This is a genomic window from Photobacterium pectinilyticum, assembly GCF_024357955.1.
In the GTDB taxonomy this organism is placed as follows: domain Bacteria; phylum Pseudomonadota; class Gammaproteobacteria; order Enterobacterales; family Vibrionaceae; genus Photobacterium; species Photobacterium pectinilyticum.
In genome coordinates this window covers 1-57671 of the sequence record NZ_JANEYT010000003.1, presented here as the reverse complement: position 1 = coordinate 57671, position 57671 = coordinate 1, and the positions used below count along the sequence as shown (strand labels likewise).

48 protein-coding genes and 1 pseudogene (1 of these 49 running past the window's edge) are annotated in these 57671 nt (G+C 44.3%); 19 read left to right on the top strand and 30 right to left on the bottom strand.

Going from position 1 to position 57671, the window contains the following annotated elements:
* Positions 1–1158, bottom strand: the 5' portion of a protein-coding gene (locus NHN17_RS02195) for an autotransporter outer membrane beta-barrel domain-containing protein (RefSeq protein WP_255040477.1). The gene continues 66 nt to the left of window position 1, outside the view; the window shows 1158 of its 1224 coding nt (coding positions 1–1158); its start codon is at positions 1156–1158; its stop codon lies off the left edge, out of view.
* Positions 1159–1475: 317 nt separating this feature from the next.
* Between NHN17_RS02195 and NHN17_RS02190 the strand changes: the two genes are divergently transcribed.
* Complete coding sequence (locus tag NHN17_RS02190) at positions 1476–2807, top strand: winged helix-turn-helix domain-containing protein (RefSeq protein ID WP_255040476.1); 1332 nt, start codon at positions 1476–1478, stop codon at positions 2805–2807.
* Between the two features lie 498 nt (positions 2808–3305).
* Here NHN17_RS02190 and NHN17_RS02185 read toward each other — a convergent pair whose 3' ends face one another.
* A complete protein-coding gene (locus NHN17_RS02185; protein ID WP_255040475.1) occupies positions 3306–3632 on the bottom strand; it encodes a peptidylprolyl isomerase in 327 nt (108 codons plus the stop codon).
* 173 nt (positions 3633–3805) lie between these two features.
* A complete protein-coding gene (locus tag NHN17_RS02180; RefSeq protein ID WP_255040474.1) occupies positions 3806–4495 on the bottom strand; it encodes a VC0807 family protein in 690 nt (229 codons plus the stop codon).
* A gap of 231 nt (positions 4496–4726) precedes the next feature.
* Between NHN17_RS02180 and NHN17_RS02175 the strand changes: the two genes are divergently transcribed.
* Entirely contained in the window at positions 4727–6271 is a 1545-nt protein-coding gene (locus NHN17_RS02175; RefSeq protein WP_255040473.1) for a glutamate synthase-related protein, read from the top strand.
* Positions 6272–6349: 78 nt separating this feature from the next.
* Positions 6350–6889, top strand: a complete 540-nt coding sequence (locus tag NHN17_RS02170; RefSeq protein WP_255040472.1) for a hydrolase — start codon at positions 6350–6352, stop codon at positions 6887–6889.
* A gap of 76 nt (positions 6890–6965) precedes the next feature.
* Here the strand turns inward: NHN17_RS02170 and NHN17_RS02165 are convergent, their stop codons facing one another.
* Together NHN17_RS02165 and NHN17_RS02160 are read right to left on the bottom strand one after the other, a co-directional pair.
* Positions 6966–7727, bottom strand: a complete 762-nt coding sequence (locus NHN17_RS02165; protein WP_255040471.1) for a DmsC/YnfH family molybdoenzyme membrane anchor subunit — start codon at positions 7725–7727, stop codon at positions 6966–6968.
* Positions 7728–7867: 140 nt separating this feature from the next.
* The gene (locus NHN17_RS02160) at positions 7868–9280 is read right to left on the bottom strand and encodes an MDR family MFS transporter (RefSeq protein ID WP_255040469.1); all 1413 of its coding nucleotides are present in this window, start codon (positions 9278–9280) and stop codon (positions 7868–7870) included.
* A 237-nt stretch (positions 9281–9517) separates the two neighbouring features.
* On the opposite strand from NHN17_RS02160, the gene nagA reads away from it, so the two are divergent.
* Complete coding sequence (gene nagA / locus NHN17_RS02155) at positions 9518–10642, top strand: N-acetylglucosamine-6-phosphate deacetylase (protein WP_255040468.1); 1125 nt, start codon at positions 9518–9520, stop codon at positions 10640–10642.
* 125 nt (positions 10643–10767) lie between these two features.
* Positions 10768–11649, top strand: coding sequence for a LysR family transcriptional regulator (locus tag NHN17_RS02150; RefSeq protein ID WP_255040467.1), 882 nt, complete (start codon positions 10768–10770; stop codon positions 11647–11649).
* An 85-nt stretch (positions 11650–11734) separates the two neighbouring features.
* On the opposite strand, the gene NHN17_RS02145 is transcribed toward NHN17_RS02150, so the two are convergent.
* Positions 11735–12037 carry a hypothetical protein gene (locus NHN17_RS02145; protein ID WP_255040466.1) on the bottom strand — a complete coding sequence of 101 codons (303 nt, stop codon included), beginning with the start codon at positions 12035–12037 and terminating at the stop codon, positions 11735–11737.
* A gap of 310 nt (positions 12038–12347) precedes the next feature.
* Between NHN17_RS02145 and ltaE the strand changes: the two genes are divergently transcribed.
* Complete coding sequence (gene ltaE / locus NHN17_RS02140; RefSeq protein ID WP_255040465.1) at positions 12348–13355, top strand: low-specificity L-threonine aldolase; 1008 nt, start codon at positions 12348–12350, stop codon at positions 13353–13355.
* A gap of 79 nt (positions 13356–13434) precedes the next feature.
* On the opposite strand, the gene NHN17_RS02135 is transcribed toward ltaE, so the two are convergent.
* Positions 13435–14088, bottom strand: a complete 654-nt coding sequence (locus tag NHN17_RS02135) for a hypothetical protein (protein WP_255040464.1) — start codon at positions 14086–14088, stop codon at positions 13435–13437.
* A 173-nt stretch (positions 14089–14261) separates the two neighbouring features.
* Positions 14262–15650, bottom strand: coding sequence for a sodium:proton antiporter NhaD (gene nhaD, locus NHN17_RS02130; RefSeq protein WP_255040589.1), 1389 nt, complete (start codon positions 15648–15650; stop codon positions 14262–14264).
* Between the two features lie 383 nt (positions 15651–16033).
* Here nhaD and NHN17_RS02125 point away from each other — a divergent pair, with 383 nt between their 5' ends.
* Together NHN17_RS02125 and NHN17_RS02120 are read left to right on the top strand one after the other, a co-directional pair.
* Positions 16034–16531, top strand: coding sequence for a DUF2753 family protein (locus NHN17_RS02125; RefSeq protein ID WP_255040463.1), 498 nt, complete (start codon positions 16034–16036; stop codon positions 16529–16531).
* A 122-nt stretch (positions 16532–16653) separates the two neighbouring features.
* Positions 16654–17928 (top strand): D-alanyl-D-alanine carboxypeptidase family protein, encoded by a 1275-nt coding sequence (locus tag NHN17_RS02120; protein WP_274125047.1) that lies wholly within the window; start codon positions 16654–16656, stop codon positions 17926–17928.
* 70 nt (positions 17929–17998) lie between these two features.
* Here the strand turns inward: NHN17_RS02120 and NHN17_RS02115 are convergent, their stop codons facing one another.
* The 6 genes from NHN17_RS02115 to pdsO all read right to left on the bottom strand — a co-directional run bounded on the left by NHN17_RS02115 (position 17999) and on the right by pdsO (position 26725).
* Positions 17999–18124, bottom strand: coding sequence for a hypothetical protein (locus NHN17_RS02115; protein WP_255040461.1), 126 nt, complete (start codon positions 18122–18124; stop codon positions 17999–18001).
* 154 nt (positions 18125–18278) lie between these two features.
* The gene (locus NHN17_RS02110) at positions 18279–19991 is read right to left on the bottom strand and encodes an SgrR family transcriptional regulator (RefSeq protein ID WP_255040460.1); all 1713 of its coding nucleotides are present in this window, start codon (positions 19989–19991) and stop codon (positions 18279–18281) included.
* 303 nt (positions 19992–20294) lie between these two features.
* Positions 20295–20663, bottom strand: a complete 369-nt coding sequence (locus tag NHN17_RS02105) for an NADH:ubiquinone oxidoreductase (RefSeq protein ID WP_255040459.1) — start codon at positions 20661–20663, stop codon at positions 20295–20297.
* 455 nt (positions 20664–21118) lie between these two features.
* Positions 21119–25273, bottom strand: a complete 4155-nt coding sequence (gene fdhF / locus NHN17_RS02100; RefSeq protein ID WP_255040458.1) for a formate dehydrogenase subunit alpha — start codon at positions 25271–25273, stop codon at positions 21119–21121.
* A 403-nt stretch (positions 25274–25676) separates the two neighbouring features.
* Positions 25677–25946, bottom strand: a complete 270-nt coding sequence (locus NHN17_RS02095) for a hypothetical protein (protein WP_255040457.1) — start codon at positions 25944–25946, stop codon at positions 25677–25679.
* An 11-nt stretch (positions 25947–25957) separates the two neighbouring features.
* On the bottom strand, positions 25958–26725 hold the full coding sequence (pdsO, locus tag NHN17_RS02090; RefSeq protein ID WP_255040456.1) for a sortase-associated OmpA-like protein PdsO: 768 nt from the start codon (positions 26723–26725) through the stop codon (positions 25958–25960).
* Between the two features lie 286 nt (positions 26726–27011).
* Between pdsO and pdsR the strand changes: the two genes are divergently transcribed.
* Entirely contained in the window at positions 27012–27698 is a 687-nt protein-coding gene (gene pdsR / locus NHN17_RS02085) for a proteobacterial dedicated sortase system response regulator (protein ID WP_255040455.1), read from the top strand.
* Positions 27698–29929 (top strand): proteobacterial dedicated sortase system histidine kinase, encoded by a 2232-nt coding sequence (gene pdsS, locus NHN17_RS02080; protein WP_255040453.1) that lies wholly within the window; start codon positions 27698–27700, stop codon positions 29927–29929. Before pdsR ends, pdsS begins: the two co-directional genes overlap by 1 nt.
* Positions 29930–30454: 525 nt before the next feature.
* Here the strand turns inward: pdsS and NHN17_RS02075 are convergent.
* From NHN17_RS02075 to NHN17_RS02065, 3 genes are all read right to left on the bottom strand, one after another.
* The gene (locus NHN17_RS02075; RefSeq protein WP_255040452.1) at positions 30455–30622 is read right to left on the bottom strand and encodes a hypothetical protein; all 168 of its coding nucleotides are present in this window, start codon (positions 30620–30622) and stop codon (positions 30455–30457) included.
* A 295-nt stretch (positions 30623–30917) separates the two neighbouring features.
* A complete protein-coding gene (gcvT, locus tag NHN17_RS02070) occupies positions 30918–32036 on the bottom strand; it encodes a glycine cleavage system aminomethyltransferase GcvT (RefSeq protein ID WP_255040450.1) in 1119 nt (372 codons plus the stop codon).
* A 365-nt stretch (positions 32037–32401) separates the two neighbouring features.
* Positions 32402–33037 carry a helix-turn-helix domain-containing protein gene (locus NHN17_RS02065; protein WP_255040449.1) on the bottom strand — a complete coding sequence of 212 codons (636 nt, stop codon included), beginning with the start codon at positions 33035–33037 and terminating at the stop codon, positions 32402–32404.
* A gap of 572 nt (positions 33038–33609) precedes the next feature.
* On the opposite strand from NHN17_RS02065, the gene NHN17_RS02060 reads away from it, so the two are divergent.
* From NHN17_RS02060 to NHN17_RS02045, 4 genes are all read left to right on the top strand, one after another.
* The gene (locus NHN17_RS02060; RefSeq protein ID WP_255040448.1) at positions 33610–34905 is read left to right on the top strand and encodes a serine hydroxymethyltransferase; all 1296 of its coding nucleotides are present in this window, start codon (positions 33610–33612) and stop codon (positions 34903–34905) included.
* A 113-nt stretch (positions 34906–35018) separates the two neighbouring features.
* Positions 35019–35399, top strand: coding sequence for a glycine cleavage system protein GcvH (gene gcvH, locus NHN17_RS02055; RefSeq protein WP_255040447.1), 381 nt, complete (start codon positions 35019–35021; stop codon positions 35397–35399).
* A 126-nt stretch (positions 35400–35525) separates the two neighbouring features.
* Positions 35526–38423 carry an aminomethyl-transferring glycine dehydrogenase gene (gene gcvP / locus NHN17_RS02050; protein WP_255040446.1) on the top strand — a complete coding sequence of 966 codons (2898 nt, stop codon included), beginning with the start codon at positions 35526–35528 and terminating at the stop codon, positions 38421–38423.
* 398 nt (positions 38424–38821) lie between these two features.
* A complete protein-coding gene (locus NHN17_RS02045) occupies positions 38822–39571 on the top strand; it encodes an RluA family pseudouridine synthase (protein ID WP_255040445.1) in 750 nt (249 codons plus the stop codon).
* 111 nt (positions 39572–39682) lie between these two features.
* Here NHN17_RS02045 and NHN17_RS02040 read toward each other — a convergent pair whose 3' ends face one another.
* The 6 genes and pseudogenes from NHN17_RS02040 to NHN17_RS02015 all read right to left on the bottom strand — a co-directional run bounded on the left by NHN17_RS02040 (position 39683) and on the right by NHN17_RS02015 (position 45717).
* Positions 39683–40951, bottom strand: a complete 1269-nt coding sequence (locus tag NHN17_RS02040) for a sensor histidine kinase (RefSeq protein ID WP_255040444.1) — start codon at positions 40949–40951, stop codon at positions 39683–39685.
* 10 nt (positions 40952–40961) lie between these two features.
* A complete protein-coding gene (locus NHN17_RS02035; RefSeq protein ID WP_255040443.1) occupies positions 40962–41648 on the bottom strand; it encodes a response regulator transcription factor in 687 nt (228 codons plus the stop codon).
* A gap of 70 nt (positions 41649–41718) precedes the next feature.
* Positions 41719–41898: pseudogene (locus tag NHN17_RS02030) on the bottom strand (hypothetical protein); the annotation flags it as partial.
* Between the two features lie 264 nt (positions 41899–42162).
* Entirely contained in the window at positions 42163–42696 is a 534-nt protein-coding gene (locus NHN17_RS02025; protein ID WP_255040441.1) for a thioesterase family protein, read from the bottom strand.
* A gap of 285 nt (positions 42697–42981) precedes the next feature.
* Entirely contained in the window at positions 42982–44514 is a 1533-nt protein-coding gene (locus NHN17_RS02020; protein ID WP_255040440.1) for a phospholipase D family protein, read from the bottom strand.
* A gap of 75 nt (positions 44515–44589) precedes the next feature.
* Positions 44590–45717 (bottom strand): AI-2E family transporter, encoded by a 1128-nt coding sequence (locus NHN17_RS02015; RefSeq protein ID WP_255040587.1) that lies wholly within the window; start codon positions 45715–45717, stop codon positions 44590–44592.
* A 266-nt stretch (positions 45718–45983) separates the two neighbouring features.
* Here NHN17_RS02015 and NHN17_RS02010 point away from each other — a divergent pair, with 266 nt between their 5' ends.
* Positions 45984–47018 (top strand): lactonase family protein, encoded by a 1035-nt coding sequence (locus NHN17_RS02010; RefSeq protein ID WP_255040439.1) that lies wholly within the window; start codon positions 45984–45986, stop codon positions 47016–47018.
* Positions 47019–47094: 76 nt separating this feature from the next.
* On the opposite strand, the gene NHN17_RS02005 is transcribed toward NHN17_RS02010, so the two are convergent.
* Positions 47095–47742 (bottom strand): HAD family hydrolase, encoded by a 648-nt coding sequence (locus tag NHN17_RS02005; protein ID WP_255040437.1) that lies wholly within the window; start codon positions 47740–47742, stop codon positions 47095–47097.
* A 279-nt stretch (positions 47743–48021) separates the two neighbouring features.
* Here NHN17_RS02005 and trmY point away from each other — a divergent pair, with 279 nt between their 5' ends.
* Positions 48022–48618 carry a tRNA (pseudouridine(54)-N(1))-methyltransferase TrmY gene (gene trmY, locus NHN17_RS02000; protein WP_255040436.1) on the top strand — a complete coding sequence of 199 codons (597 nt, stop codon included), beginning with the start codon at positions 48022–48024 and terminating at the stop codon, positions 48616–48618.
* 124 nt (positions 48619–48742) lie between these two features.
* On the opposite strand, the gene NHN17_RS01995 is transcribed toward trmY, so the two are convergent.
* From NHN17_RS01995 to NHN17_RS01980, 4 genes are all read right to left on the bottom strand, one after another.
* A complete protein-coding gene (locus NHN17_RS01995; protein WP_255040435.1) occupies positions 48743–49222 on the bottom strand; it encodes a peptide-methionine (S)-S-oxide reductase in 480 nt (159 codons plus the stop codon).
* A 100-nt stretch (positions 49223–49322) separates the two neighbouring features.
* The gene (locus NHN17_RS01990; RefSeq protein ID WP_255040434.1) at positions 49323–50129 is read right to left on the bottom strand and encodes a fumarylacetoacetate hydrolase family protein; all 807 of its coding nucleotides are present in this window, start codon (positions 50127–50129) and stop codon (positions 49323–49325) included.
* Positions 50130–50237: 108 nt separating this feature from the next.
* Positions 50238–51482 (bottom strand): DEAD/DEAH box helicase, encoded by a 1245-nt coding sequence (locus tag NHN17_RS01985; protein ID WP_255040433.1) that lies wholly within the window; start codon positions 51480–51482, stop codon positions 50238–50240.
* 116 nt (positions 51483–51598) lie between these two features.
* Positions 51599–52531, bottom strand: a complete 933-nt coding sequence (locus NHN17_RS01980; protein WP_255040432.1) for a putative 2-dehydropantoate 2-reductase — start codon at positions 52529–52531, stop codon at positions 51599–51601.
* A 381-nt stretch (positions 52532–52912) separates the two neighbouring features.
* On the opposite strand from NHN17_RS01980, the gene NHN17_RS01975 reads away from it, so the two are divergent.
* Complete coding sequence (locus tag NHN17_RS01975) at positions 52913–53164, top strand: hypothetical protein (RefSeq protein WP_255040431.1); 252 nt, start codon at positions 52913–52915, stop codon at positions 53162–53164.
* Positions 53165–53577: 413 nt separating this feature from the next.
* Positions 53578–53778, top strand: a complete 201-nt coding sequence (locus tag NHN17_RS01970) for a hypothetical protein (protein ID WP_255040430.1) — start codon at positions 53578–53580, stop codon at positions 53776–53778.
* Positions 53779–54142: 364 nt separating this feature from the next.
* On the opposite strand, the gene NHN17_RS01965 is transcribed toward NHN17_RS01970, so the two are convergent.
* Entirely contained in the window at positions 54143–55204 is a 1062-nt protein-coding gene (locus tag NHN17_RS01965) for a DUF2955 domain-containing protein (RefSeq protein WP_255040429.1), read from the bottom strand.
* 20 nt (positions 55205–55224) lie between these two features.
* Positions 55225–56385: an HlyD family secretion protein gene (locus NHN17_RS01960; protein ID WP_309243476.1), complete on the bottom strand. Its 1161-nt coding sequence runs from the start codon at positions 56383–56385 to the stop codon at positions 55225–55227.
* A gap of 296 nt (positions 56386–56681) precedes the next feature.
* Between NHN17_RS01960 and NHN17_RS01955 the strand changes: the two genes are divergently transcribed.
* Positions 56682–57593, top strand: a complete 912-nt coding sequence (locus NHN17_RS01955; RefSeq protein WP_255040428.1) for a GGDEF domain-containing protein — start codon at positions 56682–56684, stop codon at positions 57591–57593.
* The last annotated feature ends 78 nt before the right edge of the window (positions 57594–57671 follow it).

The window sequence follows — 57671 nt, the reverse complement described above, 5'->3', positions numbered from 1 at the left end:
CTGGCTTGCTTCCGCATAGCCATACCAATCTTTGCCCAATGCACCTGAAATACCCAAATGTACACGCCCGTACACATCATCATCTGACTCAATCACGATAGGTAATATACTGCCAGAGTAGTTAGACTTGAGTTGCGAGATGATCCGCTCTTTACCACTGGCAATATCGTAATGAACATACCCTTTCGCATAGGGTTGAAACACGCCAAATGGTGTCCTAAAGGGATGCGATATACTCATGCCGGTGATCAGCATGGTTGACTCTAACGCATCAACATCCTCAATCTTCGAGAAAAGGTAACTCGAATTACTCAAAGACAACCTTTCTTCATAGCGATCGGAATCTGACAAGGTATATTGTAAACTGCTTTCAAACGCCATATTCAGATAGTTGTAGTTAAAAATGTACCCCGTACCCAGCGAAAAAACCCAAATATCAGAATCCGCTTCGCTGGTGTTACCCACGACAGGATCGGTATATAGAGTGACTCGACGCTCTATGTCAGTATCCATTACCGCATAGCTAGCATTGAAATCAACAAACCAAGCATCTTGAAAGTAAGTAAAGTATCCCGACGCCATCAAACCGTCGATCTCGGTATCACTGCCTTCCGACATTGGCTTGTAAAATGGCAAGCCCAAGGTAAGACCAAATAGATATTGGTTTTGGAATAAGTAATCTCCACCCAGGGTTAATGAATAGCCACTGTGTTCCTGCTCTACCGATTTATTAAGCGACGCATTATCTACTAGAGCGTTATTATCAACACGAATATACCCCGCGACTTGTGAGTGGTAACCATCACCAAACGCATTACTGTCAGATAACGCTTTTTCTGGTAGCCCCGGAGGTGAATACATTGAGAGAGGATCATTGCTATACAAAGGAACGTAACCATATGAAGAACGGCTAGCGTGCCTTACTCCAACCGACTTTGCATGACTATCTAAAGACCGGTATTTCTTATCAACTTTATCACCTCGGACATGGCTTGCCATGCCTTTGATCTCTGCCATTGCAGTATCAACTTCTGCAGATAACTTTTTGGTAAACGCCCCATCAAATAAATCAGAGCCTTTAGCTTCACTAACCGTTACAGAAAATACGATACAGATCATGGGCAGGCAGGAGTTTGCCCTTACAGCTGACGGAATCATAACGCCCCCAAACTTTCATGCCACTTAATTATCTAGTCACTACGATGTGGCTTATAGTTATGAGTGTAGATAGCTACTGAAGGCAAAAAGCACGAACTGATCAGTCGTCGCAAAAACTATACAAACCTCTTTTTTTTAATATTATAACTTTCTCATTTCGGATAATTTCACCCTTACTAGAGAGTAAAATAATGCTATCGGTATGGTTGTAATACTCAACTTATGGCAAAATTGTCAAATTATATAGATACTTATGACTAAAAGTTAAACGGTCTCTCGCCTTCACACACGATAACATATGACACTGAGCGCAATTCATGCCTAAGAAAGTTAAAGCTTCGGCTCACATAGCACAGATTTCGGATAACTTTTTCTTCGACAGCCAAAAAAAAACACTATTCACTATTTTAGGTAACGTTTCTCTCAATCGAGCTGAAAAAGAAGTCCTATCTCAGCTAATCGATCAATCACCAAATATGGTTAGCAAAGAAGAGCTTTTGTCGGTTGGCTGGGCGAGAAAAGAAGTAGCAGAAACCTCACTTTTTCAAACAATCCGCACCCTTAGGATCAAACTAAAAGAAGAAGAAGTCGGTCAGTTCATTAAGCTTGTCCCTCGCTTAGGCTATCAGATCAATATTCAGGGTTGTCTTACATCTGATGAATACCATGCCCTAACTAACACGCCCAAGCATAAAAAGCCTCACTCTAAAGTTAAAATAGGCCTAGTTCTATCCCTCATTCTGGCCGCCATTACCGTATTGATAGGGTTTCTTGCCAGTGAGGACCCCATTGAATATAAATATAAGCTAGTCAATGATGAGAAAAACAACACCCTTGTATTTCTGTCCATGCACCAAGATGATTTCGACTACCTACTACAGGCTAGTGATATATTCATTACACCAGGTAACCTCAGCAATAAACTGATGTTTATCCATAAATTAGATGATAATTTCTCGATTGCCATTTGCGATAAAACCCCTACCGGCTGTGATATCGACACGGCGCACGCAATTAGCTTTAAACATTCGCAATTAAGCACGGTATGGGAACTACTGGGTAATTACTTGCCAAAAGTACCCGCTTTGGCAGCGATGAATGTGCTAAAAGACAACACTTCTGTTCAGTCTGGGGTTAAATCCTACAACATTTTTCTTGAAGATGGTGATTTCACGATAAGCCTTTCTCACCATTTTGCCAATTTAGTTGGCGAAGGGATGTGGCTATTCACATCTATTAACTATCAGCCAAACGCGGATCAAAGTGAGTTTATTGCCGCTTCACTTCGCGGAGTACGATCTATTATGGCCGACTCAAGCCCAATGCCATTTTTAATTACGATGAAAAACTATCCAGAATATTTCTCTTCGGTCCTAAGCCCCGATGACAAACAGCAACTTGGTATCAAGCCTCTCGGCGACCATGAAAGCCAAACGAATGATTTCAACGTCGACGTTGACGAATACACCAGTTACTTACTTTACCGACAAGATCAATTACAACTTTGGTTATCTGAAGGCTATGAGTTTCATTGGTTTATCAAAAGCAAAAGCATAAGTAAGAGCGATGACAATGTATTTAATAAGTTGATTAAAGGTAAATGTTCTATGCTGCCCATTAAGTTTGAAAACGAAACAAACTGCCTTTGAGATCAACAAAATAGTCGTAGATAACCACAATTCCCAGATAAAAGGTTGCGAGCAAACCAAAATGTAAATAACATATTAAAGGCGCATCTGGGCATTCCAAGAATGAGAGGCTAACTGATGATACTAAAACAGGCTGTTTATCATTTTTTCTATAACTTGAGAGTCTTCTTCAACTTAACTTTCAAGCCATTACTCGGTCTCATTGCTGTAGGTGTGGCCATTTCGCTTCTATTACTGCTCTCAGCCCAAACTCAACTTGCTGGAGCCTTGATCTTCACCGGCTGCATCGTAACCGCTCTGTGGATCACACTTGTCCGTTACTATTATGCGGCAATTTTGAATTGGTCTGACACACGCAAAAAGGAAAATTCAGTCATTGATTTTCCGAATAAGCACATAAATTAATACTTCTTATCGAATACCACAATGCCCGCTGTGTAACGTAAATAGCCATCAGGTACGTCAGGAGAGGGAGCCTCCTGACGTGAAGTATTTTGGCTAGACCGTGTATAGCACCTTGATGATGTGCCAGCCGAACTTGGTCTTTATCGCTTCAGGGATCACACCACGCAATTCCGGATTTTTCAATTTAAGTGCTTCGCTGGTACTGATCGCTTTATCCGAAAATACCGCCTTATCAAACTGCGGCACCATCTGGCCTTTACGAAACTCACCCAGATCACCGCCCTTTTTGCCTGATGGACACGTTGAGTGTTTCTTTGCCAGCGTTTGGAATTTTGTGCCTTTTTTCAGCTGCTGAAGAATATCTTCTGCGAGTTCCTTGTGTTTCACCAGAATGTGAAGCGCATGTGCTGTGCTTGCCATGGAGTACCTCATTATTTCTACGCTGTTAAAAACAACATCATTCAATTCAATTCGCTTTCACCAGAAAGCATTTTGACTGAACTATACACGTCAATGGCACTTCCACCAACTGCCGGCTTTTCTTGATATAAAAAAAGCCAGCATTCTGCTGGCTTTAATCACAATATGAACTGTCATTGTTCCGTTTTAAGGATGTCTGCAGTTTCTAACTGAGTCATCTGGCGGATTTGGCGCCACATATAGAAGAATATACCCATCATCATCAGCATTGATGGAATCGCGATAGCAGGATAGCTCACCAGAGTTAGACGGCCCAGCTCTTCATTAAAGGCTTGTGTGCCTGAAGGGCTAGTAACAATCATTTTAGCCAGTACGTAATTCATCGCAGATGAAAAAGCGAAGGTGCCGGCAAACAGGTAGTTTGACGTGAGCAAACGACGTTCGAAGTCACTCTTACGACCAAATTCATTAAGCTTCTCGTTGATCAGCGGAAGATTCAATACCGTTTCGTTGAAAAGCATCTTGCTCACAACCGGGTACTTCGTGAATGTAGAAGCAAAAACACCGACGCCTATGAGGCCCGGGATCAAAGCTTCTTTAACCGCTAACCATTTAGGGTCAAGCTGAAGCAACCCGATACCACCGGTAAGCAATACACTGATAAAACCCAACAGCGAGATAAAATTAAACTTTTTGTATTTAATCAGCTCATAACTACCCAGTACAACAGGAAAAGCCAAGGCGACAACAAGTGCGCCAACAGAGCCAAGGTACTCGTCACCACTTAGCTTCATCAAAACGACTGAAGGCACGATAACGTTAAAAATCAAATCATTAAAAGGACTAGCTTTCTTTTCCGTCATAATATTTTACAAAGTTATTCAAACGTAAACATCTGCATTGTTCCGTGAAATGGCCCTGCTGTAAAGTAGGCGACCGTTACAAAAGATTAAATCGCGTTTGCGAAATAGGCAAAATTCATCAACATTCTATTGAGAAATCCAAGTTTAACCTCATTCCAAATGATGCAAACCCACCTATCCTCTCCCATACTTTCCCCACAATGATTTGGCTGTAGGTAGGGGGTATATGACATGAGTAAGCCAGTGGTCGCCGATAACAAACCGGTAAAGGTCCCGTTGGAAAAAGGACAAACTTATTACTTCTGCACTTGTGGACGGTCAGCAAAACAGCCTTTTTGTGACGGTTCACATCAAACCACCAATTTCAAACCAAAGAGCTTCAAAGCAGAAAAAGACGGCGATGCTTTTCTCTGTGCCTGTAAGCATACCGGTAATGCCCCTTTCTGTGATGGTTCCCACAAAGAGTTCAACGCGGAGGATATTGGCAAAGAAGGTCCAGGCATTACTACCCGTTCAAATGAGTTGCCAACAGCAAAAGCCACAAAAGAAGAACCCAATATCGAGTTAATTCATCAGCTAGCCCGAGAAGGCCTCAAGAACCTTGGGCATCATGGTGCAATGACGGCGATGGGTGTACCGCGCTACCAACTACCTGACTGGGATGATATCCAAATAATGGTAGCCCAAATGGCCAAAAAGCCTCTGATGGAAGATGTAAAGGTAGGCACTGAATTAGTGATTGGACCAAAGGCCAAAAAACCGCTTGTACTCAATATTCCGCTTTTTGTATCTGACATGAGTTTCGGTGCACTCTCTGAAGAAGCCAAAACTGCCCTTGCGATGGGTGCAGAGTTGGTCGGGACCGGGATTTGCTCTGGGGAAGGCGGAATGCTTGCTGAAGAGCAACAAGCTAACAGCCGCTATTTTTATGAACTAGCCAGTGCCATGTTTGGTTACCATGAAGGTTTGCTGAAAAAAATTCAGGCTTTCCACTTCAAAGGCGGCCAAGGAGCTAAAACCGGTACCGGTGGTCATTTACCCGCTATCAAAAATACAGGCAAAATTGCAAAAACCCGATGCCTTGAAGAAGGTACAGATGCTATCTCTCCTCCGACATTTAAAGATCTCAAAACACCCCGAGACTTTGCGGCATTCGCCGACAATGTAAGGGTGATCAGCGGTGGGATCCCAATCGGTTTCAAACTCAGCGCCAATCATATCGAAAAGGATATGGGGTTTGCTTTAGAAGCCGGTGCCGATTACATCATTCTCGATGGACGTGGCGGAGGAACGGGTGCCGCTCCGAAAATCTTTCGTGATCATATCAGTGTCCCCACTATCCCAGCCCTTGCTCGGGCAAGGTACTTCCTCGACAAACAAGGTATGTCAGGAGAGGTTACGCTGATAATTACTGGAGGCTTACGAACTCCTACTGATTTTATCAAAGCGATGGCACTTGGCGCTGACGGTGTTGCCCTTGCCAACAGTGCAATGCAGGCCATCGGCTGTGTCGGGGCCAGAATTTGCAACACCAACAACTGTCCTGCGGGCATTGCCACTCAAAACCCTGAACTGCGTAAAAAGCTCGATCCAAGTCGTGTCGCCACCCAACTGGCTAACTTCTTCACAGCATCCACTGAATTAATGCAATTGATGGCGCGAGCATGTGGTCACCATCACCTGAACCAGTTTAACCAAGATGACTTGGCGACTTGGAATGAGCAAATGGCACATCTCGCGGGGATTGAGTACTCTGGTTTTAAGCGGCGCGAGTAGAAAAATTGCGAACACTGCATTTTCAATCAAGCGTAAATTCCTATATGGTAAACACTCAACTAATGATTGGATATTCATATGCTTACAACAAACGATACTGCACTGGTGATAGTTGATGTCCAAGGCAAGCTTGCGCAAATCATGGACAGCAAGGATACGCTTTTTAAAAATTTAGAAACCGTTGTCAAAGGCGCTAAAATTCTGGATATCCCAATTATCTGGGTAGAGCAGATCCCACACAAATTAGGCCCAACCATCCCGCAAATTACTGATCACTTACATGATCATACCCCTATCGCTAAAAATAGTTTCAGTTGCTATCGCGACCCGCAGTTCATCAAGGCTTTGTCAGCATCAGGCTGCAAGAACATCGTAGTTGTCGGTATTGAGGCCCATATCTGTGTGTATCAAACAGTGCGACAACTGCTTGACGCTGATTACCATGTCGAAGTGGTCGCCGATGCTGTCTCTTCACGCAATCCAACTAACAAACAAATTGCATTGGATAAAATGCAACAATTTGGCGCTTCGTTAACAACAGCCGAGATGCTAATCTTCGAGCTGCAAGAAGTTGCCGAAGGTGAGCGATTTAGAGACATTCTTAGCGTCGTTAAGTAATTATGGTAATAAAAAACGCGGTGCTTAGACACCGCGTTTACATTCTAACTGTATGGTTTCACGCTATGCTGATAGCTCAATAACCCACGCCAGCAAAATATGAGGAAACCATACTCAGCGACAACGCAAACGTCAAAACGCCCAATATCGGCTTACTTTTTGTCACCAGTGGCATTAACCAAACACCGACAGCCGCCAACAGCAGCCCCAAGCTGATCGCCTGTGAGATAAACGGCATCATCACTCCCGTCGTATCGATCTGACGAGATAATTCCCCGAGCTGTGGCAAGCCTGTAAGCAGGCAGATAACCGCTATAATCGCACCTAGACGAGGCAATAGCGTGTTTAACTCTTCGACTTTATGCTGTGCTCTCACTAAACAAGCATGGGCAAGTAAGGTACCACCACAAAGTGCCGTCGCAAAAAAGTGCAAAGTTACCAGCCATTGATCACTTCTCATCACTAAGCCATGAATGAGGTAGCTACCTCCAATGAAAATAGCTAAAACCAAACAGCACTTTCGGAAAAGATCCGAACCTATCAGCGCTTTTTCAACGAACCAATAAAATAGCGCAATGGCAAAAAACATGATCGCGAGAAGTACTTCAACACCAATACGGTATCCCTCATCGACGTGAGTCAACATCAAGTTCAACTCTCTCAGCAAGAGTGCACTGAATAACATTAACCATAAAACCAGCATCGCCTTGTGCAAGCGATCTGCTTGACCGAAACACAGCTTTCCACTCAATAACACCATGCCAAGAACAATAAATGCGCCAATCGACATCTGGGTCAACACACTTGAAATAATAAATGGCCACTCAAACCAAGCCATAACTCACCTCGTCGTCATACTCTCTGACGAATTAAAAAACGTAAGGCGGCGTATTTTGCCTGACAGCAACAATTTGTCCACAAAAAAGCCCAGCAAACACGTTAACTGGGCTGACTTTCCAATCACACGATTTTAAACCGCTATTCAGCTTGTTCTGATTTATATGCGCGTTTCGGCTTGGCCACATCCGACGACAATGGTTGCGCTTTCAAACAGGTAATCGTCACCAACAAAGACACGATAGCGACCACCACCAACCCTCCATAGGTCATAGTGAAGCCCTCAGCTAATACAATAGAGTCAAACTGCGACAACCCATCAGCACTTCCCTCACCAACAAGTACCGGCACTTTAAGATGAAACAAGGCCGCACAGAAAGCAACACCTAGAGCGCCGCCAAATTCGCGGCCATAGCCAAACATCGACAGGCCAATCCCTCGATCTTGAGGAGGCAATACATTTTGCACCACCACATTCAAACTAGGTAACGTCAATCCTAGTCCAGCGCCCGCAAAAGCCAATGCAACTGTCATCATTACGCCTTGGTACAGCATATAAACGGCAATAACGGACATAACAAAACCAAACACAACTAAAGACTTATAGAATCCCGTTTTAGCAATTCGCTTACCGCCAAGGTATGCCCCACTGGTGATACTCATCATAAAGACCATCATGATCAAGCCACTGGAAGATGCTGTCATTCCATGTTGCCATTGCATTTGAAGCGGTAAGTACACCAGGACTGCAAACATCAATAACTGGGAACACATGATTAACAACACGCTGATCAAATAACCCGGAAGACGAAATATTCGCATCGGCAAAATAGGGTCTACAACACGTTTTTCCACAATGGCAAACAACACTATGGATATAGCAAGTGCTGCGATTAAAGTAATTTGGCTAATCATGATATCGGGTGACATCAACAACAGCAGCAAGGTTGTAATCGTCATTAACAACCCCGCCCCCGCCCAGTCGAAGCGACTGTCACGCCCTTTACTCAGGTGTTTGAGGTTGGTATTAATCATCCAAATCGCCAAGGCGCCTAAAGGAAGGTTGATCCAAAATACCCATCGCCAGCTTAAATATTCGGCGAAGAAGCCCCCCAGTAAGGGCCCTGCGATACTGGACGCCGCATACACTGCAGAGATATAACCTTGGTATTTACCCACCTCTCTGGCCGGAATGCAGTCGGCAATGACAGTAAAGGCAAGTGCAATAAGGCCACCACCACCGATTCCCTGAAGTACTCTTGCCGAAACAAGCGTTGGCAAATCTTGGGCAATGGCACACGCAACCGATCCGAGTAAAAACAAAACAACACTGATATTCAGCATTTTTACCCGACCAAAAATATCACTGAGTTTGCCATATACCGGTAACACAGCGGTGGCTGCTAACAAATATGCAGTAACAACCCAGGTTAATGCCTGCCCGGCACCAAGTTCTTCACCGATAATCGGCAAAGGCGTTGTGACAATACTTTTTTCTAGTGATCCCAGCGCAATAACCAATGCTACGCTGGAAAAAATCGTTTTTGGCGACATAAAATCTCCTATGAATGCGCAACAAGGATAATCCAAACAGTTGACTTCGAAAACAGAAGATTATTTAGCACACCTCATATTAATGTTCCCCAATAACTCAAACAGCATTGACAAGCGGCAACTATTGCTCTAACTTATTTTTTATACCGAATTAAGTAACCTTATTTCACTTCTATTTGCATATTTACAAGGTTGCGCTTTCACTTATTTTATACAGGTTCAATAGCTGGGGTGCCTATGTACGCTATCACAAATATCAATGTTTTTAACGGTCAAGAAATCCTTGAAAACCAAGCTATTATTGTTAATGGCGATACAATTGAAACGGTCATTCCAATGAAAGGAGCCTGCCTGCCTACAACGGTATACGATGGCCAAGGAGCTACTGCTACTGCGGGGTTTATTGACCTTCAGCTCAATGGCTGTGGTGGTGTCATGCTAAATGTCGACATTGCTAAGCATACACTCGACACCATGAATCTCACTAACATCCAAAATGGCACTACCCAGTATCTACCGACACTGATCACAAGCCAACATGAGACAATGTGTCAAGCGGTTGAACTTGTTGCTGAAATTGAAGCACCACAATATGAAGGCATTATCGGACTACACCTTGAGGGCCCATTTATTAGCAAAGAAAAAAAAGGGGCTCACAATGAGAGTCATATCCGTACTCTGGATGAGCAGACCGCCCATTACCTAGCTGATAATGCCAAACACATCTCTGTCATTACACTTGCGCCAGAAAACACATCACAAGCTGTTATCGACACGCTTAACGACGCTGGTATCACTGTTTCACTCGGCCATACCAATGCCAACTACCAACAGCTGACAAGTAAAAGTCATTTGAAGATGGCAACCCACTTATACAATGCGATGACGCCACTTGGCTCACGTGAGCCGGGGGCGGTTGGTTATATTTTTGATAAAAAACCGCATGCGGGCATTATCGTCGATGGCATCCACTCATCATATGCATCGGTACGGATCGCCCACCAGCAACTTGGTGAAAAGCTCTTTATGGTAACCGACGCAGTCGCACCTGCCGGGACAGATATGACCGAATATGACATGGCAGGTACAATAGCCTATGTCACCGACGGCAAATGCCATTACGCAGATGGCACGATTGCTGGTGCAGCGATCACGATGATTGAAGGTGTGAAAAACCTTATCCAACATGTTGGCCTTAGCAGAGAAGAAGCGCTACGAATGGCTAGCCTTTACCCAGCAAAAGCCATCGGTATTGATAACCAGTACGGGCGTCTATTACCCGGTTACAAAGCCAATATTACATTACTAAATGACCGCAATGAGGTGTGCTCAGTGTATCAAATGGGGATTAAGCGCCTTTAATTTCATCATGTTAATATAATGCCTCTCGCATCAAGTGGATACTATATTCCTCGGTATCCGCTTGACGCGATTCCCCCCCAGATGGTACTTATCACTTATGCATATCTAAAACAGTACCTTATGCCATGTTAAACACCCAGTGGCTCCACACCTTTATTACCTTGGTTGAAGTTGGCCATTTCACGCAAACAGCCGAAAAGCTCTTTATGACTCAACCAGGGGTCAGTCAACATATTAAAAAACTAGAAGAACAAACAGGCACATCGTTAATCAAACGTATCGGCAAGCGATTTGAGCTAACACCAGCGGGTCAACAGCTATACCATTACGGCCTGAGACGACAAGAAGAAGAAAAACAGTTATTAGGTCAATTGTTGGCTGATGACCCATTCAGTGGAGAGTGCCATTTGGCTTGCTCAGGTTCGCTCGCAATGTTTCTCTACCCTCACTTCCTTGATCACCAGCAAAATCATCAAGCTATCAGCATTCATTTGGAGTCAGCACCCAACCATCGAATTCTAGAAGGGATCAAAAACAGGCAGTTTGATATTGGTATCATTACCCATGCCGTCACAGATCAATACTTCGACCAACAGAAAATTGGTGAAGAAGCCTTATGCGTTGTCGTGCCAGCTAACTATCCGGATGAGAAATTAGATAAAGAGTCATTGTACTCACTGGGTTTTATCAACCACCCAGACGGTAAGCATTACTTACAGCAGGTACACCTAGCCAATTACAGTGACAGCCATTTCGATTTCAACAAAGTTAAAATAACGGGCTATATAAACCAGCTCAATCAAATTTTGCTTCCCGTCTCTAAAGGCCTTGGCTTTACCGTACTACCAGAAAAGGCCGTTGACCATTTTAGCTTCCAGGACAAAATTAAAACATTTTCAGTGCCGAATACTGTTAGTCAAGAGCTCTACTTGATATGGAAGCAGCACAGGCCTTTACCCAAACGCTATCTTCAAATCATGAATATGATAACGCAGCTGCTAGAGTGATATTGAACAAAAAAATCCTGCTGAATAAGCAGGATAAATAGGTCAATGTTTCGCCCAATGCCAAAGCCCCATTAAGGGCTAAGTATTATAGATCTCGCATCAGAATTTCATATTCTTCTTCAGCAAGCTCTATCAATTTGGCGAGCTCTCTAGCATCATCACTCGACAGAGATAGATGCCATTGCACATCATCTCTTTCAAGCTGATTTTTGCAAATGAGTTCCGTTTCTTTACCTTCAGAATAGAAATACAGCTGGTCAAATTCACCACTCAAACGATTATTCTGCTCCAAAATATTAACTTCAAGCTCTCCGACAGGACTTATTGTCACATCAGCATGAAGTTTTGATTCTCCAGGTAAAATGAAATGCCTATGCTCAGCCAACATACGGCAACCTCCTATCTGACTTACGCCATGATTCTCCCGCGACAGCGAACTCACAAATGCCAGTCGCTGTCCAACGCTGCATGCAGCGCCCCCAGTCTTTTCATTAGTAAGTCTAGTTAAACCAAGAACAACCAAATGAAAATTCACAAAAGGATAACAATTATTCATTCATTTTTTTGCTCGATATCAAATTTTCGAGATTTGAGAAAAATCATGGCACGGTTTTCTATGCTCCCAGCCCAGTTTCTGGCAAAGTCATATGCCCCGCGAAAAAGTGCTGGACTAAACCGTAAATACCAAGGAAGTACCCATGATAGATTTTCGTTCTGATACAGTAACCCGCCCTACTCAGGCCATGCGCGAAGCAATGGCTAATGCCCCTGTCGGCGATGATGTTTACGGTGATGACCCAACCGTCAACGATCTAGAACAATGGGCTGCAGAGCGACATGGGTTTGAGAGTGCACTATTTTGCAGCTCAGGCACCCAAGCCAATTTACTCTCACTGATGGCGCACTGCGAACGTGGTGATGAGTACCTATGCGGACAACAAGCGCATAATTACATGTTCGAAGGTGGCGGTGCTGCAGTCCTAGGTTCGATACAACCTCAACCGATTGAAAATGAAAAAGATGGCACAATTCCTTTTACTAAGTTGGCTGCCGCTATCAAACCTGACGATGCCCATTTTGCACGTACTCGTCTGTTAAGCATTGAAAACACCATCAATGGCAAGGTACTTCCTCTTTCCTATATGGCTGAAGCGCGTGAATTCGTTAACCAACACAACCTAAAACTACATTTAGACGGAGCCCGGGTTTACAATGCGGCTATCGCTTTAGATGTCGATATCAAAACGATCAGCCAGTACTTTGATTCAATGACAGTTTGCCTATCAAAAGGGTTAGGAGCCCCGATTGGATCACTGGTGCTTGGTGACACAGCCTTCATTGCAAAAGTACGCCGCTGGCGTAAAGTGCTCGGAGGGGGGATGCGTCAGGCTGGTATTCTTGCTGCGGCGGCAAAGATTGCCTTGACCGATCACGTAGCACGTTTAGCCGATGATCATGCGAATGCCAAAAAGCTGGCTGAAGGATTAAACCGCTTACCTGGCTTTACGGTTAATACCGGTATCGTCCAAACCAATATTGTCTTTACTAAAGTCGATCCAAGTATTGACCAACAGCAGCTTGCCACAAGACTAAAAGGGAAAAATATCATTGTCACGCCGGGCAATCCGATGCGACTAGTGACCCATATCGATATTAGCAGTGCCGATATCGATACCTTCCTATATGAACTTGAAGCCGCATTGTAGAAACTAAAATAGCAGGCTTGCATAGGCTTAATAAGCGCGTATTTATCACTTCAAATAGGCGCTTAACTATACACTTGAATTAGAAGCGGTAACCGAAGCTCACCGATGATAGTCCGTGTTCAACCTTAATATCACCATCATCCAATCTTGTTGGCACCACCAGTCTCAGGCCCACCTCCCAGTTTTTATAATTAACAACAGTACCTAAATGGGAATGAAAACCGAAACCAGATGATTTGAACGTCTCTTGGCTATTATCTGCATTCTTCAATTTACCGTCGGCATTCAGATATTGCACCCCCGCCCCTAACTCTACACGCCAGCTTTTACACGACGAGCACAGTTTGCGATCTCCCCACTGGTAAAACAGTACTGGCGTAAAGCCAACGGAATAGCCCTTATAATTCCCCCCGACAAATTGCTCATCATCGTCATCATCGTAGTCTAAATCATAATAACTGGCTGAGAGTTCAGTATGATAACCCCAACGGGCCGAATCTGAAAAAAAGTAAGGAGACTGAAAAAGAGAGACAACCGGTGTAACAGAATGTGAAGAGTTAAAGGGAATATCGCTAAATTGCCCCTTTTTTGTTATGTCTACATTTCCGGCCGACTTAGCAATACCCAATTTAACACTAGGAACCCTAAACAGAGTCTCTAAATCCATTGCATGGGCTAAAGAGCCCGTAGAAAGCACAATCGTGCCCACAATTAAACATCCGTATTTTTTCATGCGCCATTCCTATGACAACGACCACTTATACATCACTATCATCTAGTTAAGCACGACAATTGCCCAAAAAAAAGCCCAGCATTTGCTGGGCTGGCATTTCATTATTCTTTAGTGATGTTCTACACACTTTCTATTTATTAGCACTGAGGCAATCGAGTGTTTTTTAATCACATCTAGAACAAATGGTTATTCATTAATAAATGGCAAACAATACTCGCGACATACCCCAAGGCAATGACTGGCATCCACTTCAAGTGCCCGAAGAAGGTGTATTTACCATGAGCCGCCCCCATCAAAGCAACACCAGCGGCAGAACCAATAGATAACAAGCTACCGCCAACACCAGCTGTCAATGTGACTAACAGCCAGTTACCCAATGAGAGTTCGGGCTGCATCGTCAATACAGCGAACATCACAGGTATATTATCCACTATCGCAGACAGTATACCGACCATAACGTTTGCCCATACAGGATTCCACTGGGAGTACATCACCTCGGAGACCATGCCGAGATAACCCAACAGGCTTAACCCGCCAACACACATAACGACACCGTAGAAGAACAGCAGCGTATCCCACTCGGCATGAGAAACACGTTTGAACACATCAAAGGGAACAACAGAGCCTATCCGCTTTAATGCTTCATCGTCTTTATTGGCAATGGCAAGCGCTTTTTTCTTCTCCAGTGAACGTGGCAATGTCTTACGGAGGTAGAAGCCGAAGAACTGCAGATACGCCAAGCCCATCATCATGCCCATAACTGGAGGGAAATGAACTAACGCATGGAAACCCACTGCAGTGGCAATCGTTAAAATAAACAAACAGACGATGCGCCTCGCCCCTCGTTTTAATTCAACGTACTCAGTTGTGGTATTTGGCCTTGTTTTGGGAACGAAGAATGACATGATAGCCGCAGGAATAACGTAGTTAACCAAGGACGGAATGAAAAGATCGAGGAACTGAGTAAAACTAACCAACCCAGTTTGCCAAACCATTAATGTTGTAATATCCCCAAATGGACTAAAGGCCCCGCCAGCATTTGCTGCCACGACGATATTGATACAGGCGAGATTGATAAAACGTATGTTGCTACCGCCAACCTTCATAACAACGGCACACATCAACAACGCGGTAGTCAAGTTATCAGCGATAGGTGAAATGACAAAGGATAAACAGCCCGTAAGCCAAAACAAGCTCCTGAAATTAAACCCTTTGCCTACCATCCAAGACTGCAGTGAATCAAACAAACGCCGCTCTTCCATTGCACTGATATATGTCATTGCAACTAACAAGAACAACAATAACTCTGCGTACTCAAGTAAGTTATGCTCTAAAGCCGCTTTTGCTAACTCAATCTGACCCTGTTGCTGATAGACAAAACCAATCATTAACCAGATCAAGCCCGCGGCTAATAAAACGGGCTTTGACTTCCTCAGCTGCAGGTACTCCTCCCCCATAACCAAACAATAAGCTAATCCAAAAATAATGAGTGATGCATAACCTACTGTTGACTGGGTTAAATCGACACCTGGCTCAGCGGCAAAAGCACTGCCTCCCGCCATTAGGGCTGCTGCGATCCCCCCGAATAGCATACTTCCTCGTAACAGTTTCATTCGAGACTCAACTCCCTGAGTGATTAAACTAACGCTAGTGGACACAATCCTTTTGGATATTTACGTAAAGCAATCCAACATGTTAACGTTAATTACAACACACAATTAACACTATGTGAACATACGAATAAGGAATCCATCTTGCTGCACCGCCCTGTAACATGCCGGATTCATTTACTTTCACAGTGGGTTTTGCAAACCTCATATGTAGTAAGCCAAACTTCTATATGGCTGCAGATACAACCCGATCTATAAGCATTAGCCCAGCGACCATACATGCTTAAGTTCGCTGAAAAGCATTTTGCTCAGCACTGAAATAAGGACGCAATAGCATGAAAACAATCGAGTCCTGGTTGAAAGAAGTCAAGAGTTTAACCCTTAGCACTCGCTGGCACGCAGCCAACAATACTAACTGGGATGAAGCCTCCACTGCTCGGTTGCTCAATGAAGCACCAGCATCGTTGTTTGGGTCGATTGTTAGCCTAAACCAGAGTGAAGCTATCGCTTACTGGTTAGATGTTTGCTGCCAATTAAGTGCCTTTCATCAACGCTCTGGCAATGTGGACCTCGCGTTCCAATACCAACAATTTAGTTACAGCAAAATTCAGGTGTTAGCGACAGTGCCCAATCAAGATCCCGCTATGCGGCGTTGGTGCATCAAAAAACTCGAGTGTATGGTGGTTGATATGCTCGAGTTCTGCCAACATCAACCCCACCCCCCTGACTGGCAGAAGATAAGAAAACACCTTATCGATACGCATGTTCATTTTATGCAGCAGCTATCGCACCAAAATTTATCCTTTGGACCTGTTATCAAAATTCCTCATTAACCTAGACTTCTGAATTTATTAGAAATATTCAATACCACCTAAGCCATCTCAAAAATAACTATCGTCTCAATGGTGAGAACATAATAAAAAACTCTACAAGACTCATATCAAGTTAATCCTGCATGGTGATTATTTACTATGCTGAAAAGTGCAACGGTGCTGTAGACACGGGGTTTATTCCGATGACACTTCCTTTATTTAGTAAATATTGTCGACAATTGTTTATTTTCTTAATTTCCCTTGCTGTAGTTTCGCCTGGGTATGCCGAAATCCATCCAACACCTCCCGAGGTGGCGGCTCAGTCATGGGTTTTAATGAGTTACGATACCGGTCAGGTCATTGCGGGGGAAAACATTCATGCTCCACACGCACCCGCCAGCCTCGTTAAAATTATGACCAGCTATGTCGTTGGCCAAGAAATTAAGTCGGGCCATATTGCCTCAAACGACATGGTCGTGATCAGTGAAAACGCCTGGGGGAAAAAATTTCCTGGCTCATCAAAAATGTTCCTTAATGTTGGCGACCAAGTCTCGGTCGAAGATCTTAACCGAGGTGTCATTATCTCATCAGGGAATGATGCGACTGTAGCCCTTGCTGAGCATGTTGCAGGCCATCAATCTGCTTTTATCGAGATGATGAACCGTTATGCTGAAAAAGTCGCGATGAAAGATACCTTCTTCACCAACCCACATGGGCTAGACTCTTCAGAACAACAAACAACAGCCTATGATATGGCATTACTAACAAAAGCGCTGATTACTGATTTACCCAACATGTACTCGTTGTTTAAAGAGAAATCATTCACATTTGGAAAAATTAAACAAGGCAACCGTAACGCATTGCTATGGGATACGACTATCAATGTGGATGGAGTGAAGACAGGCTACACCAAAAATGCAGGATACAGCCTTGTATCTTCCGCCGAATTGAATGGGCAGCGACTGATTGCAGTAGTGCTGGGGACAAAAAGTGCGACTGTCCGTCGTAATGAAAGTAAAAAGCTCTTAACTTGGGGGTTTCGATTTTACCAAGATATCGAGCCTAATTTCAGTAAAGACGAATTGCTCCCTCTACGTGTTTGGTATGGTAGCCCATCAAGCGTCGAAGTCGTTGTCGGCTCTGGAGGAAAAGTCACGATCCCTCGCCGACAAAGAAAGAATGTTGAATACTCTATCCTCTATGACAACTTAGAAGCACCAGTCGCAAAAGATCAGGAAGTGGGCAAAGTCGTTTGGTACATCAATGATGAAGTTATTGCAGAGCAACCTCTTTTAGCCACGCAACCTGTTGAAGAAGCACCCTGGTATAAATCTATGGTCGATGTTGTATGGCGGCCAATAAACCGATGGTTCAGCGATCAAAATGAAGCACTAAAAGCCTCAGCCAATCAAACTTAACCCCAAGCAAGTGCTTATATCTACAAACAAAGAACAGGCAATCTTGCCTGTTCTTTGTTATTAAATGAACTTACTGATAATCGTATTCGTAGTCATCTTCAGATTCAAACCAGTCATCAAACTCAATCTCATCCTGGTTATCGTCCCATAACGTGTCTTCGATTAGCTCGATATCATTATGATCATACTCAAACATTGCGGCTCTCCATGCTAGTACACATCGTGCCCTATCAATAGACAATAATTAGATAAGGCAGAACATAATTCTGTTTTACTCAACGCGGATGTCAGAACGATGAATGAAAAGTGTTAGAAATATGAACGTCCATTAGAGACTTAAAATGAGCGACTTAAAGCGCCTTGCCGTCCAATTCTGGCTTCATCCATACTGACTTGAAGTCGAACCAGCCCATAGAGTTGGATTGCATACCTTGTACCGCTCCAGAGTCATCGACACCTAGCCAATTGTGGAACAACGGCATAATTTGGCCAAATTCAACAAGCTTGGCACCAATATGCTGGCAAGGCGAAGCTTGATCGATATTTGCCCGCCACCGTAATACCTCTAGCTCAAGTTGCTTAAACTCCTCTTCAGGCATGGCTCGTGCGATATGGTCAAAATTGAAGAACCATGACAATAACGCATCATCACGGTAGTTCATCAAACTCATCCCCCCCAACCACAGGTCAATCTTCGAACTATGCTTACCAAGCGCAATCTCAGTTGTCGTTAATTCGAGCATTTTCAGCTTAATACCATCTTCACCTAATATTTCCTTAATTGCATTGGCAACATGTGGGTAAACAGGATGTTGGCAGGCAAAAGCTATGGTAACGATGCGTTTCGATGGTGGCTCTTGGACTGGGGCAGAATACAAGGGTACATGGGTCCAGCCTGGCAAAATGCCATAAGCGTTGGTTAAACGGAAATCCCCAATCTGATCTTTATTCAACCGCTGCAAAAGATGTAAAGCGGTCAAGCGACCTTGCAAATATTGTAACCATTGAGGGTCTGCAGGCAATCCACCAACCCGGTTAAACAAAAGGAAGTTACATCCTTCATCCAATTTGAGCCGGGTAGACACGCTTACACCACCCAGTTGACTAGCATCCGCTGCCGGCTGCAAGTAACACGATGCAACTTCAGACAGCATCCAAATATCCACAATATCAATCAACGCCCTGAAGCCGAAGTACTGATCAGAAGCTTCAAGCTTAAAGCGCTTACTGTCATTCTGAATAACTTTATAAGGGCCCGTGCCTATCGGAAATAAAACGTTGGGGTTGCCCATGTCTGCATCAGCCGGCTGGATCATAGCAATTAGGTTGGTGAGTAAATCAGGGAAACGCTGGTCATCGCTGGTTAAATAAAAATCGACAGTATTGGTAAATGGTGCATTTATTTCAAGGATATGGTTGAACAGCCGATGCTGCTTAACCTGGTCGAACGTGGCTATAATATCGTCAGTGCTGAGCAAGCGACCATCATGAAATCGAACTGACGGCCTGATATAAAAACGCCAGTGACGTGGATTTAACGCTTCCCAATGGTGGGCTAAATCACCTTCTACCTCCTCTTTTTCCTCATTTATTCGAGTTAACCCATTGAATACTTGTCTGACCAAATGCTGCTCAGAGCGGCGCAAAGGTTGAAGTGGATTAAGGTTACTGAACGCGCGATAATAAGGTAGACGAACAATTTGTTTGCCGTGTGCCGTTGTGTGGCCAAGCTGCTCTTGGATGATCTGAGCAAGCTTATCAGCATTATGTTCAAGCGCTTCAAGCGCTGGTTCTAGTTTCCCTTCTGCCACCAGCTTCCTGGCATGCAATAGCTGCAATTCATTGTCTGTACTACAAAAAGTCAGCCTAGATTGCTTTCCCCTTCCAACGGCTGGCTCCCAAGCGATCCAGCCTTTATCTACCATTTTATTGATCACCATTCGCACATTTCGTCGGGTACAAAATAGTACTTCAGCAATATCTTGGAGGTTTGTATCAGCATCTTGACCAGAGAAGTGATTATACAGTCGCTGGAATTGGACTTTGAGGCGTTGACCGCTCATAAAGGAGGAACCTATTTTTATTGTTTCTTCTGTTTTAGGTTTCCTATTTTAGCGTAAAAATAGCGATGTACCCAAGCGGTACTTGGCGGCATAGAACAAGTTATTTTTCTACTAAGTAGACCCCCAAAGAATAGCGCCTGAGTGAGTCTGTGCCGCCTCCCCCCCTCTTGAAGGTAACCCGCTTTAATACCAATCTGGATAAGTAGTTAATCAAGTATTTATGTAGGTTGGTATAAGCACAACCGACAAACTCCAGGCACAAAAAACGGGCCAGTAGCCCGTTTTCAGTTTTAAGCATAAGACTTAAGCAGTTTTAGTCGTTAGTGCGTCAGTCGTACGAGACATTTGGAATTCGCGCCACTTGGAATACATGTAAGTCACAACAATAGAGAAGAATAAATATGACAGCGAGAACACGAATGGCGAGTTAATAAGATTCAACTCTAGACCCCACATAACACCAGCAATTGTAACACCAATTTTAGCGATCAGACCCATCATCAACATTAACAATGCCAGTTGTGGGTAACGGGTAGAACAACGAAATGCTAGCCAATAGCCAGCGCCTACTGCAACTGAAGCAACCCCAAAGCCTGCAAGAAACGAGTGGAAATGCTCACCAGAAAGTATACCAGCAGCGGCAGACAACAAAAAAATCAGACCGAACTTCATAAACACCTCTTTGTAAGAAGTTAAAGATGCGTCCTTTCGATGTGCTTTAAGCTAATAGGGATATTTTCCCACTTTCCGAGCAAATTGCATACACCTCGGCACTTCCAGGCACTTTAATGCCCACTTCAACTTTCGGCATTTTACATTTTGTAACAAACCAAACTACTCATACCATTGATGATAACACACCTTCGTAAACAGATTGTTAAATTTTAATTGAGGTGTAAGAAATAGTGTCATGACGTTTTTTAAGTAATTCAATGCTATTGATAAGCTAAAAAACATTAAAATTCAAAATTAAACACCAAGCAACCGGCAGGTTGCGACACTAAATATGGATTGATATCTTCCACTTATATTGTTTTCCATTTTGTGACTGGCATAAAAAAACACCCAGTAAAACTGGGTGTTTAGGAAGAGATACAGCGTTAATGCGATATGACAAGAAAGATAAACTACTCTATTGTCGCTAGCACTTTTTCTACTTTTACTGCAGCCACTTTAAACTCAGGAATCTTGGCATGCGGATCTGTCGCGGTGCCAGTCAACTTATTTGCTGCCGATTCAACAAAGTGAAAAGGAACAAAGACGACACCTGGCTGCATTCGCTTGGTAACAAACGCTGGCGTTTCGATAGTTCCGCGACGAGTAGACAGTGTGAGCATCTCACCATTCCCAACACCTAGACGCTCAGCATCAGTTACCGAGATCATCGCTCTCGGGCCAGCTAGGTTATCTAACCCTTTCGTCTTACGAGTCATAGTCCCCGTATGGAACTGCTCCAACAGACGACCCGTCGTCAATATCATTGGGAACTCATCGTCAGGAAGCTCAGCGGCATAGCGGAATGGGATGCCCACCATTTCAGCTTTCTCACCTCGGATAAAGTTCTCTTGGTGCATGATGCGGGTGCCAGGGTGATTTTCATCTCGGCATGGCCACTGCAAACCATCTTTACCAACACGGTCCCATTTGATCCCAGCGTATTGAGGTGTCAGTTGGGTGATCTCTTCCGTGATGTCTTTAACCGATTGGTAATTCCAGTCACTACCCATCGCGTTGGCAATACTCTGGATAATTTGCCAATCTTCACGAGCCTGACCCGGCGCTTTAATCGCTGGATTCAGGCGCTGAACACGCCGCTCGGTGTTGGTGAAATGACCAGCCTTTTCCGCAAAAGAGTAGGATGGCAAGACAACATCGGCCAATTGAGCGGTTTCGGTGAGGAAGATATCTTGCACCACCAAGAAGTCCAATGCCTCAATCGCTTCCAGCACGTGCTTTTGGTCAGGATCACTTAACACTGGGTTCTCACCCATGACATACAGACCACGAACTTGCTTGTGGCATGCCGCATCAATGATTTCTGTCAGTGTTAAACCAGATTCCGCAGGCAGATCCGGTCGGTTCCAGGCTTTGGCATACTTACTGTGGATCTCTGGGTTATAGACTTTCTGGTAACCAGGGAAGTAATTCGGAAGTGCCCCCATATCACAAGCGCCCTGTACATTTGATTGGCCTCGTAACGGGTTGATACCCCCGCCTTCAATACCGATATTGCCACACAGCAGCTGAAGGTTAGCAATAGAACGGACGTTATCGTGTCCAGTCGTATGCTGGGTGATACCCATTGAGTAATAGATAGCCGTACGCTCGGCTGTACCAATCAACTCCGCCAACTTCAGCAAATCAGCTTGTTTAACCCCAGTAACGAGCTCAACTTTTTCAGGTGAATAAGCATCACTCATAACCTCGGATTTGAGTGCTTCGTAGCCCTCAACTCGCGCATCAATATAAGCGTGATCCTGCCAGTCATTCTTAATGATTTGCTGCATAATGCCGTTCATCAACATTACGTCAGAGCCCGGTCTATGGGCAACATACAATTCAGAATGATCCGCAATATCCACTTTTTTCGGATCAGCAACAACCAAGCGTGCAGTCCCTTTACGGATTGCCTGCTTGATGTGCGAAGCGATGATTGGGTGAGCCGAGGAAGTATCCGAACCGATAATAAAGATCAGATCTGAATGAGCGATACTCGAAATATCATTGGTCATCGCACCACTACCCAACGAGGCTTCAAGGCCTGTGACGGTTGTAGAGTGGCAAAGACGCGCACAGTGATCGACGTTGTTAGTGCCCAGCTCACGGCGAATAAATTTCTGGAACGCAAAATTATCTTCGTTGGTCGTTTTAGCTGACGAGAAGCCAGCAAGTGCATTGCCGCCCGACGCTTGCTTAATCGCCGAGAACTTATCGGCAATCAAGGTAATCGCCTCATCCCAACTTGCAGGCTGTAGCTTACCGTCTTTACGGATCAATGGCTGGCTTAGACGCTCTTCACTCTGGATAAAGTCAAATCCAAAACGCCCTTTCACGCACAGCATACCTTGGTTGACTGGTGAGTCCTTCGCGCCTTGAACGTAACGAATTTTATCCGTCAATTCGTCTACATACATGGTGACCTTACAGCCCACACCACAATAAGTACAAATGGTATCAACTGGCTTGAGCATCTCAACACGGCCTTGCGACTTATCGCGAGAATCCGTCAATGCTCCGGTCGGACAAACCTGCACACAAGCGCCACACTGCACACAGTTTGAATCACCCATGCTGTAACCTTTGTCAAAACCTGGGCGGCACTCTGGGCGCTTGGCACTATTACCATCAGCATCTTTCAAGAAACCAAGTGCACCGTGAACAGCTTGTTCGTTACAGATGTCGACACACTGGCCACAGCTGATACAGCGGTTGGCATCAAAAACAATAAACTCGGAACTGTCATCAACGGCAAATTTCTGACAGTCAGACATATCCAAGTCATCTTTTTCGACCTTGTATTCAGTTGCGAAGTCACGCAATTTACAGTCGGTATTTGCCTGACAACCACACTCTAAGCAGCGGGCAGCTTCACGCATTGCTTCTTCGTTAACAAAGCCAGTTTCTACTTCAGCGAAGCTAAGTTCACGCTGCTCACTGGTAAGCTCTGGCATGATAGAGCGCATGGCCTTCTGGATCCCTTCGAATTGCTTGGGATCAACCTGCTTTACCTTAGCGGCTTTTTGTGAGTTATATGGCTTGACGGGAATATGTTCCATATCGCCATTAAAGAAACGATCAATCGCTTCAGCCGCAACACGGCCATCAGCCACTGCTTCAATGGCTGTGGCAGGGCCACGACGGAAATCACCGATACTAAAGATATTTTCCACACCGGAGTGCATAGTATCGTCACTTGACTCAAGCGTTAGCCAGCGGGTAACAGGAAGTTCGATGCTGTCATTGTCCAAGAACGACAGATCTGGCTTTTGCGATACAGCTGAAATGACTGTGTCGAAATGCTCGACAAAGTATTCTCCCGTCGCTTCTGGACGACGACGGCCTGAAGCATCCTGTTCGCCAAGTGCCATTTTCTCAAGCTTCACATCCGTTACCCGGCCATTACTGTCAGCAATGTTTTCGACTGGATTGGTCAAGAAGTGGAATTTGACACCTTCGTGCTCAGCTTCAACAATTTCATAGTCTTCCGCTGGCATTTCATCGCGAGTACGACGATAGATAAGTGTGGTATCGGCACCATCTCGAACAGCAGTACGTGCACAGTCAATAGCTGTGTTACCGCCACCAATCACAGCCACTTTCTTGCCGGTGGTGTAATTTTGGGTGGTAACGTAATCTTTCAAGTAATCAACACCGAGGTAGCAGCCATCTTGATCACTACCCGGATAATTCATTTCAACCGCTTGGGATGCACCAACGGCTAAACATACAGCATCATACTGTTTAGTTAACTCTGATAGCAGGAAGTCTTTACCCAAGGTCGTATTGGTTTCAACCTTCATGCCATTACGGCAAATCAGCTCGATTTCTTTATCAAGAATGGCTTTTGGCAGACGATACTCTGGAATACCGTAACGCAGCCAACCACCAGCCTGAGGCATGGACTCGAAAACAGTGACATTGTAACCTTCATTACTTAGGTAATAGCCACAGCTCAAACCACCAGGGCCACTACCAATGACAGCGACGTTCTTGCCTTTATCGGCTTTGCGCGGTGGGACATATTGCTCTTGGGCTTCAAGGTCAATATCCGCCGCATGACGTTTCAATTGGCGGATCGCAATCGGTTCGTCAACAATACCGCGACGACATTCTGTCTCACAAAAAGCCGGACAAACACGACCAATCGACAACGGCATTGGCAAGGTTCGTTTAATCACCTCTACCGCTTTCTGATGGTCGTTTTGGGAAATGTGGTATAGGTAAGACTGAATATCGACACCTGCAGGACATGCGGTTTGGCAAGGTGCCTCACAGTCTGCATAGTGATCTGACATAATGCGATTTAGCGACTCACGGCGACGTTCAGAAATAACGTCGCTTTGCGTGGTGATAACCATTTCAGGTGCCGCTGTAACTTCACAGGCACGATGAATGCCTTGGCCTTCAATATCTACCACACATAAATCGCACGGTACTTTTTCGCCATTTTTATTTAGCCCACACAGTGATGGGATTTCAATCTCGAACTGTTGAGCGAGTTCAAGGATTGACAATTGACCGTCAGTAGCCAGAACCTGACCGTCTATCGTGACATTACTCATAGTTGCCTCTTTCTGTTGCTGGCGCTGTGCCTTTATTGTGAGTTTCAGGCTCTATATATCTAACTTCATGTTCATGGGAAGAAGCCGCACAACGCTCAGGATGATAACCAGTCGATTATTGATTTAGGTTTAGTCGATCATCTTTTTTTGTTATCAGGGCAGATTATCTGGCTACAGAATCAAATTCCTTGATTTGGAACATTTTGGATATTTATTTTGAAAAAAATTCATAAGAGGCAGACTAGCGAACAAACCTTGTCGGTGATAAAGCTCGCCCAAAGCTGGGCGAGCTATCTGACAACATACCACTAACGTATCCATTTAATGCAACCAAAGTGATCAACAATAGATAAGGCTAAAATGGAGCAGTGAGACTTTCATTAACAGTTCACACCAAACAATCTCACTCATTCTCATTGCCCCATGTTTTCTGACCTATGGGCTGCTGGCCTTCTGGTTGTTGTGAATTGGAATATATATGCTGTTCAGTATCAATCGATTGCCAACTTTCATCCCAAGCGTAAAGGGTTTCCCCCCCTAAGATATCTATCTTCTGTGCCGAGATATCATCTGCCCTAACCGTCAACTGCATAGTCAATAGCAAGGTGATGAGGAAGGAAAGCACCCAGCTTGGTGCCTCTTCTTTGACCTTCTTTCTTTGTTGTTCAGTCATTCCTTAACCCCTTAATGGCTTTGTGCCGTACTGACATTGTCATTAGCGCTACGCAAGGTCACTCTACGGTCGAAGAAATCACCTTCAAAGTTCTGCTCGTTTTTTAGTGGCTCCTGATCACCGTATGCTGCTGCGTAAAGCTGAACACCCTCTACACCTTGTGATTCCAAGTAATCACGTACCGCTTCCACGCGTTGCTCCGACAAATTTAGATTCCGCTCTGTGCTACCACGTCGGTCAGAGTAACCAGCGAGCTCCCAGCGAATATCTGGTGCCTGCTTCATGATTTCAGCAATCTCATCCAGCTGGGCTTTAAATAGCGGCTCAATATCGGCAGAGCCAGTTCTGAAATGCACATTCATTTCCAATGCCAAATCAAGCTGGCGCTCTTTGTGGTTCATCAGATCATACTTGTCTTGCTCAAGACGCGCGATTTCAATCTGCGCTTGGTTGTATTTCTGGCTGATACGTTCAAGTTCGGTATTACGGGCGACCAGCTCACCCAGTTCTTCATCTTGTACCTGAATTTGGTTGTCTTGCCCAACAGCGGTACCAACAATACCGCCAACCATGGCGCCGACTACCGCGCCGATAGGGCCTCCGACAACGGCACCAAGCGCGACACCAGAGCCGAGACCGATGAGTGATTCTTGCTCACCAACACGGTAGCTGTCGTTCAAGTTGCTATCGTTCGGAATGTCATTTGCTGTAGCTATAGGAGAAACCAGAGAAGCTATAAGCGTTGTTGTGATCAGTGTTGAGATAAGCTGCTTTTTCATTTTGATGTCCTCATCAATGTCATTCGGTTTTGATTTGCCTTGTTACTTAACGATTTCGTATTGGCTGTTTCGTAATGGGCTGTTTCGTTTCGATGAGGTTATTAAAGCAAGCCGATCTGGCAAATCTGAGCGCAAAAAAAGGCAATGTCATGATCAATTGTGGCAAAAAAATGGCAATTGCTCCGATTCTGTCTGCAAGCCTTTTCTATCAGCTAGATTGTTGTATAGTCAGCATCATTAACACGCTGTATGGGTTCTAAGCCATGAAAAAAACAGGTACTAGCTCATGAAAAAAATTGTCATTGTCGAAGATGAAAAAGCCATCCGTGAAAACTATATCGATGTACTAAAAAAGCATGGTTACGATGTACAAGGCTATGACAACCGCCCTGATGCGCAGGCTGCTTTTGAATCAGAGCTGCCAGATTTGGCCATTATCGATATTGGCTTGCAGGATGAGATAGATGGCGGTTTTACCTTATGCCAATCACTCCGTGCGCTATCACCGACCTTGCCGATCATTTTCCTCACCGCCAGAGACAGCGACTTCGACACGGTATGTGGTTTGCGTATGGGCGCCGATGACTACCTAACCAAAGATGTCAGCCTGCCCCATCTGATTGCCCGTATTGCGGCACTATTTCGCCGTAGCGATCTGATGCTGCAACCCACCGAGAAAGTAGAGCTTATTCAACACGGTGATCTTTCCATCGATAAAAACAAAATGCAGGTCTTTTGGCAGCAGCACCTTGTTGAATTAACTGTCACCGAGTTTTGGATGGTATATGCACTAGCTAAGCGTCCAGGTCATGTTAAAAGTCGACACGACCTCATGGACGAAGCGCAAGTAGTGGTTGATGACAGTACGATTACCTCCCATATCAAACGAATCCGTAAAAAATTCATGCAGTTCGATAACAAGTTTGACTGTATCAACACGGTTTATGGCATGGGCTACCGCTGGGGGGCTTAATGCAAAAAAATTTATTACGAAAGCTCTCAGCTATCGACCTTAAACGACTAAAGCCAGTCTGTGGCCTACGCACAAAAATCACCTTAATTGCCTGCTTATTACTGACGCTCCCTTGGATTGGCTATAACTACATCCTCGAAATGGAAAAGCTCTTGCGCCAGGGCCAAGAGCAAACCTTAGTGGGAACCACAAGGGCCGTCGCCACTGCGCTGAATGAGCGCCCTAACCTATTTACCGACCAAGCCAGTTTTTTGCAATCGGTGCAAAAAGGCCGTGATCTTTATGCCTACGAACTAAGATCGGCAATCAAACTCGACGGACAGCTCAATGACTGGTCAGATTATTCCGAACAAGTTGTGCATTATGGTAGAGAGTATGTTCAGTTCAGTCGCTGGCCGTACCAACGAAGCAACCTTCGCTTCAACCATATGGTCGGAAAATACGATGGTTATCTATACGCCATGTTTGAGGTGAAAGATAACAAACCCGTTATGCGCCGAAAGGGCTCAGCACGAGTCGATAGAAATGATCATCTGATCATCGCAATAACCACACCCAGTGGTGAATTTCATCGCTATGTCATTTCCGTCTATGAAGACGGATGGTTCAATGCCTGGCAGATCAATGGAGACATCACTAACCCGGCCGATTTAGCCCTTGAAAGCCAAATCCAAGGGTATTGGCATACCACCGACAACGGCTACAACATTGAACTGCGTCTTCCTTTAGACATGCTGGGCAGCAAACTGGGTTTTGCCTTTTATGATGTTAATAACACCAGCAACCGTGAGATTGACACCATTATTGGCACATCGAACACCAACCAAATGAGCAAGCTCGGCACCGTACTTATCCCCTCACCAGAAATTGAAAATATCCTCAAAGGGATGGGACACACCAGTTCACGTATTTGGGTCATTGATCGACACCAGCGGATCTTGGCCCAAACTGGTGATATTCAGGAGTCAAACGGTGTGTGGTCGTCCTCCGTCAAATATGACGATGAAACTGATTCGTGGTGGGCATCGCTAGAGCAAAAATGGCTCCACCCGTTGTACTACCGCTACCTTATCAATGAGCCCACCGCATTTCATGATGCGCTCAAAGATGCGGCCAAGGTTGAAGGGGTGCATATATACCAGGCCCTTCAAGGCCGTGGGTATTCGCTTTGGCGCCGTTCTAATGACGGCAAAGCCATGATTTTAGCGGCCGCCTACCCTATTTGGTTAGGTGACAACGTAATGGGTGCTGTTGTTGCTGAAGAATCGACCATTGGTATTCAAACGTTACGTAACCGTGCCCTTGAGAAGTTACTCAATGCACTCATCGCTATTATTGTGGTTGGCACCCTAACCCTGTTCTTATTCGCCTCTAATATCTCAAGAAGAGTGAGAAAGCTTCGTAATGAAGCCGAGAACGCCATTGATAGCCAAGGTAAAATTCAGCACACTATTACTGCATCGACCGAGAGCGATGAAATTGGCGACTTAAGTCGCAGTTTAGCGGGTATGGTCAGCCGATTGGGTCAATATAACCATTATCTTGAGAACCTCTCGTCTCGCTTGTCGCATGAGTTACGCACACCGGTTGCGGTCGTTCGTTCTTCTATCGAAAACCTGTCAATGCAAGATCAAGATGAAGATTCTAAACGCTACATAGAACGTGCACAGGAAGGAATTCAACGTCTAAATACGATTTTATCGAGCATGACAGAAGCCACCCGCATAGAACAAAGTTTGCAGGGTGCGGAAAAAGAGGTATTCCCGCTCAATGAACTGGTTGAAGGGTGTATGCAGGGGTATCAGATGGCCTATGAGAACCAAAGCTTCAGGGTCGATACAGGTAACGCCCCTGTACTGGTTGATGGTGCACCAGATTACTTGGCACAGATGCTCGACAAGCTGATTTCAAACGCCGTCGACTTTAGCCAGAATGAGCAGCCTGTTCAGGTGACATTGTCACAGAGAGATTCTCAGGTTTGCTTGATGGTCAGTAATGAAGGTCCACTTCTTCCTGATGATATGGGCGATCAGCTACTGAACTCTATGGTATCCGTTCGTACTCAAAGCCAACAAGACAAACCACACTTAGGGCTTGGGTTGTTCATAGCACGCTTGATTACCGACTACCATCAAGGAAAGATTCTGCTTAGAAATCGCAAAGATAAACAAGGTGTTGAAGTCTGCGTCACGTTTCCTGTTGCGACGCCAAAAGGAGCATCAAAAGACTAGGCCATAACAGCAGCGGTAAACAAACCAATTGCCGCTGCTATTGCTACGATCGCTAACACGATCTCGAATAACATTTCTCGCATATTTAATTGCTCACGAACAAACAATGGAAACTTAGTCAAATATTGCCGCATAACCATATAACTCATAAGATTTAATGAAAGCAGAATAGATTCATCAGCATGATGAAGAATAACCTAGCTATCATTAGTTGATAAACTCACCTTATAGATAGTACGCCTACCGGCTAAATATAAGCTGAACAGTTGAATGACGAGCCATTGATTTAGCGAATATCTGAAACAGAAAGCAAAACACTTAAGCCATTGTTTTAATGTCATTTAAAGTCAAATCCAAACGCTTCAGCCAGGACACTGAAAAAGAACACAGTAATAAAAAATATGAATAACACAACCTGACAGCTTTCATTCAGCAATGAATAAGAAAAAACATAGACCAAAAGTCGTTACAATAAAATATAGAAAATAACCTCATCAATATTATCTATTAACAGAGCTTATTAATTTATTCATTTGCTTCATTCAATGAATCAGCATTCTTTTCCTCTTCCCGCCATACGTCACTTTTTGCATCACTTGTCTTAGCAAAAATTTCCAACTCTTTTTGCTCTATAGCCTGATATTGTTTTTCGCAGACTGAACGCGTGATCTTGTCTGTACCATAGGAAGACATACAACGGTCCATATACTCATCAAACCCCATTAGGAAAGATTCCGCAGAGATGCTGAACGAGGTTATCATCATCAAAGCAACTAGTGATACTGGGCGCTTGTGGAAGTGAGTCTTATGGACATTACAATTATTCATATCAACCTCAGCTGTATTGGCTGTGCCTTTCCTATAGCAAAGTTGATTTCTGAGTATTTTTCCAACCAGACTTTGAGATAAATAAAGGAGCCAGTATGGCTCCTTTATAAATCAATAAAAAACTCATTTCATATCAATACATTATTAATATTATAATTATTTAACCACGGTAATAGTTCTGAGGAACAAAGGGCATTTTTTCTACTGTCATCGGTAATTTCTTGCCACGAACTTCAGCAAAAATTTCAGTGCCAATCACAGCGAAATCAGTTTGAACATAACCCATTGCTACTGGTGCCCCTTTTGTTGGGCCAAAGGTGCCTGAAGTCACAATACCAATCTCATTACCATCAGCATCAAACAATTTGCTACCTTCACGCACAGGGGCTTTAGACTGACCCTGTAAGCCAATACGTTTACGAACAATATCTTTCGTTTTAATCTGCTCAAGAATGATATCAGCGCCGGGGAATCCACCAGCACGTTCACCATCAGCTCGACGTGGCTTACTAATACCCCATAGCAAGCTTGCTTCTACCGGTGTTGTCGTTGTATCGAGGTCGTGACCATACAAACACAGGCCACACTCAAGGCGTAGTGAGTCACGAGCACCAAGGCCGATCCATTCCACTTCCTCCTGACCCAATAACTCACGCGCTAGCTCTTCAGCTTTGTTGGCAGGCACAGAGATCTCATAGCCATCTTCACCGGTGTAGCCTGAACGGCTAACCAAACACTCAATGCCTAATAGCTCAACCTTGGCGGCATCCATAAAGACCATGTCACTAACAACAGGGTTCAAGCGTGCCAGCACTTGCGCAGCTTTTGGACCTTGCAATGCTAGAAGTGCGCGATCTTCAATAATTTCCATAGTGACATCATCAGGAAGATGCGCTTGGATGTGTGCAATATCTTGTTCTTTACATGCCGCGTTAACAACAACGAACAGGTGATCACCAAAGTTGGTTACCATCAAATCATCAAGGATTCCGCCCTGCTCATTGGTGAAGAAGGCATAGCGCTGCTTTCCTGCCGGAAGATCAATAATATCGACAGGAACTAGCGACTCGATAACTTTTGCTGCATTTTCACCATGAAGACGCAATTGCCCCATATGGGAAACATCGAATAGACCAGCCGACTCACGGCAATGGATATGCTCTTTACGTACACCCAACGCGTATTGCACTGGCATATCATAACCAGCAAAAGGCACCATCTTGGCCCCCATTTCAATGTGAAGTGCGTGTAGTGGTGTTACCAGTAGTTCTTGTGACATACGATTTTACTCCATACACCGCGAGCAAAGCGGCGATACTCCATATCAGCTGTTACAACCATGTTAGACATGGTTTCTTATAGTAAACAAAGTTTCCTATCATTCAACCGTGCAACATCACACATTTGAACCACAGGTTAAAGTTTCTCGAATTAACATTTTTTCAAAACAAGAGGAACCTATTGTTAAGTTCCTCCTTTCGACTTGCGGCACATCAAATGTTAAAACCATCAATAGCGTTAACAATCAGAGCATCACTATATGACCCTGAAAAACCGAGACACTGGCAGCTAAACAAGCTAAGAACAAGACGTGTTTACTGCTCTGAACAGATTCGGGCCTCACCCAGCCCGTGACGGCGTCACTTATGAAGCGGTCACCCACAATATCAAAGCATCGTCTTCGCTAAGAGAAGTCAGCATGTGTCCCATATTGGCATCGTAATAAACTGAGTCACCTTGGTTTAATGTGACCGGTTCATAAAACTCTGAATAAAAAGTAATATCCCCTTCGAGTACCAACAGAAACTCTTCACCATCATGACGGATCCAATCGCTGTAGTCTTCAAAAGCCCGTGCCCGTACTTTTGATTTAAAGGGCATCATCTTTTTATTGGTCAACTGAGTAGCCAAAAGCTCATGTTCATAAGTTGTGGTTGGGTGCGGCTTACCCTGCTCTTTTCGAGTAATATCCCTGCGTCCTGTGGCTTTCAGTTGCTTAGGTGGAGCAAAAAGTTGTGGAATATCAATCTCCAACCCACTAGCGAGCTTTTGCATCGCCTGAAAGGTTGGTGAAATTTGCTCATTTTCAATCTTAGATAACGTAGAGCGAGCCAATCCAGTCCGCTTACTGGCTTCTTCAAGCGTCAAGCCATGCGCCATACGGATTTCCTTGAGCCTTTTTCCTAATTGCATTGGCTCAATTTTGTCTGCCTTTTCAGATTCAAACTCTTTCACGACGGTCATAGATGGGTATACATCAACCTGTTGTTCGTCACTCATTACGTCCCTCCCTGGTAACGGCGTTCATTTCATTCTGGCATAGAGGTCCGGAAACTTAAAAGCTCATCGGTAAAAAAAATATGACCAATGCATCATATTTGAAATTTAGTTTCCTAAAGGAAACAGGCCGATTTTCAACCAATCACACTACCCAATCTCACAAAGATACACTCACAATCAGCCAGTTCACACACCTATTTGTAAATGCTCTGTAGAACGTCTCGACCCCATATACAACAAGGAATAAGACACACATTTAACTTTTTTGCCACAGTGAATTATTCAGTATTCTTTAGAAAAAAGTTAACACCATATTAGAAATTTAGTTTGCAAAAGGCAAACGTTTGCGTAAAATTATGACCATTAAAGTACATGATATTCCACTATTGGAAATTTTCGTTTAATCGGCTATTTATAGTAAGGCATGTTATGCAGTTGTTAGGGGTGATGCGGTACTCAACACGTATTACTGATAAATAGCAACGTTTAACAAGGACTATCCATAACAACGATATACGCTTTGGCTCGGAACAAGGGATACCTTTAAGAGCGCGATTAGAGGATAACGCGAAATGAAAGCTTCATACCAAAACCACGATTTAGAAGTGTTCTTCTCAACCCACCTTGCTGAGGTTGATGGTGCAGTAAACGCTGGCATTGCCGCCGAACTAGCCCGCCAAAACCAGCAGATTGAGTTAATTGCCTCTGAGAACATTGTGTCAAAAGCGGTCATGCAAGCCCAAGGTAGCTGTCTAACCAACAAGTATGCCGAAGGTTATGCGGGACGCCGTTATTACGGTGGTTGTGAGCATGTCGACGAAGTTGAACGCATCGCTATTGCCCGCGCCAAGCAGCTTTTCCAATGTGAGTACGTTAATGTTCAGCCACACTCTGGCGCACAAGCCAATGGTGCCGTAATGCTGGCCCTACTTCAGCCAGGTGACACTATCTTGGGTATGTCCTTGGATGCGGGTGGCCACCTAACACACGGTGCGCGCCCTGCTCTCTCTGGCAAATGGTTTGATGCTGTTCAATACGGTGTCGATAAAGAGACTTGCGAAATTGATTACGCGCAAGTACGTCAGATTGCTATCGAAAGCAAGCCGAAAATGATCATTGCCGGTGGTTCGGCCATTCCTCGTGTAATCGATTTTGCTAAGTTCCGTGCCATTGCCGATGAAGTGGGTGCATTTCTCATGGTGGATATGGCCCATATTGCTGGCCTTATTGCTTCTGGCGAACATCCTAGCCCTATTCCTCATGCCCACGTTGTTACGACGACAACGCACAAAACATTGCGTGGCCCTCGTGGCGGCATGATCTTGACCAACCACGAAGACATCAATAAGAAGATAAATTCAGCGGTATTCCCAGGCCTTCAAGGCGGCCCGCTAATGCACGTTATTGCGGGTAAAGCCGTTGCTCTAGGTGAAGCGCTAGAGCCAGAATTTAAGTTATATATCAAGAATGTGATCAACAACGCGAAAGTCTTGGCCGAAGTCCTGCAAGCTCGCGGTTGTGACATTGTGACTAACGGAACCGACACCCACCTGATGCTTGTAGACCTTCGTCCAAAAGGCCTTAAAGGTAACCAAGCAGAGGAAGCGCTCGAGCGTGCCGGCATTACCTGTAACAAAAACGGTATACCTTTTGATCCTGAAAAACCAATGGTGACATCGGGTATTCGTCTAGGTACACCTGCTGGCACAAGCCGAGGCTTTGGTGCTGACGAATTCAAACAAATTGGTCAATGGATAGGCGATGTACTTGACGGTTTGGCAGCAAACCCTGAAGACAACAGCGCTGTAGAGCAAAAAGTGAAGCAACAGGTTCAGAAGCTTTGCAGCCGCTTCCCTCTTTACCAATAAGTTAACAAGTACAATCTGTTTTATTGACCTCGTTTTTTGACCTAGCGGCCGGCACCGACCGGCCACTGAAACAATTAATAAAATCTGCGGAAAGATTGCGCAAGGAGTTTTTAATGGAAAATACACTGAAGTTCGCTGAAAGCCACGAATGGGTACTAGACAATGGTGACGGCACTATCACTATGGGTATATCTAACCACGCTCAAGGCCTTCTAGGTGATGTTGTATTTGTTGACCTTCCAGAAGTTGGCGATTCAACAGAAGCAGGCGAATCTTTCTCTCTTGTTGAGTCAGTCAAAGCTGCATCTGATATCTACGCACCTGTTACAGGCGAAATCGTTGAAATCAACGAAGAGCTGGAAGACAGCCCAGAGCTTGTAAACGAAGAACCATACGAAGGCGGCTGGATTGCTAAAATCAAAGTTCAGGATGTAGAGGAACTCTCTAAACTGATCGACGGCGAAAAATACCTTGCGACCATCGACGAAGACTAATTGAGCCGGGCTTTCAGGTTATTTCACCTGAAAGCCCTCATAACATGTAATAGCTCAACTACTCGATGACCATTAACTATTGCAATATGCTCAATGCAATAGGTAGTAACTGTTCAGGAAAGAACCATGACCGACATGACTCTTCTAAATGCATTAAGTGACGATATGGAATTTGCAGGCCGCCACAATGGCCCAGATTCGGTACAACAAAAAATCATGCTGGAAACCATCGGCGTATCAAGCGTTGATCAGCTAATCGATGAGACGGTTCCGGCAGCAATTCGCCTACCTGAGCCTATGCAGCTCGACCTGCCTCAAAGCGAAGCGGATATGCTGGCCTCACTTAAAGCTATTGCCAGCAAGAACATCATCAACCGCAGCTATATCGGTCAGGGTTACTACAACACCTTTACTCCGAACGTTATTCTACGCAACATATTGGAAAATCCAGGTTGGTACACCGCTTATACGCCTTACCAACCTGAAATTTCCCAAGGTCGTCTTGAGTCACTGCTTAACTACCAGCAGATGATCATGGACCTGACCGGTATGGAGCTAGCCAACGCATCCCTATTGGATGAAGCAACCGCAGCGGCTGAAGCGATGACTTTGTGCCAGCGTGCTAGCAAAAACAAGAGCAAGGCGTTCTTCGTTTCTAACGAATTGCACTCGCAAACCGTTGACGTTGTCCTGACTCGTGCTGGTTACATCGGTATTGAGATCATCCGCGGTGATATTCTAGATCTCGATAAACACGACGTATTCGGTGCTTTGGTTCAATACCCTGGAACAACCGGTAATATTCAAGATCTGACTGATATTATCGAAACCGCACACGCCAAGAAGACCTTAGTGGCGGTGGCATCAGACCTTCTCGCACTTACCCTACTAAAAGCGCCGGGTGAAATGGGCGCAGATGTCGTGATTGGTTCAGCACAACGCTTCGGCGTACCGATGGGCTTTGGTGGCCCACACGCTGGCTTCATGGCAACGAAAGATAAACATAAGCGTACAATGCCTGGCCGTGTTATTGGTGTGTCTAAAGACTCCCGTGACAACCAAGCACTTCGTATGGCAATGCAAACCCGTGAGCAGCACATCCGCCGCGAAAAAGCGACATCGAACATCTGTACCGCTCAGGCTCTGCTTGCCAACATGGCTGCATTCTATGCGCTATACCATGGTCCCGAAGGCCTACGTAAGATCGGCCACCGCGTACATCATCTAACGGCAATCCTAGCTGCTGGCCTGCGCAACTCGGGCATTGAACTAGCAAACGACAGCTTCTTCGATACCCTAACTCTGAACACAGGCAAGAAAACCACTGAGTTCTACAACAAGGCACTTGATGCGGGTATCAACCTACGTAAGTACCCAGCTTCTAATGAAAATAGCGGACAGCTAGGTATAAGTATCGACGAAACCACTAAAGTGGCTGACATCGAAGACCTATTGGCAATCTTCAGCGGTGACAACCTGAAAGCATCCATGTTCACTGCAGACATCGCCAGTGACGAATTTGCGGCTATCCCAGAAAGCTGCCGTCGTACCAGCCAATACCTGACACACCCAGTATTCAACCAATACCACAGTGAAACGCTTATGATGCGTTACATGAAGAAGCTGGAAAACAAAGATTATTCACTGACCCACGGCATGATCCCGCTGGGCAGCTGTACCATGAAGCTAAATGCTGCAGCAGAGATGATCCCGGTCACTTGGCCTGAATTTGGTCAGTTGCACCCATTCGCACCTGCAGACCAAGCCAAAGGCTACGCTGAGCTAGCCGATAACCTATCGACAATGCTGTGTGAAATCACCGGCTACGATGCGTTCTCACTACAGCCTAACTCTGGTGCTCAAGGTGAATATGCCGGTCTTATCGCTATCCAGCGTTACCATGAAGCCAATGGCGATGCACACCGTAATGTTTGTTTAATCCCAAGCTCTGCTCACGGTACCAACCCAGCATCTGCTGCCATGGTATCGATGAAGGTTGTGGTTGTTGGCTGTGATGACCAAGGCAACATCGATGTTGACGATTTGAAAGCGAAGATCGAAAAACACCGTGATAACCTGTCATGCATCATGATCACCTACCCTTCTACCCACGGTGTCTATGAAGAAGCCGTACAGGAAGTGTGTGAGCTTGTTCATGAGGCTGGCGGTCAAGTGTACCTAGACGGTGCCAACATGAACGCACAGGTTGGCCTAACTAGCCCAGGGTTCATTGGTTCTGACGTTTCTCACCTGAACCTACACAAGACCTTCTGTATTCCACACGGTGGAGGTGGCCCAGGAATGGGACCTATCGGAGTTAAATCTCACCTTGCCCCATTCCTCCCGGGTCACGTTGAGAACACAGAAGCAGAGCAGCAACAATACGCGGTATCAGCCGCAGATCTTGGTTCAGCGTCTATTCTGCCAATCTCTTACGCTTACATTGCAATGATGGGTGAAACGGGACTGACTGAAGCAACCAAGCTAGCGATTCTGAACGCTAACTACGTGATGGAGCGTCTACGTCCGCACTACCCGGTTCTATACCGTGGTACTCATGGCCGTATTGCACACGAATGTATTATCGATATTCGCCCAATCAAAGAAGCGTCAGGCATTTCAGAAGAAGATGTTGCCAAACGTCTGATGGACTACGGTTTCCACGCGCCAACCATGTCGTTCCCTGTTGCAGGCACGCTAATGATTGAGCCAACGGAATCAGAAGACATTGCCGAGCTAGATCGCTTCTGTGATGCGATGATTGCAATCCGTCATGAAATCGCCCGTGTACAAGACGGCGAATGGGATCTACAAGACAACCCGCTGGTTAATGCGCCACACACTCAAGCCGATATCATGGAAACCGAGTGGAACCGCAGTTATAGCCGCGAGCTTGCTTGCTTCCCATCGACACAAACCAAAGACTCGAAGTACTGGCCAACCGTAAACCGCGTTGATAACGTGTTCGGTGACCGTAACTTGGTATGTTCTTGCCCAAGCATCGAGAGCTACATCGAAGACTAGGGTTGTTGATCATGTCATATCAAGTTGGATAACAGCTTATACCAATCTGGATAAGTAGTTGATCAAGTACTTGCACTGGAAAAATCGTTGTTATCAAGGCAGATATTGCAGTAACTAGTGGCTCTAATTACAAAATATCTAACGTAGAGAACAGCGATTTTAACCTGCAAGACTGATCAAATATTAATGTAGGTTGGTATTTGATAAGAGCAGAAGAACAAAAGCGAACCCAAGTAGGTTCGCTTTTTATTTTTCAATTTTTTCCTTTGATGAAAAGAGGCTGAGAAATTCCAGATAATCTCTGCCATTGCAAAGCAACCAATTTACCGACAAAGTAGTGGTCAACTTAACCCATCTATTATATAAACCTTCCCTCTTTAGTACATCAGGGCCCTTAAATGTCTATATCTGACTCCTCTACGAATGAAATAATTGATACTTTTGTGGCACCTGAGTGTCTGGCTAGGGTAAAGATCCTTTATCAAGATAATGATATTTTATTGATTAACAAGCCGAGTGGTTTGTTAAGTTTATCGGGTAAAAACCCGCTTAATTGGGATTCAGTGCATTACCGTTTAGTTAACGGTCAAGACGCTACGCAGACTAAAAAAGCAACGCCTGCTTTTGAGGATGCTAAGTTACCACATCGGCTAGATTTAGGAACTTCTGGCATTATGGTGGTGGGGCTTAACCATGCTGCATCTAAGAATCTGAATAAACAGTTTCAAGCACGGACGGTACAAAAGCGCTATCTGGCTATGTTAGCGGGGTGGGTTGAAGCTGACGGTGGTCAAATATCTGCCCCTATTGCTAAAGATAAAACGTTGTTTCCCCGTGTAAAGATTTGCCACTGTACGGGGAAAAGTGCCATTAGTGACTATCAGGTAATTAGTCGATTGGGTAATCCCCCTAGAACGTTAGTGCAATACACCCCCCTTACAGGTCGCACCCATCAATTGCGGATCCATAGCCTTGAAATTGGCCACCCTATTTTAGGTTGTGATCTTTATAACAGCCCTAATATCAGCAACAGCTCTGAAGCTAATGACGTCTCACAGCGCTTAATGCTCCATGCCAGCGATATTTACTTCACTCATCCAGTTACAGGCGAGCCTATCCATGGTCATAGCCCAAGTCCATTTAAGTGATAAATGTCACGTCTACACTTATTTCGAGTTTGTGCGCTCAAATTTTCAGTGTTCCGAACTTATGCGCAGATAAGATAACGTATTAATATTAAATCAAGTTATCCAGAACATTTATTCAAAAGCGCTATCAAACACCACTTCTACTCGCCATCCATCGTTTGATTGTATGGTGTGATACTGCCATCCGTATTGGGAAATAAGCCGCTGGGTAAGCTCTAACCCAAGGCCGAAGCCCAAGTCATCCTGCACTTTTGGCGCATTAAAATTGTGATTAACAATAGAAATTTGATTACCGTTCTGTTCAATGACAACCTCACCATGGTGGGTGTGTTGAAAAGCATTGCGAATAAGGTTTGTCATGACGATACGACAAAGTCCTTCAGGTAACACCATTTCAGTCTCATCAACGCTGATATGAACATCCACCAGCTTGCCCTGAAGTAGATAATGAAGCTCAGATTCAATTTGCGTTATCAACTCGCCCACTTTAAGGCTGCGACTCGGTAGCACCTTGCCCTCATGGCGATTTAACCAAAGCAGGGTTTCTGTTAAGTCAGTCATCGTAAAAACGGCCCGATCGATCCTATCTAGTACCTCTAACTGCTTATCTGGTGCAATTTGCTTGGTAATCATCTTACGTAGCAGTTCACTATTAGTGCGGGTAACAGCGATAGGTGTACGCAGTTCATGGCTGGCATAACCGAGAAAGCGCTGCTCCCGCTCCAAGCTTTCTTGTACTGAGCTCAAGCTGGATTTAATAAGCCCAGCAAGGGAGTTAAGTTCGCTGTAATGAAAATTTGGTACAGGCTGAGTTAACTGCTCTTTGTCTAACAATTTCGCCCAATCTCTTAAACGTTCGACTGGTGAAGATATCTTTCTTTGCACCACTAGCAGTACCAGCGCAAAAAAAACAATAGCAGCCAATCCGGTAAGGATAATGTAGAAGAACGGTGGTACCTCTTCATTTAAACGCTTATGTGTCTCAAAATCATCCAGCACTAATGAGATAAAGCGGACTTGTTCCTCTCTAACCACTTTCATCACAAAGTAGCCAAATTCAGGCGGCGAAAAAATGGCTGTGCCTCCTATTTTTTTATGCAATTGACCAGGATCCAGAGCATCAGCGTGCCAGTTATCCTGGATCTGTTGCGGTAGGTCCTCCCACTTTGATGCAATGGTTAGTTCATCCATTTGTAACGGCGTATTTTTTTCACCTAGTGGTAGCTCGGAAACCTGAGAGCGAAAAAACTCCGTCATGGCGGAGTCCATGCCGGAAAAGAAGTACCTAACAGCTGTAACGGTAAGAACGCCAATAGTAACCGTACCAGTGAGCAGCATAGCCACCAAAAAGTAGATCCGAATACTTGGCCTGATTCTCATTACTTGTCACTCACTCTATTTCAGACTTTTTCAACGCAAAGCCATGGCCGGTTATGGTGTGTATTAATTTATTCTCAGCGTTGGCGTCCACCGCTTTTCGCACATTGAACATATGTACTTTCAAGCTATTACTGTCGGGTTGCTCATCTCCCCATACGGCTTGCATCAATGTCCCTCGAGAGACTGGATTAGGGCTATCCCGCATTAAGCACTCGAGTAACTTAAACCCAATAGGTGAAAGCTTTATGGGCTCCCCGGCCTTGGTGGCCCTTTTTTTCTGTAAGTCGAGCTCTAGATCTTCCACTACAAGCTTGCTGATCTGCCCGCTACGGCGGCGAGCAAGTACTTGTGACCGAACAATCAGCTCTTCCATGGCGAACGGCTTGACCAAGTAGTCATCCGCACCTTTCGAAAAGCCGGTTAGTTTGTCGTCTAGGGTATCGCGGGCGGTCAACATCAGTATCGGTACATCGATCCCTTGAGCACGAATACGCTCACACACTTCAAGGCCATTCATCTTGGGTAAGTTGAGGTCCAATACCACAACATCGTAATGGTTGGACGTAATAAGCTGATGACCGGACAGTCCATTCGCCGCATGGTCACACTGGATTCCTTCCAGCTCTAGGTAATCAATAACCGCTTTGGCCAAATCTATGTCATCTTCGACCAGCAAGAGTTGCAAGTTATCGGCCATGATGGATTCCCTTGTTATGCTTTAAATAATGCCCCGCAGTGTAACTACGAGGCTATATAAAGTTGACGGATCAAGCCAATTCCAGCGGTGAGTTATCCGCTTTCATACGACATTTCACTTTGTTAATCAGTTGTTTTACATCATTTTGAATCATCAATAATGATGGTGTTAACATTAAAGTGATCACAGTTGCAAACAAAATCCCGTAACCCAGAGCCGCTGCTGCCGGTATCAAGAACTGTGCTTGCATGATTTGCAGCGACATCTTTTTGGGATGCACCAGTAACATCAGAAAGTCGTTGCCATATATCCAGCTCCCAGCTGACGGTTAGATCAGCATTGTAGCTCTCATTACTTCCCTCGGACCTTTCGCAAGAGAAACCAGTGAATATCGAAACATCATTAATGCTACCTCCCACTACAATGCGGATAAGATAGCGACATGAGGGTTAATAAGGGGGTTAAGGTAGTTTTAATTGTTCGCAAGCGTTAACCCCATTGGATATCTTAATTATCATTCACCGATCGGTGGCCAAGGCCTATGCTGCTCTGAATCAATCCACTCTGTAACCCACTGAGGAAGAATAGGTGTATTAACTGGCGCATCCATCGCTTCGAGTAAATGTTGCGGTGAAACCAAACCACTTTTAGATGTTACACCGGCTCGAATTAACACAGAAGAGCACGGTTTTCCATCAACCCACATTGATTGCTCAACATACAACCACTTATCATCCCAGCCTACGCACTGTGAGTACATTTTCACTTTGTGAAACATATGAATACGTTTGCGATAACGCACTGAACTGCCTGCCACGACCAAAGCCCAACGCTTTTTCGCCAGTACCTTCATCAACCCACAGCGAATTCCAAGTTCAGTACGCCCCAAATCATAAAGGGTGAGGACTCGACCATTGTTCATTTCATTAAAGATATCGAGGTCCCATGGGTGGCATGAGAATGAAATTTCATTTTTGTCAGTTAGGTGAACCGGGGAACTGCGCTTGGCTTGCCATAACACTTTTGCTAAACGTAAAAACGGGTACATAATCAGCTTTTCCTTAAACTGTTATCTTTATTTTTTAGTCTACTGACATATTTCATTATGGTAATGAAAGTATCATTTATACACTATAGAGCTAAAAATCTAAACACAAGGGATAAGACTAAACTGTTGGTAAACAATCACTCATATATACATAAATAGCCAGAATAATGAAGAACACCAATACACTAACGTATAGTGGTGGGCCTCGAACAACTTTACAGGTAAATAATTATTGAAACTTTTATAGCGCAATTCATTTAGAATGAATGAACGTTACAACCTAATTCACAAGTATTTCTCTATCGGAAATAACTGCAAAAAGCGTGATTGAAGTTGTTCCCACTGGCCAGCCTCTGGTTCGCTGCTCCAACTTTCTGAGCCGGAATACCAATGGATGTCACCTTTATCTAATTTCAATCGCCAACTATTATCTTCGTCCATCGCCTGCTCAATATCATCAGCCAGACGTTCAGCGATGCGCTCATCTTCAACCACCAGAATCGATTCTGTATTGAGGTAGGTTGAGCGTAAGTTGAAATTAAAAGAACCAATTACAGCCACTTCCCTATCAAAAACAACAGACTTCGCATGTAAGCCATAGGCCGTTTCTGGTGCACATTTTGATTCATCTCTCGTCGATTCCACACACAATTGCGTATCTGGTTTTAACTCAAACAGCTTTAAACCGTGATCAAGCATATCTTGTCGGCGGCCTGCATAACCAGAATGGTTAGTGACAAGGTCATTAGAAACCATTGAGTTAGTGATAACTTTAATCTCGGTGCCATTATTTGTTATTAACTGCAGCTTATCCAATTGACGATCATCAAATATCAGATATGCCGATTCCACTAGCATTTCTTGCCTAGATATATTAGATAATTTGGCCAACAACCTAGCCGTATCCTTTGGCTCGCTGGTGTTACCGACATCAACAGGTACGGGCTGGTCAGAAATATAGCGAGCTTGAACCCAAGTCATCTCGTCCATTGTGTGCTTTAAGAAAGTTTTTGCTACATCTCTTCCCTCAGGTAAAGCCGGGTATTCCTTATAACGGGGAACTAGAATCGTATTTAATTCTGGTAGTTCTGTTGAAGCTTCCCCACTCAGCAAGCTAACAGGGTATGACCAGCGGCTATCCCAATACTCACCGAAACTCGCTTGGATTTCGTTTACCACCGATCCCATTACCAGTACATCACGGTCACGGAAATTAATTTCATCAGACAGATCAAAATATTCATCACCAATATTACGTCCCCCAACAACCGACACAGCACCGTCAACAGTGAATGACTTATTGTGCATACGGCGGTTTAAGCGATCAAAATCACCTAAAAAGGTAAGCCACTTTGTTACTCCACGACGAGTGGGGATCGGATTAAATATGCGGATCTCTATGTGAGGGTGCGAATCTAGTACTTCTAATAGGTCTTCTCGTTCATTGAGGTTAATATCATCAAGCATTACACGTACTTGAACGCCGCGATCAGCAGCCACTATCAGGCGTTTTGCCAAGTATTTGCCCGACACGTCAGAATTCCATATGTAATACTGAATATCGATACTGTGTTCAGCTGTTTCGATGAGTGCTAATCGCTGTGCCAGTGCATCCCAACCTGTATCCTGCAACAGTACCGCACTCGTTCTTTGCTTAGGCTGCTCTGGTCGATATGTGTCTGTCAAGTTGGACAATGTGCTCGTTAATGGGGAGACCGGCGGTTCAGGTAGGTGTTCAATTTCCTTGGGGAGGGACGTACAACCGTTAATAATTGCAACGAAGAACATGATTACACTAATGCGTTGGAGCACTGGCATTTATATCCTTTCCTTTTTATTATCCATTTCATTTAGTCCATATCAAGACGGCAAGGTTTGATTATAAGCGGTTAGTTAACCCTCGTCTTCTGTTATCTCTTTCTTATCATTAGTGATTTCTGCCCCTTCACTCTCAGATTCCACCCACTTCATAAAGACCTGATAACCAGCAGAAAGAAAAGCAGCACCAATAAACATACCTAATATACCGCCTGACATCATGCCTCCGATAGCACCTATCAACACAACAGGCATCGGCACCTCAAGCCCTCTGCCAAGGATCATTGGTTTTAAGAAGTTATCGACCAAACTGGCCGCAATGATCAACACGGTAAAGATCGAATTGTGTAATGTCGATGAATCACCGCTAGACCAGAGTATTGCCACGACAACAAGCGCCACAATCGTTACCGGTAGCTGCATAATGGCAAAAATTAACGCAATGAGAGTGAACAAAGCTGCGGCAGGTACACCAGATAGCGCGACAGTGGCCCCAAAAATTATCGCAGTCAAAAACGCGATACCGATGATACCTACAGCCACCTGCCTAATTGTCGCAGTGGTTAATGTGTGTAATTCAGGCCCTCTAACATTATCGGAAAAGCTGATGAAAATACGCCGCATAGAATGGCTGCCAGGCTCCGCCCAAGCCAACATGATACCAGCAATGATAATTGCACCAATCAATATGAAAACACTTCTTGCCGCTCCACTAGCTCTTTCAAGAAACCAACTCGATAAATTCTTAAGCTGCGGCTGCCGTTTTTCGACAAACCTCGGTAAATCAGCAGCTGCTTCATCCCAAGCATCATGCATTTTTTCACCAATCAACGGCCATTCTTTAACACTTTCCGTAGGTTTCGGAACGACCAGTTCCCCAGCTTCATAAGATTCATAAGTACCAAAAATTTTAGATGCAAATGAATTCCCGACCATTGCGGTGGGAACACCTAATAGCAGAACACCAACAATGGCGATTAGCGTCGATGCCCGTGCGGCTGACCAACCAAGTTTTGCGCCCAAAAATTGTCGAACGGGATAAAGTGCAATGGCAAGGACCAGTGCCCACATCAGGATAGGAAGAAACGGCATGAATGCCCAGAAACAAACCAAGACAATAAATGCGATTACGGAAAAATGTATCAACGAAGCCGTAAATGCTTTGGTCAGTATTTGCTTTAATTTTTCATTATCGTTTTCCATCATTCTACCTTCTGGATGAGTAAGATCTTTATTCAAAGACGACTGTTCTTGCTAATAAACTATATACCCAATCGGCCTTTTTTCGTTTTTACAATATTGATTGTTTCAATTTCCTACCCACTCAGACAAAGAAAACCTAGCAACACTTTACCTGTACTCGTCAACTACTTCACACTTTAACCAATTGATTGTTATTCAGTATTGCTGTCTCAGTAGCTAGACGGCATGGTAACTGACAGTTTTTTATACATCTTTCAGGCTTATTTATGACAACTAATGACCATCTGCACTTTTATGTTGGCACCTACACGGATACACCGAGCACTAGCGAAGGTATTGCGCACATCACATTAGACCCTAAAACGGGTCAGCTATACCGACAGGAAGATTTAGCATATTTGCGAAACCCTACTTACCTAGCGTCTACAGAGGATGGGCTCTATAGCTTTAGTGAAATATCACAACAAGAAGGTGCTGCACTCTACTTCAAATCAAGTATTGGCAATATTTATCTACCTATTTCTGGGGATTACCCTTGCCACATTGATGTTAAAGCCCCTTACCTCGCCGTTGCAAATTATGGTTCAGGTAATGTGTCTGTATATCAACTTGATGAAGCTGGTAGGCCTATACATGTGATTACAGAACTCTTTGAGCAAGGTAGCGGACCTCATACCGAACGCCAACAATCCGCCCATGCGCATCAAGTTACTTTTTTAAAGAAAACGAACCATTTGGTTTCAGTTGATCTAGGGACGGATAGTATCCATTTTTATCACTATGATAACCAAAAAGACACGCACAGCTTTACCTTAGACCAAAGTGTCATCATGCCAGCAGGCTCTGGGCCTCGCCATCTTGTCTTTAACCAAAATGAAACACGTGCATACGTGGTATGCGAACTAAACGAAACACTTGTAGTCCTAACCCAAAATAACGGCATTTGGGATGTTTCATATGAATGCTCGCTGTTATTGAATGAGGTAAATGGTGAAGCAGCCTCCGCAATACGGCTATCTCCTGATGAAAAATTTATTTATGTATCTTGCAGATCTCAAAATCTAATCAGTATTTTTAAGGTCTCAGGTGATACCCCTTCAAGACTCAATGCATTTGATTGTTTAGGGAATCACCCAAGAGACTTTACTCTATCTTCTGATGGCAATTGGTTAATCGTGGCCAATCTATTCTCTGACAATATAGTCAGCTTTCATCGAAATACAGAGACAGGAGAAATAGCGCCAACGGGATATCAATGCCGCATAGATGCCCCCATTTGTTTGGCTGAAGTGACTAATTGAAGTGTTAAATCTTGTAGAAACAGGGTGAGCAAATAGGAAAGTGCCGCTGTGGAATCACAGAGGCACCAATATTTAGTTATGCTGTTTTCAACTTAGCAAGTACTTCGTGAAGAGAAGGGACAATCGCATGGCCGAACTGGCGTACTTCGGCACAAGGTTCAACCAAATCAGGGATCTGGAACGTCATCATGTTCGCCGCAACGGCCGATCGTACGCCATTATTAGAGTCTTCGAAGGCAAGACAACTTTCAGGCTCAACATTTAAACGACTAGCCGCCAGTTGGTAAATCTCTGGGTGAGGCTTACCATTTGCCACTTCACAACCTGTTGTCAGGTTATCAATGTACTTTGTCAGGCCTGCCAACTCTAACTTTATCTTAGCAACTTCATGAGCAGTAGAGGTCGCGACAGCGACAGGTGTTCCTTGAGCTTTCAACCACTCCAAAAGCTCTATCACACCCTCTTTTACAGGGATTGCTTGATGTTTGACCACAGCATTATAGCGCATACGCCATTCCTCATGCAGACGGCCCAAGTCATCGCCATAAGCTTTACGAAAGATAGCCTCGATGCCAGCAGCATTACGGCCAATGATTGAAAGGTAAATATCTTCATGGAAGGGAAGGTTTTGTACTTCGCAAGCTTCTTTAAAGATACGCATACAAACGCGTTCTGTATCGAGAAGCAAGCCATCCATATCGAAAATAGCAGCTTGATAATTCATTACTTTACAGACTTATTGGTGGAGACAGCGCATTCTGACACAAGACAAGATGATTTACCTATAAAAATGGTTCGAGAAACAATTCTATACACAATCCCTCTCAAAGCACTCTGGTGGCCTTTTTATCATTAGTTGCTGTTTCGAAGGCTATTCATACGCATTATTTCAGTTACATACTACAACAAAGGTGCGATAATCTTGACCTCTGTATCCCGACAATAAGTCTGTATACAACAGAACATTGATTCAAAAGTAATTTAATCAGTAGGACCCCCTTCAATGCGCGCCTTTGTATTACGAGCCAGATCCGCTCCTACCGACAGCCAGCAACTACTGGCTTCAGTTGGCCAAGAAGCTCATACCGAAATTTTGGCCCACACCCTAATGAATTCTATCTTTGTCGCGCAATCGCACCGCGAAGATGTCATCGTACACTTGGTATTGGAAAGTACGCAGGACTTCTCTCGAACAGTGACTTTTGTTGCCAATGAGATGACCAATATTGGTGGCTTCCATGAGCAAGCCTTGCTCGCCAAGGTTGCCAAAGCATTGGACGCTTCACGTGGCATGACCAAAGAGCAAGAGAGACAAGTTGAACCGGGGATCACCGTTCAAACCAAAAGCTTCGAAAAGTTAGTAAAAGAACTCGCTGAAGATTACCAACTTTATATGATGGACAAGAAAGGCACATCGATTCGCGAACAAGAGTTCAGCGGTAACTCTTGTTTCTTGTTGACCGATCATATCCCAATGCCGAAGAAAACCTATAAGAGCCTGGAGCGCCTTGGTACACAAAAGATTAGCCTTGGGCCAAAGATGATTTTCGCATCACAGTGTGTGGTACTGATCCACAATGAACTGGATCTTTACGAATAATCTTTACGATAAATCTTTGCAAAGATTCTTTGGTAACAAGTTCAATAAGTCGCAATTAGCACTTAAAAAGCCCGAATTAGAACTTATAAGCATCAATAGGTTCAATTCGGGTTTTTCAATATATTCAGTTGGATTGCTTGTACTTGTGCAACAGATCTAACGGAATATGGCAGTAATCATTAGGAAAATGCGTTAGTCTGTCTTGGTGCTCTTCATCACTCTTAACGTAATTTGTTAGCGGCATGACCTCAACAACGATACGCTCTCTATCCTTACGCGAGTCGATATATTCTCGGACCTGAACAAGATGTGATGGGTCCTTGCTATACACGCCAGTACGGTACTTTTTCCCTACATCTTCACCCTGTTTATTGACGCTGTATGGGTCAATGATCTCAAAGAAAAATGCCATCAATTGCTTAACTGTCACGGCTTCAGCATTAAATTGAATCAAAACACACTCGGCGTAGCCATCGTAATCGCTTTGGGTCGTATCGGCTGTCCCATTGGCACGACCGGCTTCGGTAGTTATCACTCCGGGTAAGTGCTTCATAAATTCTTGAACGCCCCAAAGGCAGCCACCAGCAAAATAAATTTGTTCCATTCCAGTCTCCTGAGTTCTCGAACGGATTATCTAATTACAAAGAGCACAATAGCAATAGTTCAAAAGCAATAAGAACGCTGGTATTACCTGAACGATAAATCTATTCGACTTTGTTCTCCACCTTTCCAACCCCTTCAATAGCGACCGAGACTACATCGCCTTTTCTTAGCGCTTTAGTTCTACCGGGCGTTCCCATGAAAACCAAGTCTCCGGGCTTAAGGGTAAAGTAATGGCTAAGATAACTAACCACTTTCGCTGGTTTATGAATCATATTCTTCGTGCTTTCCTGCTGGACAATTTCACCGTTCAAGCGGGTTGTTAGCACGACATTGTTATAGTCGACCCCAGTAACGATTTCGCCACTAATCGGCCCAAAACCATCGCTAGCTTTAGCTCTCATCCACTGCAAATCTTGTCCTTGCCAATTACGCTCAGTCAGGTCATTACCAGCAAGCACTCCGAAGATAGCATCACTGGCATCTGCTTCTGACGCACCTTTTAGTTCCTTGCCGATAACCAATACCAACTCTCCTTCAAAATGCACATTGGACGCATCATTTGGAAAAACAATAGACTCGCCGGTAGCAATAAGTGAGGACGGTAGCTTCAAAAATAAAGGTGGTGGGGAATCATAATCGGACGAAATATGGCTCGCGAAGTTCATTCCTACTGCAAACACTTTCTCGGGAACCGTGGGGAGTAATATCTTAACTTGGCTACGATTTACAACCTCTCCATCGGGTATATTATCATCAAATATCGAACCTTTTAGAGGCTGAATAGAGTCACCTTTTACCAAACCATACTTGACGTGGTTTTGAAAAGCGTAACGAACATATGAGTCAGCCAAAGCACTTGAACTAAATGGAAGCAACAATACACAAACCGTAAACAGTATTCCTTTCATGCAACATCCTTTTAATGAATAACCTCAACCATCAAAAGTGTAGACTTAATAACACGCTAAAAAGAAAAAAGAGCAACCGAAGTTGCTCTTTGCTCTATTCTAAACGGTCTACTCACTCGCTTTGCGTTTTGGCTTAAACTGCTTAATGCTTTTCTTAGCCTGACTACGGCGGTTAGCTTTTTTATCGCGTGGTGGTCGTTTTCGCTCGGTATTTGTTGTCTGTTCGGCAGGTTTATCCGTCACAGGGAACCCTTCCAGATCAACGGTCTTCATCGAGCGACCTGTTAGTTGTCGAATAGACTTCAACGCCTCGGCTTCGCCATGACAAACTAATGAAATGGCTAAACCATTTTGGCCCGCTCGAGCAGTCCTGCCAACTCGGTGAACATAGACTGGAGCATTCTCTGGAAGATCAGCATTGATCACCACAGGCAACGCATCAACATGAATACCACGGGAAAGCAGATCGGTTGTGATTAACACTCGAGTGTTAAGCGATTTAAAATCAGCTAAGGTCTGTTCACGATCAGACTGCTCTTTATCACCATGCAGTGCCGCAACGCTAATACCGGCTTTAGTCAGACGTTTTGCTAGCGTATCTGCAGCTTTCTTTTCGCTCACAAAGACAAGTACTTGCTGCCAGTCGTTTTGCTTCAACAAGGCAATCAACGCTTGAGGTTTACTGCCCTTGTTAACTAAATAGAGCTGCTCTTTGATGTCTTCGACCACACTGTTTTTGGAATTGGCAACAATACGTTCAGGCATATACATTAGCCCTACCGCAGCCGCTTCAAGTGACTCTGGTAAGGTTGCAGAAAACAACAGCGTTTGTCTTGCGGCAGGAGCAAAAGAGATTATCTTCTGAACATCAGGCCAAAAACCCATTTCTAACAGTCTATCAGCCTCATCAAGTACCAATAGCTTCAACAGCTGTAGCGACACAAACTCTTTGTTAATAAAGTCCAGTAAACGACCAGGAGTGGCAACGAGTACGTGCGTCCCCCGTTCTAATTCGGTTTGTTGAGTGTCAGGAGAAACACCACCACTTAACATGACCACTTTAATGCCTAGCTTACTGGCCACTTCCTGCAGAGAGGTGGTCACCTGTGAGGCTAACTCGCGCGTTGGTACCAGAATTAAACTTTGGATCTCGTTTTTCCCAGCATCAATCTTCTGCAACATCGGCAAACCAAAAGCAAACGTTTTGCCACTTCCCGTTTGCGCCAACGCCAACACATCTTTCCCTTGAATAACGGCAGGGATGGCGAGTCGCTGTATGTCAGTCGGAGTGGTCAGTTGGCTTGGCAATGCGCTCAACATCATCTTATTTAATTGCAATGAAGCAAAAGTCATGGGCATTAACTGTCAGGATAGAAAAATGGATGCGCAGTCTATCAGTCCATCCGATCATTTTATAGAGACCAGAGACACTTACTTGCCGTCTCAACGGAGAAAAACCGGCTTGGCTGTCATTCATTTGCCACCGATCGATTAACGAAGCTCAGTTGTTGATACAACGCTTCCGTCCTTGGCATATCAACCCCCTGCTCTGCCGCCATATCCAATACATTTTTATACATATACTGTAATTCCATCTCGCGACCATTGCGTCTGTCCAATAACATACTGGTCAAATAGGGTTTCATTTGGGCAGTATTGTTCAACATGATATCGATTAGGCTTGAATCAAGAGTTGAGCCTGTGGCTTTCGCAGCAATACACACCTCTTTCATGATGGCTTTAACCAGTGAAACCGTTTCACCGCAAGCCATGATTTGTGCCGTATCGGTATCTAGTACCGCTGATAGTCCATTATAAGGGACATTCCACAGTAGTTTTTTCCAGCGGGCATCTAGAATGCTATTTTCAACATCGACCTCAACCCCACAGTTGTGAAAGTCGTTGGCAACACTCGTTAATGCAGGCATACCCAACTCACCGTATACGCCCAATGTTAGCCGCCCGTAATCGATATGGTGAATATGACCCGGCCCGACTTTGTTCGAGCAGATAAAACACAACCCACCAGCGGTATATTCAATATTTAACAGTCTGGTAAGCGCCTGTTCGCCACCAATACCATTTTGTAGTAGAAGAACAAGTGTGTTTGGTGTAAGTAAGGGACGAATCAAGGTCTCAAGCTGATGGTTTTGAGTGGTTTTCAGAGCAACAATCACAACATCAGCTTTTGGCATTTCTTCACTGGCGTTATACGCCTTGATAGCATCGGCTGGTATTGAATAGTCGCCGTAATGAGAGTCAACCTTCAAGCCATGCTGGCGAACAAATTGATAATCGCTATTAAGCAAGAAGTGTACATCGTGGCCACCATGATGCAGCCTCGCACCGTAATATCCACCAATCGCACCGGTTCCGATAACGGCATAGATTTTCTGATCCATTCCTTTTGCTCTCCTGTCCCTTTCTTATAACTCGTTAATATACCCAAGTAACTGAATGTTGCTTCCCTCAACGAGAATAGCTTGGTTATAAATGTACAGGATTCACCCAACACAGCAAGGGCAATGGTAAGCAAGAAAACTGATGGTTTTTATCGTTCGCATTTTTATTAAGCAACTGAATCGGCAAGAATTCAATTTTTTCGTTAACCACTGTAATATACCGCACACGGCTATATGAGCTCGTTTGAGATGTCGAGTCTTAGACCTTGACGTTAAGATAACTAACCTTAAAACAACGTTGCTCTTTTAGATAAAAGGTGATGGCAATCAGCCTACACTTTGCTGATAATAAAAGAACAACAGCACGAATAAGATGAAATTATGATCAATGAAGATGATGTAATCACCAACCTAGACGAACTAGAAGCATTTCTGCTTTCAGTAGAAAATGGTGGACTGGGCCTAACAAATGTTGCTGGCATTGCTTTAGCAACCAACAATGCAGATGGTCGCCACTTTGTTGCTGTTCTTGATGATAAGCACCAACTTCTGCTTGGCCGCTGGGTAACTGACGATGTATATGAAAACGGCAAAGATCTTGTCCGCAATGGTCCCCAAAAGCCACTTCACTAAGATAAAAAGCGCTGTGGTTTAAACCATTAGGATTAAACTACAGCGGTAGAATTTGTATGCCACCAATCCGCCATTGGTGGCTTCTGCGAAATTGATTTTCAATAAACGGCTCAAGCTGACTACGTTATCAAAGATTTCGGCTTTAAATTTTATCATACACACCGCATTCCCTTACCTTTACCAACCTTAAGCAGAACACACCGGCAAACATACACTGGCAACATACAGGTGATTAATATCCCAATTCAGCATTTTTAATCAGATTTTCGTGACGCCAGTCACGTCATATTTAATGCAACCTCACAAGTATATGCTATGATTTTCATAAAATAACAATAGCTTTACTTAAGACGTTGCAGTAAACAGGTATCCGCAAACGTACTGATCTTAACATGTTTATATAAGGTTGATTTATGGATCAAGCGGACAAATTACGAAGCATTTTCGCCAAGCAGTCGGCAAAAGAGCAACTTATACAATGTATAAATAAATTGCGAGAAGCCATTAAAACTGGCAGCCATGAAGACATTCATTTCTTAATGGAAGAACTTGAACAAGCACAATCTTATTTCGAGGAAAACCTAGTAAACGAAGACGTTAATGATCAGCTCTAGTTTACAATCTAATTATCAATAATTATAAATTATTAGCTTCCTAACAACTGCTCCCCAATCCGCCAGCCTAGATCTAGAAATTCCCTCCTCAAGGCACCTATACTAGATAACACCAGTAAAATTAATACTCTGTGTGTAGTGGTACGGTGATAGGTGAACAGATACAGCAAGGTCAGTTGGTTCCACTGATAATGACTGTTAATGCCAGCACTATCATTGCGCTGATTTCACATTTTATGGTGAGATACTAAGTACTGCTATTAGAGAAAACTTCATTCCTCTAAAATGCTCACTTATCTGAATAAGCCCAATAGACTCGGTGATGCCCTTGAGCAGATGAAGACTGCCGTAAGCAGTTTGTCAGCTAAATCGACGCGACAGGCATGGATTGAGATGCGAGTGGTCGATTATGTACGAAAATATTTTCGAGCAAGGTCGCTGCACCTATCATATACCCCCCCATTAATATCAACTGCCAAATACGGGTATAGAAGTTCACATCTATCAACTTGCTATCACTGGCGACAACAGCGCCGAAAATAACCATTAGCGCCGAAAACACACTAGCATAAATGGGTGCTTTCACAGGATCATGATAGATCTTATTGGCAAATCTCAAAGTAAAGAAGGTCATCATGGCAGCCAAAAAGGGGAACCATGGTACGGTCACTAGCAGTTCATAAGCGATGATAGCCAGTAAACCACCAATAGTATTCGTCATTAATAAAAACACACTGATCTTGACACTCTTTGGGGCGGTTATCTGTAGCGACAAAATTCCGACAAACATCATGGTGAGAATCGCCCCTGTCATCTGGTAAAAGTAGCAAAATGCGATGACAGGAAAACTAATCAACAACGCTTTGTATGACTCCTCCATTCTCTTTTGCTTTTCTATCCGTACATCCTCTGATGTTTTAGCATCCGCCGACTTCACATTCTCTTCCAATGAAGCCCCACGAGTCGATGTTGGAATAAGCCAGTGCATCAAGCCATAAACAACCACCGCCCCTCCACCCGCAATCATTAAGGCTTTACCTACCTGCAAAGCAATAATAGGCTGCATTAAACCCAGGTAGGGTAATAACAGAGCTGAAATCATTAGCATCGTCGCGAAGAAATTCCAGTTAGGATCTTGGAACAAGTAGTAAGCCCATAGCATCATCACTCCCACCAACGCCAACATGATAAGTGGATATTGAGCCAAACCATTAGTCACCGTTAAGGCAATCAATACGGTAACCACCATGGATCCCCCTAGCTCAGTCATAACCTGCCTATCCGCTACAGGTTTGTCGACCAGCAACTTGGCTACAAATACAGGCATAACGTATGCCAGAGTCCAGTTTAAGCTATAAGCAAGGAGCAACGACAACATAACGCCTACGACATAACGAAGAATATTTTGCTTGAGCTCTGAGCGCATCACTCTCACATCTGCTGATATTAGCGAATATAAGAAAACCAAGTGATCACTCTGATCCACACTTTGCCAAACACATTCATTACGGAGCTATCTTCGGTATACATCATAATGTCGGCTTGCCCCCCCACCCTCAAGCTGCCCTTAGGCATTGCCTGATCAAAACGGATCATCACAGGAAATCGCTGGGTTTGACGCAACCAACCCGACTGATTCGCTACGTTAGCAAGCTGGCCCGTTTGCTGGGTCTGTCCCCAATCCACACCATAATCAATACTGGTTACCTCACCTGAATACACTTCGCCCGGTACATTATCGAGAGCTATTTCCACTTTATCACCCGGTTTAACATTGCCTAAACTGTTTTCACGGTAATACGCCTCAACCCAACTTTCATCACCTGAGACAAACGTCATCAAAGGCTGACCTTTGTTAGCAAAGATACCTTCATCCAAGGTAAAGTTTGTCACTACGCCAGGAGATGGTGCACGGATAACCGTTCGTTCCAAGTCCAATTGAGCCTTTTGTAGTGCAAGAATCGCAGCTTGAATCTCGGTATTTTCATCACCTATTGCACCCAATTGCTTTTTGGCCTGATCAACAGAGGCTCTCGCTTGATCAACTCGTGCACTTGCTTGTGCCAAAGCTGCATGGGTTTTGTCAGCATCCGCTTGAGTCACAATGCCTTTTTTAACCATCGCAAATATTCGGTTCGCCTGGCTTCGAGCATTCTGTTGATTAGCAATAGCATCACTTAGCTGTGCTTGTGCTGATTCAACCGAAGCCGTTTGTACTCCAACTTCCTTTCCTGCTTTTTCTAAGTTCTCTTCCGCTTGCTTGAGAGCAATCGTGTAATCGGTTTTATCAAGCTCAATCAGCGGCTGGCCAGCCTCAACAATATCGTTAGGCTCAACAAACACTTTGGTTACTGGGCCACTGACCAAAGGAGCAAGGGGTACAACGTTTGCTCGTACCCTCGCCATGTCTGTCGTGGGGATCAGCCGGTCAGAGATCAAATAGAAAAGGAATAACCCTGCGCATAGCAGTAAGACAAGAAGCGTGGCACGCCGTGGATCACTAGCTTTTGGCTTACTGGTTTCCATTGTGCTTTCTTCTATAACCGCAAGATTTTTTCCTGATTTTAATTCAGTGTGCTCTGCTGATACTTTACTTTGCTTGCTCATTACAACCTCATTGTAGACATACAATTAGTTATTAACTTCAATGCCTGCATTGTAAATTTTAATGCTTATAATTCTTATCAATTCACGCCAGCGAGCAATTTTCGCAATTATTCAATTTCCACATAGACAAAAGATGATTAAGCTCTGATTATCTGAACTAACTTGCCTATAAAATGTAATTTAACTTGAACTTTTGGAATCGATATCACATATTGTTTCTATTGATGATTTTATTAAAGTAGTGATTGGCCCATTTAGGTCATACCATGGATGTAATCGGTATAGTAGCAACTTAGATGATTGAATTTCCAAAGATACAGCTTGATCCTGATAATACGTTTGCTTCTGACTTTGGCATACTGATCCACGACGAATTCAAAATTCTCTATATGGATGAAAACCTATGCAACATCATTGGCGTAGGTAAGGTTCCAGACAAAATGTCATTGCCTAACTTGCTAAGTTTGATTGTGGATGTAAACCCTGAACAAGCCTTAGCCCATCATCATCGGTTAATGGAAGGGTCGGTAAGACCAAGGGTACAAACCTTCAAGGTTACTAAACCCTCGGGCAAAGTCGCCCATGTGTTAGTTGCAGAGTCCATTGTTCAATGGCAAGGTGAAACAGCAATCCAACTGGCTATTATTGATATTACAGAGAAGTACAACGACTTTTATCAACTGGAGCAACAGGCCTCTATTGACTCCCTCTCAGGTTTAACCAACCGGAACCGTTTTGAAACCATACTCAGTAACGAGCTAACTAAAGCACAGAAGATAGGCTATCCCATATCATGTCTTTACATCGACATTGATGACTTTAAGCTCATTAATGACGCCTATGGCCACCAGGCTGGCGATGACGTTATTCGTACCTTCGCAGATTGCTGTAAATCCAGCATCCGCCAATCTGATTTTATTGGTCGCTGGGGCGGAGAGGAGTTCATCATTCTGCTTCCCCATACCTCCCACCAATTTGCCCTGCTTTTAGCAGAGCGCTTACGTCGGCGCGTGAGTAAAAGCCACATAGACATGCCAGATGGAACGATTAACTTCACTATCAGCATTGGAGTCAACACCCTTTGGGGTGATGTTATTTCTCCTTCAGCTGTATTGCATCAAGCTGATCAAGCACTCTCTCATGCCAAACGTCATGGCAAGGATCAAGTCGCTTCGTATGAAAAAATAATCACAGCACATAAAAATTAAGGTAACCGTTCACCAGACCCCCATTGAAAAATCATTTGTGATCCATCGCACTTGATCCGCTTTTCCTTCTTGAGTGAT

Bases quoted from the DNA above. Each gene is read 5' to 3' on its own strand.
- NHN17_RS02190 (WP_255040476.1), top strand. From the start codon at position 1,476: ATGCCTAAGAAAGTTAAAGCTTCGGCTCACATAGCACAGATTTCGGAT.
- NHN17_RS02185 (WP_255040475.1), bottom strand. From the start codon at position 3,632: ATGGCAAGCACAGCACATGCGCTTCACATTCTGGTGAAACACAAGGAA.
- NHN17_RS02180 (WP_255040474.1), bottom strand. From the start codon at position 4,495: ATGACGGAAAAGAAAGCTAGTCCTTTTAATGATTTGATTTTTAACGTT.
- NHN17_RS02175 (WP_255040473.1), top strand. From the start codon at position 4,727: ATGAGTAAGCCAGTGGTCGCCGATAACAAACCGGTAAAGGTCCCGTTG.
- NHN17_RS02170 (WP_255040472.1), top strand. From the start codon at position 6,350: ATGCTTACAACAAACGATACTGCACTGGTGATAGTTGATGTCCAAGGC.
- NHN17_RS02165 (WP_255040471.1), bottom strand. From the start codon at position 7,727: ATGGCTTGGTTTGAGTGGCCATTTATTATTTCAAGTGTGTTGACCCAG.
- NHN17_RS02160 (WP_255040469.1), bottom strand. From the start codon at position 9,280: ATGTCGCCAAAAACGATTTTTTCCAGCGTAGCATTGGTTATTGCGCTG.
- nagA (WP_255040468.1), top strand. From the start codon at position 9,518: ATGTACGCTATCACAAATATCAATGTTTTTAACGGTCAAGAAATCCTT.
- NHN17_RS02150 (WP_255040467.1), top strand. From the start codon at position 10,768: ATGTTAAACACCCAGTGGCTCCACACCTTTATTACCTTGGTTGAAGTT.
- NHN17_RS02145 (WP_255040466.1), bottom strand. From the start codon at position 12,037: ATGTTGGCTGAGCATAGGCATTTCATTTTACCTGGAGAATCAAAACTT.
- ltaE (WP_255040465.1), top strand. From the start codon at position 12,348: ATGATAGATTTTCGTTCTGATACAGTAACCCGCCCTACTCAGGCCATG.
- NHN17_RS02135 (WP_255040464.1), bottom strand. From the start codon at position 14,088: ATGAAAAAATACGGATGTTTAATTGTGGGCACGATTGTGCTTTCTACG.
- nhaD (WP_255040589.1), bottom strand. From the start codon at position 15,650: ATGGCGGGAGGCAGTGCTTTTGCCGCTGAGCCAGGTGTCGATTTAACC.
- NHN17_RS02125 (WP_255040463.1), top strand. From the start codon at position 16,034: ATGAAAACAATCGAGTCCTGGTTGAAAGAAGTCAAGAGTTTAACCCTT.
- NHN17_RS02120 (WP_274125047.1), top strand. From the start codon at position 16,654: ATGGTGATTATTTACTATGCTGAAAAGTGCAACGGTGCTGTAGACACG.
- NHN17_RS02115 (WP_255040461.1), bottom strand. From the start codon at position 18,124: ATGTTTGAGTATGATCATAATGATATCGAGCTAATCGAAGACACGTTA.
- NHN17_RS02110 (WP_255040460.1), bottom strand. From the start codon at position 19,991: ATGAGCGGTCAACGCCTCAAAGTCCAATTCCAGCGACTGTATAATCAC.
- NHN17_RS02105 (WP_255040459.1), bottom strand. From the start codon at position 20,663: ATGAAGTTCGGTCTGATTTTTTTGTTGTCTGCCGCTGCTGGTATACTT.
- fdhF (WP_255040458.1), bottom strand. From the start codon at position 25,273: ATGAGTAATGTCACGATAGACGGTCAGGTTCTGGCTACTGACGGTCAA.
- NHN17_RS02095 (WP_255040457.1), bottom strand. From the start codon at position 25,946: ATGACTGAACAACAAAGAAAGAAGGTCAAAGAAGAGGCACCAAGCTGG.
- pdsO (WP_255040456.1), bottom strand. From the start codon at position 26,725: ATGAAAAAGCAGCTTATCTCAACACTGATCACAACAACGCTTATAGCT.
- pdsR (WP_255040455.1), top strand. From the start codon at position 27,012: ATGAAAAAAATTGTCATTGTCGAAGATGAAAAAGCCATCCGTGAAAAC.
- pdsS (WP_255040453.1), top strand. From the start codon at position 27,698: ATGCAAAAAAATTTATTACGAAAGCTCTCAGCTATCGACCTTAAACGA.
- NHN17_RS02075 (WP_255040452.1), bottom strand. From the start codon at position 30,622: ATGTCTTCCTATGGTACAGACAAGATCACGCGTTCAGTCTGCGAAAAA.
- gcvT (WP_255040450.1), bottom strand. From the start codon at position 32,036: ATGTCACAAGAACTACTGGTAACACCACTACACGCACTTCACATTGAA.
- NHN17_RS02065 (WP_255040449.1), bottom strand. From the start codon at position 33,037: ATGAGTGACGAACAACAGGTTGATGTATACCCATCTATGACCGTCGTG.
- NHN17_RS02060 (WP_255040448.1), top strand. From the start codon at position 33,610: ATGAAAGCTTCATACCAAAACCACGATTTAGAAGTGTTCTTCTCAACC.
- gcvH (WP_255040447.1), top strand. From the start codon at position 35,019: ATGGAAAATACACTGAAGTTCGCTGAAAGCCACGAATGGGTACTAGAC.
- gcvP (WP_255040446.1), top strand. From the start codon at position 35,526: ATGACCGACATGACTCTTCTAAATGCATTAAGTGACGATATGGAATTT.
- NHN17_RS02045 (WP_255040445.1), top strand. From the start codon at position 38,822: ATGTCTATATCTGACTCCTCTACGAATGAAATAATTGATACTTTTGTG.
- NHN17_RS02040 (WP_255040444.1), bottom strand. From the start codon at position 40,951: ATGAGAATCAGGCCAAGTATTCGGATCTACTTTTTGGTGGCTATGCTG.
- NHN17_RS02035 (WP_255040443.1), bottom strand. From the start codon at position 41,648: ATGGCCGATAACTTGCAACTCTTGCTGGTCGAAGATGACATAGATTTG.
- NHN17_RS02025 (WP_255040441.1), bottom strand. From the start codon at position 42,696: ATGTACCCGTTTTTACGTTTAGCAAAAGTGTTATGGCAAGCCAAGCGC.
- NHN17_RS02020 (WP_255040440.1), bottom strand. From the start codon at position 44,514: ATGCCAGTGCTCCAACGCATTAGTGTAATCATGTTCTTCGTTGCAATT.
- NHN17_RS02015 (WP_255040587.1), bottom strand. From the start codon at position 45,717: ATGGAAAACGATAATGAAAAATTAAAGCAAATACTGACCAAAGCATTT.
- NHN17_RS02010 (WP_255040439.1), top strand. From the start codon at position 45,984: ATGACAACTAATGACCATCTGCACTTTTATGTTGGCACCTACACGGAT.
- NHN17_RS02005 (WP_255040437.1), bottom strand. From the start codon at position 47,742: ATGAATTATCAAGCTGCTATTTTCGATATGGATGGCTTGCTTCTCGAT.
- trmY (WP_255040436.1), top strand. From the start codon at position 48,022: ATGCGCGCCTTTGTATTACGAGCCAGATCCGCTCCTACCGACAGCCAG.
- NHN17_RS01995 (WP_255040435.1), bottom strand. From the start codon at position 49,222: ATGGAACAAATTTATTTTGCTGGTGGCTGCCTTTGGGGCGTTCAAGAA.
- NHN17_RS01990 (WP_255040434.1), bottom strand. From the start codon at position 50,129: ATGAAAGGAATACTGTTTACGGTTTGTGTATTGTTGCTTCCATTTAGT.
- NHN17_RS01985 (WP_255040433.1), bottom strand. From the start codon at position 51,482: ATGACTTTTGCTTCATTGCAATTAAATAAGATGATGTTGAGCGCATTG.
- NHN17_RS01980 (WP_255040432.1), bottom strand. From the start codon at position 52,531: ATGGATCAGAAAATCTATGCCGTTATCGGAACCGGTGCGATTGGTGGA.
- NHN17_RS01975 (WP_255040431.1), top strand. From the start codon at position 52,913: ATGATCAATGAAGATGATGTAATCACCAACCTAGACGAACTAGAAGCA.
- NHN17_RS01970 (WP_255040430.1), top strand. From the start codon at position 53,578: ATGGATCAAGCGGACAAATTACGAAGCATTTTCGCCAAGCAGTCGGCA.
- NHN17_RS01965 (WP_255040429.1), bottom strand. From the start codon at position 55,204: ATGCGCTCAGAGCTCAAGCAAAATATTCTTCGTTATGTCGTAGGCGTT.
- NHN17_RS01960 (WP_309243476.1), bottom strand. From the start codon at position 56,385: ATGAGCAAGCAAAGTAAAGTATCAGCAGAGCACACTGAATTAAAATCA.
- NHN17_RS01955 (WP_255040428.1), top strand. From the start codon at position 56,682: ATGATTGAATTTCCAAAGATACAGCTTGATCCTGATAATACGTTTGCT.